The following is a 56,026-nucleotide window of genomic DNA, read 5'->3' as shown; positions in this document are numbered from 1 at the left end:
CGATCACAGGTCGGGGAACCAGAGCTTCAGCTCGCGCTCGGCCGACTCCGGCGAGTCCGAGCCGTGGACCAGGTTGTACTGGGTCTCCAGGGCGAAGTCGCCGCGGATGGTGCCCGGGGTGGCCTTCTCGACCGGGTCGGTGCCGCCGGCCAGCTGGCGGAACGCCGGAATGGCGCGCGGGCCCTCGACGGCGAGCGCGACCAGCGGGCCCGAGGTGATGAACTCCAGCAGCTCGCCGAAGAACGAACGCTCCTTGTGCTCGGCGTAGTGTTCCTCGGCCAGGGCCTGGGGCACGGTGCGCAGCTCGAGGGCGACGAGCTTGAGGCCCTTGCGCTCGATCCGCGAGACGACCTCGCCGACGAGGCCGCGCGCGACGCCATCGGGCTTGACCAGGACCAGCGTGCGTTCAGTCACGACGGTGTTTCTCCTTGTTGCGGTTGCGTGTCGGTGCGCGCGAGCCTAGCCGACCCCCTCGACGGCCTTCGTAGTCGACGTCACTTCTGCGCAACGTGGGCTCAGCGGCCCTGCGGGTGCAGCTTCTTGGACCACAGCGACGCACCCGTCGCGTCGCGCAGGTCCACCGTCAGGTCGCCGCTCGCGCCGTCGATGTTCAGCTCGCCGAAGTGCTGGAAACCGTCGATCGGGGCCGTGTTGGCGACCGGCGGGGCGTGGACGAACACCGCTTCCGGGCCGAACGTCGGGTCGAGGGTGTTGGGGCCGAACGCGCCCGCGTTCAGCGGCCCGGACACGAACTCCCAGAACGGGTCGAAGTCCTGGAACGCCGCGCGGTCCGGCGAATAGTGGTGCGCCGCCGTGTAGTGGACGTCCGCGGTCAGCCAGACGACGTTGCGGACACGGCGGCGCTGGATCTCCCGCAGCACCCACGCCAGCTCCGTCTCGCGGCCGCCGGGCGCGCCCGGCAGGTTGTTCGCCACGGCCTCGATGGCGGTGCCGTCCGGCACGACCAGGCCCAGCGGCATGTCCGCCTGGACGATCTTCCAGGTCGCCGTGCTGCGGCCGAGCGCGTCGGCCAGCCAGCGGGCCTGGCGGTCGCCGAGGATGTACCCCGGCTTCGTCCGGTCGGCCGTGTTGGCGTTGCGGTAGGTCCGCATGTCCAGCACGAAGATCTCGGCCCGCGTGCCGTACTTGAAGCTGCGGTAGACGCGGCCGTCGACCGCCTGGCGCGAGTCGATCGGGTGCCACTCGTGGAACGCCTGGTAGGCCCGCGGCGCGAGCACGTCGACGCGCTTCTCGGTGTACGCCGGGTTGTCGAGGATCTTGCCCGGGTACCAGTTGTTCAGGACTTCGTGGTCGTCCCACTGGACATAACTGGGCACCTGCGCGGCGAAGCGGCGGAAGTGCTCGTCGAGGCGGTTGTACGCGTGCTGACCGCGGAACTCCGCCAGCGTCTCGGCGACCTTCGACTTCTCCGCCGTCACGACGTTGCGCCAGGTGCGGCCGCCGGGGAGCGTGACGGTCTCGGTCAGCGGGCCGTCGGAGTACACCGTGTCGCCGCTGTGCAGGAACACGTCCGGGCGCCGGGCGGCCATCGCGGAGAAGATCGTCATGCCGCCCAGGTCCGGGTTGATGCCCCAGTTCTGGCCGACGACGTCACCCGACCACAGGATCCGGGCGCTGCTGCGGCCGACCGGCGCCGTGGCGAACGTGCCGGTCAGCGGCTCGCTCGTGGCGCGCCCGTCCAGCGACTCCGCCGTGACGCGGTAGTGGAACCCGGTGCCCGGCTGCAGCCCGGCGACGCGCACCCGGCCGGTGCCGTCGCTGTCCGGGCCGACGGCGGGGCCGGTGACGCGGCGGGCGTGCCGGAACGACGGGTCCCGCGCGATCTCGACGACCAGCCGCGACGGCCGGTCGGCACGCGACCAGACGACGGCGGAGCCCGGCGTGACGTCGCCGGACTGGACGCCGTGGGTGAGCACGGGCCGGTCGCGGCGCACCAGCGGCGTCGCGGCGAAGGCGGTGGACGGCAGCACGAGCGTGGCCGCGGCGCCGGTCAGGCCGGCCTTGAACAGCGTGCGTCGGGAGTGGCAGGTCGGTTCGGTCATGGCCGGATCCAACCCCGCCCCGGCCAACGCCGGATGGCGCGCGGGTGAACGGAATCCGGGGGATTTCCCCCATGGCCGACGTCCTCGCCGTCGGTAACGTGGCGATCACGACAAGGGGGTCAGATGCGACCGTTCAGGAAAACCCTCGCTGTGTTGACGGCGGCACTCACCATCACCACGCTCGGTACCGGGATCGCGGACGCGGGACAGGACGGCGCCAAGGCCGTCCTCCGCTACACCGAGCACGGCATCCCGCACATCGTCGCGAAGGACTTCTCCGGACTCGGGTACGGGTACGGCTTCGCGGCGGCGACCGACAACGTCTGCGAGCTCGCGAACATCTACCTGACGGTGAGCGCGCAGCGTTCGAAGTACTTCGGCCCGGAGGGCGGCGGCTACCCGTCGCTGTCCGAAGCGGGCGGCAACCTGCACAGCGACCTGTTCTTCCAGCAGCTCAACGACTCCCACGTCGTCGACAAGCTGGTCGCGCAGCCCGCGCCGCTGGGGCCGCGGCCCGAGGTCCGCGAGATCGTCTCCGGGTACGTCCGCGGCTTCAACGCCTATCTCGCCCGCACCGGCCGGGCCGGGATCTCGGACCCCGCCTGCCGCGGTGCCGGCTGGGTGCGACCGATCACCGAGCAGGACTTCTACCGGCACTACTACGCCATCGCGATCACCGGCGGGCAGGGCGTCTTCACCGAAAGCCTCTTCACCGCGCCGCCGTCCGGCGCGACACCGGCGCCGGGCACGGCGGACCAGCTCTCGGCGAGCGTCCGGCAGGCGCTCGGCGGAAGCGGCCTGGGCAGCAACGGCCTCGCGATCGGCGCGGACAGCACCGCCGCGGGCCGGGGCAGCGTGCTGCTCGGCAACCCGCACTACCCGTGGCAGGCCGGGCGCCGGTTCTGGCAGAGCCAGCTGACCGTCCCCGGCCGGTTCGACGTGGCCGGCGCGAGCCTGCTCGGCATGCCGTTCGTCCAGATCGGGCACACCGCGGACGCCGCGTGGACGCACACGGTGTCCACCCCCGTCACGTTCGGCTTCTTCGAAGTGCCGCTGCGAGCGGGCGACCCGACGACCTACCTGGTCGACGGCAAGGCGGAGAAGATGACGTCCCGCGACGTCACGGTCCAGGTGCGCCGGGCCGACGGCTCGCTCGAGCCGGTCCGCCGGACGTTCTGGTCGACGCGCTACGGGCCGGTGATCGGCGACTTCCAGGGCATTCCCCTGCCGTGGACGGCGAAGTCGGCGTACACGGCGCGCGACGCCAACGCCACGAACCTGCGCGGCCTCAACACCTGGTTCGAGCTCGACCAGGCCCGCAGCACGGCCGACGTCTCGCGCGCGCTGAGCAGCACCCAGGGCGTGCCGTGGGTCAACACGATCGCCACCGACCGGGCCGGCAACGCGCTGTACTCGGACGTCCAGGTCGTCCCGCACGTCACCGACGAACTGGCGAAGACGTGCGGCACTCCCTTGGGGCAGCAGACGTTCCCCGCGGCCGGACTGGCTATTTTGGACGGTGGGAAGTCGTCGTGTGGCTGGGGTGCCGACCCCGGCGCGATCGAGCCGGGCATCTTCGCGCCCTCGCGGCTGCCCCAGCAGCAAAGCCGGGACTACGAGCTGAACACCAACGACAGCGCCTGGCTCGCGAACGCGAAAACCCCGATCACGGGCTACCCGCGGATCGTCGGCGACATCGGCACCGAACGTTCTCCGCGCACGCGGGAAGCGTTGCTCACGGCGGAAAAGGGCGGCTTCACCACGGACTCGATGAAGCGGATGCTGTTCACCGACCACAGCCTGCTCGCCGACCTGACGGCGGCGGACCTGGCGAAGCTGTGCGCGTCGCTGCCCGGCGGGCAGGCGCCGTCGTCGTCCGGCCCGGTGCCGGTCGGGCCCGCCTGTACGGCCTTGGCGAGCTGGGACCACACGTACTCGCTCGACAGCCGGGGATCGCTGCTGTTCCAGCGGTTCGCGGCCCACCTCGGCGGCCTGCCGGCGCGGTTCACCGTACCGTTCGACCCGAAGGCGCCGCTGACCACACCGAACACGCTCAACACCGCGGATCCCGGAGTGCAGAAGGCGTTCGGCGATGCATTGGCCGACCTGCGCGGAGCCGGCCTTCCGGCCGACGCGGAGCTGCGGGACGGCCAGGCCGTCACCCGTAACGGCGAGCGCATCCCGATCCACGGCGGGCCGGGTTTCCTCGGCGTGCTCGACGTCGTGACGCCGCAGTGGGATCCGGCGCGCGGGAACACCGAGATCGTGCACGGGTCGAGCTACATCCAGGTGGTCGGGTTCAGCGGGCGCGCGTGCCCGGACTCCTCGACGTTGCTGACGTACTCGCAGTCGGCGAACCCGAAGTCGCCGTACCACAGCGATCAGACGAAGCTCTTCAGCCGGGGCGAGTGGGTGAAGGAACGCTTCTGCGAAGCCGACATCCTGCACTCCCCCGCGCTGCGAGTGGTCGTGCTGCGCTGACGTCCGCGGCGAAGGCGGGCGCTCAGGCGCCCGTCTTCGCCGTGAGGCCGCGGAGATCGGCGAAGGCTTCGTCCAGGTGCTCGTCCAGGTCTCGCGACGAGTCGTCGAGCCAGGCCTGGATGGCGTGGTGGCACGTGGCCCAGCCGGTCTGGGCGGCCAGCCCGGCCAGCCGGTCGCCGACTCCGCGCTGCCGCAGCGCTTCCGTCAGCGCTTCGCTGAGGTAAGCGTGCTTGGCCAGTTCGCGCTCGCGCAGGGCCGGCGTCGCGGCGATGACGGCCATGCGCGGTTCGGAGAACGGGCGGTTCCCCTCGAGGATCTCTCCGGCCTTCCGGAACGCGCGGAGCAGGACTTCGAACGGCTCCAGGCCGTCCGGTGCCTCGGCCACCTCCCGCACCATCGTGTCCCGCAGCGCGGCTTCACCACCGAACAGCACTTCGCGCTTGTCCGGGAAGTGCCGGAAGAACGTGCGCTCGTTGACGCCCGCGCGGGCCGCGATTTCGGCCGTCGTCGTCTGGTCGAACCCGCGTTCGCCGTACAGCTCCAGGGCCGCCTGCTGCAGACGGCGGCGCGCTTCTTCTCCGCTTCGGGGCACCCCGTGAGCCCACCCGGTAGCGCCAGTGACTGACGCTACGCGGTACGGTTCGTAGTGTCAGTCACTGGCACTACGCGGGAGAGTCCCATGCACGTCTTCGTCACCGGCGGTTCCGGCCTGACCGGCCCCGCCATCGTCACCGAGCTTGTTTCCGCTGGTCACAGCGTCACCGGCCTGGCCCGTTCGGACGCCTCGGCCGCCCGGCTCGAGGCGCTGGGCGCCACCCCGCACCGCGGCTCGCTGGACGACCTCGACAGCCTGCGCGCCGGCGCCGAGGCCGCCGACGGTGTCCTGCACATGGCCTTCGGCGGCGACTTCGCCGACCCCGACGACATGATGCGGCGCGACCGGACGGCGATCGAAACGCTCGGCCAAGCGCTGGCGGGTTCCGGGAAGCCGTTCGTCAGCACGTCGGGCACGCTGGTCATGCCCGCCGGCCGGGAGAGCACCGAGCGGGACGAGCCCGACACGACCGGGCGCGCCGCGTTCCGGATCCCCGGCGAGCGGGCCTGCCTGGCCTTCGCCGGGCGTGGCGTGCGGTCGAGCGTCGTCCGGCTGGCCCCGACCGTGCACGGCCCCGGCGACTACGGCTTCATCGGCAAGCTCGTCGACACCGCGCGCAAGACCGGCGTCTCGGCCTACGTCGGCGACGGCGGCAACCGGTGGCCCGCGGTCCACCGCCTCGACGCGGCGGTGCTGTTCCGCCTGGCTCTGGAGCAGGCTCCCGCCGGCAGCGTCCTGCACGGTGCGGCCGAGAACGTCGTCTTCAAGGACATCGCCGAGACGATCGCTCGCGGTCTCGGCCTGCCCACGGCCGCGCTGACCCCGGAGGAAGCCTCGACGCACTTCGCGAGCCCGTTCCTGGGCGCGGCATACGCGTTCGACGCGCCTGTCTCCAGCGCGCTCACCCGGGAGCTGCTCGGCTGGTCACCGAGCCACCCCGCCCTGCTCGACGACCTCGAGCAGGGCGACTACCTCTAGGCCTGGGGTTGCTGCTGGCTCGCCAGGGTGCCGGCCGCCATCCGGCGGGCGACGTCCTTGCGCAGCCACAGCAGCCACAGCCAGACCGCCAGGAAGATCACACCCAGCACGGCGATCGCGGGCAGCCAGAACACCAGCGCGATCAGCACCACCTGCAGGGCGAGCAGCACCGGGACGGTCCACGGGCGCTTGACGAACCCGCACAGAACGACGTGCAGGAGCGCGACGGCCAGCACCGTCCAGCCGGTCGCCGTGCCGATGCCGCCGCCCAGCTTGTTCACCACCGGCAGCGCCAGCGCCACCGTGATGCCCTCCAGGATCAGCATCCCCGACATCACGCCGCGGAACCCCTTCATCGGGTCCTTCGGCTTCGGGGCCGGGGTTTCCTCGCTCACGACGGCTCCTTCCCGAACAGCGTGCGCGCCTCGCCCGCGGTGACGACCGAGCCGGTGACCAGCACACCGCCGCCCGCGAGGGGCTCTTCGGGGTCGTCACTGGTCTCCACCAGCGCGATCGCCGTCTCGACCGCGGTCTCCAGGTCGGTTTCGGCGACGACGCGGTCTTCGCCGAAGATCGAGTTCGCCAGCTCGTTGAGCTCTTCCAGCGGCATCGAGCGCGGCGACGAGTTGCGGGTGACGACGACGTCGGACAGCACCGGCTCGAGCGCGTCGAGGATGCCGCGGGCGTCCTTCTCGGCCATCACGCCGACGACGCCGACCAGGCGGCGGAAGGCGAACTCCTCGGCCACGGTCGCGGCCAGCGCGCGGGCGCCGTGCGGGTTGTGCGCGGCGTCGAGCAGCACCGTCGGCGCCGCGCGGACGCGCTCGAGCCGGCCGGGGTTCTCGACCTCCGCGAACGCTTCGCGCACGGCCTCGACGACCAGCTGCTTGTCCTTGCCCGCCCCGAAGAACGCCTCGACGGCGGCCAGCGCGAGCGCGGCGTTCGCGGCCTGGTGCGCGCCGTGCAGCGGCAGGAAGACCTCGTCGTAGACGCCGCCGAGGCCCTGCAGCTTCAGCATCTGCCCGCCGACGGCGATCTCGCGCTCGAGCACGCCGAACTCGCTGCCCGCGCGGGCCACCGCGGCGTCGACCTCGACGGCGCGGTCCAGCAGCACCTTCAGGACCTCGGGGTCCTGCTCGGCGATCACCGCGACGGAACCGGGCTTGATGATCCCGGCCTTCTCCTTCGCGGCGCCGAGGATGTCGGGGCCGAGGTACTCGACGTGGTCGAGGCCGATCGGCGTGATGACGGCGACCTCGGCGTCCGCGACGTTCGTGGCGTCCCAGGCCCCGCCCAGGCCGGCCTCGATGACGGCGGCTTCGACGGGCGCGTCGGCGAAGGCGGCGAACGCCATGCCGGTGAGGATCTCGAACTTGCTCATCGCCACGCCGTCGGCGGCGGCGCCGTCCACCATCGCCACGTACGGCGCGAGGTCGTGCCACAGCTCGGCGTAGCGCGCGGCCGGGATCGGGTGGCCGTCCAGCGCGATCCGCTCGGTGACCAGCTGCAGGTGCGGGCTCGTGTAGCGGCCGACGCGCAGGCCCATCCGGGTCAGCAGCGAGTCGATCATCCGGGCCGTGGAGCCCTTGCCGTTGGTGCCGGCCACGTGCAGCACCGGGTAGCCGCGGTTCGGCTCGCCCAGCAGCTGCACCAGCGCGGAGATGCGCGTGAGCGACGGCTCGATCTTCGTCTCCGGCCAGCGCTGGTTCAGCTCGGCCTCGACGGCCATCAGGTCGCGGCGGGCCTCCGGGCCGTCCGGGTGGCCGTACGCCTCGGGGGCGCCTTGGTCGTCGAGCTCGTGCAGCTCGGCGTCCTCGGCGGTGATCATGTCGGGCACCGGGCCGGTGGCGAGGTTGTCGCCCAGCTGGCCGATCCCGCCGATCCCGCCGCGCGAGCCGCCGCCCGCGTCGAACGCGGTGTCCCGCGCGTCCAGTTCCGGGTCGGTGTCGTCGTCGTCCTCGTACCCCTGGGCGCCCAGTTCGTCGACGCCCGCGAAGCTGTCCAGATCCGACAGGTCCGGCCTGCGACCTGTCTCATCCTGCGGCACTGAATCTCCTCCGGCCTGGGGTTTTCGCACTTGCCTTCCGAGTCTACGTGCGTGATTGGTGGCACTCTCGACGCATGCCGTTCAACCACAACGACCACTACCACCCGCTGCTGCTGGACCAGCTGCCGCCGGGGCCGGGGATCGCGCTGGACGTCGGCTGCGGCACGGGCCGGTTCGCGCGGCGGCTGGCCGCGACCGGGATGGCGGTGGAGGCGCTCGACGTGTCGGCGGCCATGGTGGAGGCGGCGTCGGGGCTCGGGTCGCCGGGGCCGGGCAAGATCGTCTACCGGCAGGCGGACGTCACCACCGACGACCTGCCGGAGCAGCACTACGACTTCGTCTCGTGCCTGGCGTCGCTGCACCACGTGCCGTTCACGACGGTCACCAAGCTGCGCCGCGCCCTGGTGCCCGGCGGGGTGCTCGTGGTGCTGACCCCGGCCCGGCCGAGCGGCCCGCGCGACTGGCTGCGGGAGGTGGCGGCCGTGCCGGCCAACGCGCTGGCCCGGCTGGTCGTCTACGCGGGCGAGCGGCTCAACGGCGGCGGGGACGACGGGCCGAAGGCGCCCACGCTGTCCCGGTTCCCGACGATCGGCGAAGTCCGGCGGGACGCCGCGCGCCTGCTGCCCGGGAGCACCGTCCGGCCGCTGCTGTTCTGGCGCACGCTGATCACTTACCGTGAGCCAGAGGACGATCACCCGTTGTGACACCACGGGCGGGTGAAGTCCGCCCCCGCACCACCCCGTGCTCGCTAGATGTGGAGGGAGTTTTCGCAGAACAGAACGGGGTCTACATGCGCATCACCCGGCTGGTCGCCGCCGTCGTCTCGGCCGCCATCCTGCTTCCCACGTCCGCCACCGCGGCGACGGCAGCGCCACGCTTCGGCCGCTACGTCGCGCTCGGCGACTCCTACACCTCCGGGCCGTTCATCCCGGTCCAGCGGACCGATCCGCTCGGCTGCGGGCGGTCGAGCGCGAACTACCCGTCGGTGCTGGCGGACACGCTCGGCGTCGTCGACTTCGAGGACGTCAGCTGCGCCGGGGCCGACACGACGAACCTGACCCGGCCGCAGTCCGTGCCGTTCAACGGCACCAACCCGCCCCAGCTGGGCGCGCTGCGGATCGACACCGACCTGGTCACCCTCGGCATCGGCGGCAACGACTTCGGCGTCTTCGGCAGCATCATCTCGACGTGCCCGGGCCTGCGGAAGGACGACCCGACGGGCAGCCCGTGCCAGGAGCACTTCACGGCCAACGGGGTCGACACGGTGAAGACGGCCATCGGGAACATCGAGCCGCGGGTCGAGGCCGTCCTGACCACCATCCACCAGCGCTCGCCGGGCGCGCGGGTGCTGGTCGTCGGCTACCCGCGGATCGCCCCGGCGAGCGGCTACTGCCCGGACATCCTGCCGTTCGCCGACGGCGACTACGCCTGGCTAAACGAGGTGGAGCAGAACCTGAACCAGGCCCTCCAGAACGCCGTCGACGCGGACGGCAAGGCCGCCTACGTCGACACGTTCGGCCCGTCGCGCGGGCACGACGCCTGCGCGCGCGGCGGCGCGGCGTGGATCAACGGCCAGGACCAGAACGTCTTCGTCGCGGCGGCCTACCACCCGCTGAAGGCGGGCATGGCCGGCGTGGCCGCGGTGGTGCTCAAGCAGGCGCGCTGACCGCGCGTGGAGGGGGCACCCTCATGGCGCTGAAGTCAATGAGGGTGCCCCTCACGGCTTTTCAGGACAGGAAGTCCAGGACCAGCCGGGCGAACTCGTCCGGCAGCTCGGCCGGGGCGCCGTGGCCGGCGTCGATCGTGGCGGCGCGGGCGCCGGGGATCGCCGCGAACAGCTCGCGCTGCTGCTCACCACTGACGATCCGGTCGTGCGCGCTGCCGAGCACCAGCGTCCGCGCGGTGATCGCCCCCAGCACCGGCCGCAGGTCGACGTGGCGGTCGGCTTCCGTCTGCCGGTCGGTGCCCGGCTGGATCAGCTTGGTCAGGTCCGTGACGAGCTGTTCGTGGCCGGCCGCGGTCGCCGTGGCCCAGTAGCGCGGGCCGAACGCCATCAGCGGCAGCATCCGGGCGAACGTCGCCGGGCCGTCGGCCAGCAGCTCCAGCCAGTAGCGGAATTCGGCGTCCTGGCGGAGGTCGGTGACCGGCCAGGCCGCGTGCAGCACGGCGGAGCGCACCCGGTCCGGGTGGGTGCCGGCCAGGTGCGCGGCGACGACGGCGCCGAGCGAGTGCCCGGCGACGTGCGCGGCCGCGACCCCGGCGTGGTCGAGCACGGCCAGCGCTTCGGCGGCCAGGTCGGCGACGTCGACGGGCCCGCCGTGGTCGGTGGTCAGCCCGGAGCCGGAGAAGTCCGGGGCGAGCACGGTGAACCGCTCGCGGGCGAGCGCCGTCAGCGGCCTCCACTGTTCGCGGGACGCGGCGGTGCCGTGGAGCAGGAGCAGCGCGGGACCGCTGCCGTCGACGTCGTAGTGCACGGCGGCATCCCCGCCGGCGAGGGTCACGGGGACCGTGGGCATGCGGTTCTCCTTCAGGCGAGGACGGTCCGGAGCGCGGCGGTGAACGCGCGGGGGTTCTCCTGGTGCGGGATGTGCCCGCAGCCGGCGAGGACGTGCACGCGCGCGCCGGGTGTGGCGGCCGCGCAGCTGCGCGGGACTTCCAGGGGGATCTCGGTGTCGAGCTCGCCGTGCAGGTAGGTGATCGGGACGGTCAGCTCCGGGAGCCGCGGCCGCGGGTCGTACTTCGTCACCTCGGTGAACAGGTCGTCGCTGTAGACGCTCGAGTCCGCCAGCTGGCGGACGGTCCAGTCGACCAGCGCCGGTGAGACACCCGGCGCGAACCAGTTCGGCACCCACTCGGCCAGGGTCCCGATGCGGTCGTCGAGCATCCGCTCGCGCAGGTCGAGGACCTTCTCCAGCATCGCGGCCGCCGGCCAGTAGGCCGGGCCGTCCACCGCGACGACCCCGCCGACGAGCCCGGGGCGCGCCAGGGCGAGTTCGGTGGCGAAGACCGCGCCGAACGACGAGCCGACGACCACGGGCTTCTCGAGGTCCAGCGCTTCGATCACGGCGGCGACGTCGGCGGTCAGGCCGTCGATCGTGTTGCCCTCGAGCGGGTGGTCCGACCGGCCGCACCCGCGCCAGTCGAGGGTGACGACGCGGTGGTCGCGCACCAGGTCCGGCAGGCACGACTGCCAGACGAGTCCGCTGGTCCCCCAGCCGTGCAGGAGGAGCAGCGCGGGGCCGTGGCCGGCGTCTTCGTAGTGCAGGCGGGTGCCGCGAACGTGCAGGTAGGGCATGTCCGGTTCCTTTCTTCCGGCTTCCAGCCAACCGCTCGGGCGCGGCTTTTCCGATGGGCACTCCGCTCCTACACTGATCACGAACGCTGATGAATGGGGCCCGCGGTGGAGCTAAGGCAGGTGCGGTACTTCCTGGCGGTCGCCGAGGAGCTGCACTTCGGGCGGGCGGCGGAGCGGCTGCACATCGTCCAGCCCGCGGTGAGCCAGCAGGTGCGGCGGCTGGAGCGGGAGCTGGGGGTCTCTTTGCTGAGCCGAACCACCCGGAGCGTGACGCTCACCGAGGCCGGGCAACGGTTCCTGCCGCACGCGCGGGCGGTGCTCGCGGCGGCCGACCGGGCCGCCGACTCGGTGGCGGAGTTCCGCGTCCCGGGCACGCTGGTCCGCCTGGGCACGAGCGAGGGGCTCGGCGACCGGCTCGATCTTTTGCTGAACGCGTTCGCCCGTCTCGCGCCCTCGGCCGCTTTGGAGCTGGTCCACGCGCCGACCACCCAACGACTGCAGCGCGTCCGCGACGGCTCCCTGGACGCCACGATCGTCCGCGGCTCCTGGCCGGGCGCGGGCCTCGACTTCACTCCCCTGTGGACGGACGAGGTGATGGTCGCCCTGCCGGCGTCTCATCCGCTGGCTGCTTGTGACGTCGTTTCTTTCGCTTCACTGGCTTCGCTGCCGGCTCGCCTGAGCCCGCCTTCGCGAAATCAGCCGCTGTACGACCTGGTGGTGTCGTGCTGCCGGGAGGCGGGCTTCGAACCAGTGCTGGGGAAGGACTTCACGACCGCGCAGGACACCTTGGGCACGCTCGGCTACGGCCGTCCACACTGGACGGTCTTCTACCGGGCGCACGCGAATCTGCTGCCGGTGCCGGGGGTGGTGTTCCGGCCACTGCGGGATCCGTCACCGGTGATGCCGACGTACCTGGCGACCCCGGCGGACCGGCGGGTGACTCCGGAGCTGGTGGCACTCATCGAAGCCGCGCGGGAGACCGAATCGCGCTGAGCAGCCCCCGTTTTCCACGCTACCGAAGGGGTACGACAGTCTCGGCCGGAGCGCAGGGCTCCGACGGCATCCGGTGTCGCGCACCCGAGGTTGCTGCGCCGATGCACGATGCACCCAATGTGGCGTTGGGTGCATCCCAACGCACCCAACGCCACATTGGGGCGCATTCCCTGCCACCGCCAAAGGGCACCCTGGAGGCTTCTCAGGTGATCAGCGGCAGTGGTCAGAGGCAGTGGTCAGGCGCTCGGGAGGGCCGCCAGGCGGGCGGTGATGCGGTCGATGTCGGCGACCGCCGTTTCCTTGCGGACCTTGATCTTGTCGATCACCGGGGCCGGGGCCTTCGCGATGAAGGCCTCGTTGCCCAGCTTGGCCTCCGTCTGGGTCAGCTCCTTCTGGGCCGCCGTCAGGTCCTTCTGGAGACGCTTGCGCTCGGCCTCGACGTCCACCGTGCCCGAGAGGTCCAGCTCCACCGTGACCACGCCGCCCGCCAGGGCCACCTCGAGGGACGCGCTCGCCGCGAAGGACTCCTCGGGCGCGGTCAGGCGCACCAGCGAGCGGATCGCCTCTTCGTGACCGTCCGCGTAACCGGCCAGGCGGGCCGCGACCTTCTGGCCCGGCTTGAGGCCCTGGTCGGCGCGGAAGCGGCGGATCTCCGTCACCAGCTTCTGGACGTCGGCGATCCGGGCGTCGGCCGTCGTGTCCGCGTAGCCCTCGAAGGCGACCGGCCACGAAGCGACCACCAGGGACTCGCCGCCCGTCAGGGCCGTCCACAGCTTCTCCGTGATGAACGGGATGAACGGGTGCAGCAAGCGCAGCACCGTGTCCAGCACGTGGCCGAGCACCGCCCGCGTCGATTCGACCCGGGAGGAATCCCCTTGGTACAGCTGGACCTTCGCCAGCTCCAGGTACCAGTCGCACAGCTCGTTCCAGGTGAACTGGTAGAGCGCGCCCGCCACCTTGGCGAACTGGAAGTCCTCGAACAGGCCGTCCACTTCGGACACCAGGGCACCGAGGCGGCCGAGGATCCAGCGATCCGACTCCGTCAGATCGGCAGCGGGCGGCAGCGGCGCGGCGACCGAAGCACCGTTCATCATCGCGAACTTGGTGGCGTTCCACAGCTTCGTGCAGAAGTTGCGGGAGCCCGCGGCCCACTCGTCGGCCAGTGCCATGTCCGCGCCCGGGTTGGCGCCGCGGGCCAAGGTGAACCGGGTGGCGTCGGCGCCGTAGGCGTCCATCCACTCCAGCGGGTCGATCACGTTGCCGCGCGACTTGGACATCTTCTTGCCCTGCGCGTCACGGATGAGACCGTGCAGGTAGACGTGGTCGAACGGCTGCTTGCCGTCCATCTGGTGCACGCCGAACATCATCATCCGGACGACCCAGAAGAACAGGATGTCGTAACCGGTCGACAGCACGCTGGTCGGATAGAACTTGGCCAGATCCTCCGAGGCGGCGGGCCAGCCCAGCGTCGACATCGGCCACAGGCCCGAGGAGAACCAGGTGTCCAGGACGTCCGGGTCCTGCGTCCAGCCCTCGCCCGTCGGCGGCTGCTCGTCCGGGCCGACGCAGACGACTTCGCCGTCCGGGCCGTAGAAGACCGGGATGCGGTGGCCCCACCACAGCTGGCGCGAAATCGTCCAGTCGTGCATGTTGTCGACCCAGTCGAAGTACCGCTTGCCCAGCTCCGGCGGGTGGATCTTGGTGCGGCCGTCGCGGACTGCGTCGCCGGCCAGCTTGGCCAGCTGCTCGACCTTGACCCACCACTGCAGCGACAGCCGCGGCTCGACGACCGTGTCGCACCGCGAGCAGTGCCCGACGGCGTGCACGTACGGCCGCTTCTCGGCGACGATCCGGCCGAGCTCCCGCAGCGCCGCGACCACCGCGGGCCGCGCCTCGAACCGGTCCAGGCCCTCGAACGGGCCCTTCACCGTGATCTCGGCGCGCTCGTTCATCACCGTGAGCATCGGCAGGTCGTGGCGGCGGCCGATCTCGAAGTCGTTCGGGTCGTGCGCCGGGGTCACCTTGACCGCGCCGGTGCCGAACTCCGGGTCGACGTGCTTGTCGGCCACGATCGGGATGCGGCGGCCGGTGAGCGGCAGCTCGACGGTGGTGCCGACCAGGTGCGCGTACCGCTCGTCGTCCGGGTGGACGGCGACCGCGGTGTCACCCAGCATCGTCTCGGCGCGGGTGGTGGCCACCACGATCGCGTCGTCACCGTCGCCGTAGCGGATCGACACGAGCTCGCCGTCGTCGTCGTTGTGGTCGACCTCGATGTCCGACAGCGCGGTCTGGCAGCGCGGGCACCAGTTGATGATCCGCTCGGCGCGGTAGATCAGGCCCTCGTCGAAGAAGTTCTTGAACACCGTCTGGACGGCCTTCGACAGGTTCTCGTCCATGGTGAAGCGCTCGCGCGACCAGTCGACGCCGTCGCCGAGGCGCTTCATCTGGCCGAGGATCCGGCCGCCGTACTCGGCCTTCCACTCCCAGACGCGCTCGACGAACTTCTCGCGGCCCAGGTCGTGGCGCGAGAGGCCCTCACCGGCGAGCTGGCGCTCGACGACGTTCTGCGTCGCGATGCCGGCGTGGTCCATGCCCGGCAGCCACAGCACCTCGTAGCCCTGCATGCGACGGCGGCGGCTCATCGCGTCCATCAGGGTGTGGTTGAGCGCGTGGCCCATGTGCAGCGAACCGGTCACGTTCGGCGGCGGCAGTACGATCGAGAACGGCGGCTTCCCCGACGAGGCGTCGGCCGTGAAGTACCCGGCCGCTACCCAGCGGTCGTACATCGGTGCTTCCTCGGCGGCCGGGTCCCAGGCACCCGGAAGGTCGGTGGTCTGCTGCGGAGCGTTCTCGGTCACAATGGACAAGTCTACGAACCCGTCACGGCGGGTCACCCAGGGGGAAGGCACTCGGGATGGCACAGCCTCAGCAACCGCAGGATCCGGACGACCGGCGCCTCGAGACGCACCCGGACCTGATGAACCCCGACTGGCAGCGCTACGCCGAACGGGACGCCTGGCTGGGCGCCAAGAAGGACCTGAGGAAGCGCCGCAAGCGCGACCGCCGGACCGGCGGCACCCAGCGGCCCGGCAGCAGCCGGTGGCCGGGGCTGCTCGCCCTGCTCCTCGTCGTCGTGCTGGTCGTGGCCGCCGTCGTCGTGAACCAGGTCCAGGGGGTCGGCGTCAACGAAGACCCGTTCATGTTCTTCGGCGTTTCCGCGTAACGAACCGCCCCGGCTGTCGATGATCAGGCATCGACAGTGGGGGAAAGCACGTGGACGAGGACGATCTGCTCGAAACGCACCCGGACCTGATGGACCCGGAGTGGCGCAAGCACGCCAAGACCGACGCCTGGCTGGGCGCGAAACAGGACCGCAAGGCGCTCCGCAGGCAGCGGCGGCGCACCCGCCCGCGCCGGCCCGGCCGCCGGTGGTGGGTGTTCGCCGCGTTCGTGGCGATCCTCGCCGTGACCACCGGGGCGATCGTGCTGGTCGGCCACCGGTCGCCGGTCGATGGCGCCGCGCCCCCGACACCGAACCCGACGCGGGTGTCGCAGTACGCGCACGTCGACCTGGCCCGGCCGTACGCCAACACACCGGCCGACACGTGGCCGAAGGGGATCGACGGCATCACCTCGCCCGCCCCGGCCGCCATCGGGTCGTTCAAGGCCGAAGCGGTCGCGGACGCCTACGCCAAGACCCGGCAGGCCATCACCGCCTCCGGGCTCGACCCCGCGGTGCTCTTCGCGCACGACCCGAAGGCCTTCCTCGCGCTGTTCGCCCCGGACCAGCGCGAACAGCTGGCACCGCGGCTGGCCCGGAAGCCGTCGAAGGACGACGGCGGCTTCTCCTCGTACCTGACCGAGATCGCCGACGGCTACCACCTGCTCGACGCCGGCCCCCGCACGTTCGGCACGCTCACCGCGCGGGCCGGCGACAAACCCGGCGAGCTGGCCGTGGACGCGAAGTACGTCATCGCCTACGCCTTCGACAACGTCCACCCCGAGTCGCTGACCAGCCCGAACGAGATCGTCAGCTTCCTGCGCGCCGACCAGACCTTCGTCGTCGCCACCGGCCCGACGGTCGCCGACACCAGCCACGGCCTCTGGATCGACGGCGGCCAGAGCGCGTATTCGGCGGTCGGCTGCGCCGCCGCCCGGGAGGGCTACCTGGCCCCCGGCTACGCGAACCCGCCGACCGGGCTGGGGACGGGCGGCGACCAGGACGCACCCGGCTACTACGACCCGAAGTACCCGGTGCCGACCCTGGACGGCTGCCCCGCCTGACCCGAATGCCGTGAGGGGCACCTTCAAGGACGTGTTGTCCTTGAAGGTGCCCCTCACGGCATTCGCCAGGTTCCGGCGGCCACGCGGGTCGGCGGGACGACACGGCGTTCATCACAGCCAGATGCACAGTCTGGACTGAACAGTTAAACTGTGTGCATGGGCGAAGTACCTGCACACGTGGCCGAGAGCGCCGGCTGGATCCGCGGGGTCGTCGGGCAGCTGCACCGGCGGCTGCGCCAGGTGGACAACGCCGGCATCCTGACGCCGTCGCAGTCCGCCGTGCTCAACCGGCTCCACCGCGAAGGCCCCGCCACGCAGGGCGAGCTGGCCGCCGCCGAGCACGTGCGGCAGCAGTCGATGGCCGCCACCCTCGGCGTCCTCGACGAGCTGGGTTACCTCGCCCGCACCCCCGACCCGGCCGACCGGCGCCGCGTCGTGATCAGCCTGTCCGAGGCCGGCATGTCGACCGTGCGCGGCGTCTTCCAGCACCGCGACGAGTGGCTCGCCCAGGCGCTGGCGGACGAGCTGTCCCCCGCCGAGCTCGAGGCCGTCACCCGCGCCCTGCCGCTGCTGCAGCGCGTCGCCCAGCACTGAACCGAAGGAGTTCTCACGACCACCGTCACCGCTCCCGCGAAGTTCGGCGCCCGCCTGGTCACCCCGCTGGTGGCCGGCGCGGTGCTCAACCCGATCAACTCGACGCTCATCGCCGTCGCGCTCGTGCCGATCGGGCAGAGCTTCGGTGCCGGGCCGGGCCAGACGGCCTGGCTGATCTCGGCGCTCTACCTGGCCACCGCGGTCGGGCAGCCGGTGGTCGGGCTGCTGGTGGACCGCTACGGCGCCCGCCGCGTCCTGCTCGGCGGGGCGACGCTGGTGATCGTGGCCGGGATCGCGGGCCTGATCCCGGTTTCCATCGGCTGGCTGACCGGCGTGCGGGTGGTCCTGGGCCTGGGCACCTGCGCCGGGTTCCCGGCCGCGATGGCCGTGCTGCGCCACCACGCCGAGGCGAGCGGCCAGGGTGTGCCCGCGCGGGTGCTGTCGCTGCTGTCGATGTCCGCGCAGACGGTGATGGTCATCGGCCCGACGCTGGGCGGGGTGCTCATCGGCCTGTTCGGCTGGCCCGCGATCTTCGCGGTGAACATCCCGCTCGCCGGGCTGTCGCTGGTACTGGCGTTGCTGTGGGTGCCGAAGGACGACCGCGGCGAACGCACCGCGCAGCCGATCGACGTCCTGGGCATCGCCCTGTTCTCCGCGACCCTGCTGGCGTTGCTGTTCTTCCTGATGAACCCCGGCGCCGACCTGTGGCTGCTCGCCGTCGTCGCCGCGCTCGGGACCGCGTTCACGCTCGTCGAACTGCGCCGCGGCAACCCGTTCCTCGACCTGCGGATGCTCGCGGCCAACCGCGCGATCCTGCACACCTACCTGCGGCAGGCGCTGAGCTTCATGGCCATCTACGCGATCATGTTCGGCTACGTCCAGTGGCTCGAGACCGCGCGGCAGCTGAGCGAGGAGGCCGCCGGGCTGATGCTGCTCCCGATGTCCGGCACCGCGGTGTGCGCCGCCGCCTTCTCCGGCCGCGGCACCGGCATCAAGGCCCGGCTGGTGACGGTCGCCGTCGCCCTCGTCGGCGGCTCGGTGCTGCTGCTGTTCGTGCACGACGGCACGTGGATCGGCGCGCTGCTGGCGCTGACCGCGCTGTTCGGCCTCGCACAGGGCCTGACCAGCGTCGCGAACCAGACGACGCTCTACCGCGAGGCGCCCGCCGAGCAGATGGGCACCGCGAGCGGGCTGTTCCGGACCGCCCAGTACCTCGGCGCCATCGTGGCGTCGACGCTCATCGCGCTCTGTTACGGCCCGCACGCGGACTCGGCGGGCCTGCACCGGCTGGCGATCGCGCTGATCGCCATCAGTGCCGTGCTGCTCGTGGTCACGGTCGCCGACCGGGGACTGCGCGCCGTGTCGCGGGTGTGACGGACCCCCTGCGCGCGGGAACGGCCAGCGGGGCGCACCATGAACACATGACCCGTGAAGCGCCGGCGCAGGACGTGGACGAGGCCCAGCTCGAAGTGGGCAAGCCGAAGGGCTGGGCGGCCGGGATACCCGGGGTGGCCGTTTCGCTGCTGCGCAGCGTCGAGCAGATGGGCACCGGACGGACCGTCAAGGCGCTGCGGCTGCTGAACCAGCGCCAGGGCTTCGACTGCCCCGGCTGCGCGTGGCCGGAACCCCGTGAGGTCGACGGCGAACACCGCAAGCTCGCCGAGTTCTGTGAGAACGGCGCGAAGGCGGTCGCCGAGGAGGCCACGAAACGACGCGTGGGCCGGGAGTTCTTCGCCGCGCACCCGATCGCCGAGCTGCGCGGGAAGACCGACTACTGGCTGGGCCAGCAGGGCCGGATCACCGAGCCGTTCGTGCTGCGCGAAGGCGCGTCGCACTACGAGCCGATCTCCTGGGACGACGCCTTCGAGCTGGTCGCGGGCGAGCTGAAGGCCCTGACCGACCCGAACGAGGCGTTCTTCTACACCTCGGGCCGGACCAGCAACGAAGCCGCGTTCCTCTACCAGCTGATGGTGCGTTCCTACGGCACCAACAACCTGCCGGACTGCTCGAACATGTGCCACGAGTCCTCGGGCGCGGCGTTGCAGGCGACCACCGGCATCGGCAAGGGCTCGGTGAGCCTGGCCGACATCCACAAGGCCGACCTGATCGTCGTCGTCGGGCAGAACCCGGGCACCAACCACCCGCGGATGCTCTCGGCGCTGGAGGAGGCCAAGGGCAACGGCGCGCGGATCATCGCGGTCAACCCGCTGCCCGAGGCCGGCCTGATGCGGTTCAAGAACCCGCAGAACGTCCGCGGTGTCGTCGGCAAGGGCACGCCGCTGGCCGACGAGTTCGCCCAGATCCGCCTCGGTGGCGACCTGGCGCTGTTCCAGGCCGTCGGGCACCTGCTGCTGACCTGGGACGAGCAGGCGCCGGGCTCGATCGTCGACCGGGAGTTCGTCCGGCGTTCGACCGAGTACTTCGACGACTACGCCAAGCACCTGCACGAGATCGACTGGCCCGAGGTCGAGCGGGCGACCGGCCTGCCGCGGGAGCAGATCGAGCGCGTCGCGCGGATGATCGCGTCGTCGGAGCGGACGATCTACTGCTGGGCGATGGGCCTGACGCAGCACAAGCACGCCGTCCCGACGATCTCGGAGATCGCGAACCTGGCGCTGATGCGCGGGATGATCGGCAAGCCGGGCGCGGGCCTGTGCCCGGTGCGCGGGCACTCGAACGTCCAGGGCGACCGGACGATGGGCATCTGGGAGAAGATGCCGCAGTCCTTCATGGACGCACTGGCCGGCGAGTTCGGCATCGACGTCCCGCGCGAGCACGGCCTCGACACCGTCGACTCGATCCGCGCGATGCGCGACGGCCGCGGCAAGGTGTTCTTTGCCGTCGGCGGCAACTTCGCCTCGGCGACGCCGGACACGGAGGCGACCGAGAAGGCGCTCCGGTCGTGTTCGCTGACGGTGCACGTCTCGACGAAGCTGAACCGCTCCCACGTCGTGCACGGCCGCACGGCGCTGGTCCTGCCGACGCTCGGCCGCACCGAGCGCGACGTCCAGGCCTCGGGCGAGCAGTTCGTCACGGTCGAGGACTCGATGTCGCAGGTGCACGCCTCGCACGGCCGCCTGAAGCCGGCGAGCGAGCACCTGCTGTCCGAGGTCGCGATCGTCTGCCGGCTGGCGGAGAAGCTCTTCGGCGCCGGCCACGCGGTGCCGTGGCGGACGTTCGAGGGTGACTACGACCTGATCCGCGACCGGATCGCGCGGGTCGTCACCGGCTGCGACGACTACAACCGCCGCGTCCGCGAGCCGGACGGGTTCGTGCTGCCGCACGCGCCGCGCGACTCCCGCGAGTTCAGCGGCACGGCCAACGGCAAGGGCAACTTCACGGTGTCCGAACTGGAGTACCCGAAGGTGCCCGAGGGCCGGCTGCTGCTGCAGACGATGCGCAGCCACGACCAGTACAACACCACGATCTACGGCCTGTCCGACCGCTACCGCGGGATCGAGAACGCCCGCCGCGTGGTGCTGGTCAACCCGGACGACCTGGTCGCGCTGGGCCTGGCCGACGGCACGATGGTCGACCTCGTGTCGGAGTGGCGCGACGGCGACCGCCGGGCCCCGGCGTTCCGCGTGGTGTCCTACCCGACGGCGCGCGGCTGCGCGGCGGCCTACTTCCCCGAGGCGAACGCGCTGGTGCCACTCGGCTCGGTGGCGGCGAAGTCGAACACGCCGGTGTCGAAGGCGATCGTGGTGCGGCTCGAGCCTCAGCCCTGATATTCGCGCCGCAGCGTGCCCACCATGTCGGTGACCATGGCCTGGACGTTGTCGAGCGTGGCCGCCGGGATCAGCGCCGCTTCGGTGCCGCCGTCGGCGATGCTCACGCCGAGCACGACGTTGCCGGTGCGCACGGCCGCCCACTGCTCGGAGAACCCGGCCTCGTCGCCGACGCCGGTGGCGAGGCGGACGCCCGAGTGGTCGCCGAGCGCGTCGGTCATCAGCTGGGTGGCCTTGGCGGCGGCCTCGGCGTCGTCCGAGCCGGTGAACCGCACGACGGCGATCGTCACGATCCGGTAGTCCTGCAGGTTGGGCTTGCCGCCGCCGAGGTCGCGGGCGAAGAGCCGCTTGCAGCTGGTCAGCTCGTTGTCGACCTCGGAGCGGTCTTCGGGCACGACCTTCGCGTCGGCGGTCTTGATCGAGTTCGCCGGGATCTCGACGGTTCCGGGCGCGAGCTGGGCGGGGGCGTTCGGGCCGGGCAGCTTGCAGGCGTCGACGGGGTCGGGGTAGTGCACCGACGTGGACGACGACTGGCAGCCGGCGCACAGAACGGCGGAAGCGAGTAACGGAAGTGCCCACCGCCATTGGCGGGCGAAGCTTCTGCGCATTCGGTTTTCCTGGGACGAAAGCGACGGAAATCGGTTTTCCCGATGACCACCGATCCGGTGATCATCCACTGGTGGAGCGGCGCGCGAAATCGTTCGGCACCCGGGGTTTCACGGTTTGGAGAACACTGCCTCACCAGTGCGGCAAGGTCAAGGACCACTCTGGAAAGTGGTCCGCCGTGGTCCGGTCCCCGACAGGAGGAAACGTCTTCGCGGCGTTTCGGGAAAATGATTCGTGCCGAACCGGTGTGCCACGGTTTTCTCGCCCATGCCCGGGAGTCGTGAACGCGGCTGTCCGCGTTTCACCGCGTGGGTCAGTCCACGCAGACGACCCCGCCCGACGTGATCGGTTCGTCGCCGCCGGGCGCGCCGCCGCCGCCCGCGATCCCGGGGCCGGCGTAGACCGAGCCCAGCAGGACCTCGATGTGCCCGGCCGGGACCGACGACGTCTGCTGGGTCGTCAAGCCGCCCAGGAGCTTGGCCACCTCCGCGCCGCGGTCCGCCAGGTCCGGGCCGAAACGGACCAGGGACGTCCGGCGGGAGCCGGTGTTGCCCGTCGTTCCCGGGGCGAATCCCTTGTCCCGCAGGACGTCCGCGACCCGGGCGGCCAGGCCCGCGTGCGCGCTCGCGTTGGACACGTCGACCACCGGCGCCGGAGCGGCCGGCACCGGCGCGCCGATCAGCCCCGCCGCGAACGCCTTCACCTGGGCCGGGTCCACCTGCACCGCGGTGGCCTTCGGGTTGGCCGGGTCGTAGCGGTAGTCCACGTTGACCGTCGGGATCGTCGCGAACTCGATGCCGCCGCCCGAAACGCCGCGCATCCGCCCCACGAAGTCCAGCAGGTTCCAGGAGCCGTCGAGGACCACCGAGCGCTTCACCGCGTCGATGAGGTCCGACAGCTTGCCCGGGTCGCTCAGCGTCCCCGACGACAGCACCTGCTTCGCCAGCCCCGCCAGGAAGACCTGCTGCCGCCGGGCGCGGCCCAGGTCGCCGCCCTTGACGTTGTCGCGCTGGCGCACGAAGGCCAGCGCGTCCGCGCCCGCGATCCGCTGGGGGCCCGCTTTGAAGTCGGCCCCCGAGTTCCTGTCCTTGGTGTCTTCCTTCAGGCAGACGTCGACCCCGCCGACCGCCTTGCTGACCTCGGCGAAGCTCAGCAGGTTGACCTCGGCGAAGTGGTCGATCGTGACGCCGGTGAGGTCCTCGACCGCCTGCCGCGTCGCGCGGCGGGCCGCGGTCAGCGCCTCCTGGTCGATCTTCGCCTTGTCCGTCTCCCCCGCCGCCCGGCGGTTCCGCGCCTCCGCGGCCTTGGCGCGCCCGAACGCGGCGTTGATCTTCCCCGGGCCGCCCGGCATCGAGACGTAGCTGTCCCGCGGGATCGAGAACGCCTTGACCTCCTTGGTGCCGTTCGGGATCCGCAGCACGATGAGGGTGTCGGTGAGGTCGTCGCCGTTCGGGCCCACGCGCAGCTCGCGCAGCACGTCCGCCGGCAGCGGGTTGCCCTGCAGGTCGGTCCGCGAGTCGCGGCCGACCAGGAGGATGTCCAGCGAGCCGTCGGCCGGCTGTTCGCCCGGCTTCGCCTCGGCGCCGATCACGTCGTCCCGCGTGACCTCGTCGAGCGAGCGGAGGTTCGCGTAGCCGTAGGCCGTGCCGCAGAAGACGACCAGGGCGACCCCGGCGACGACGACCTTCCCCAGTGGATGCACGCCCTCCAGACGCCGTCGCCGCCGGATCTGCTGCACGGGTGAGCCACGTCACGTCCGCAGGTGGGACGCTCCGTTGAGGTCGAGGATCGCGCCGGACGCCCAGGTCGCCTCGGCGGAGGCCAGGTACAGCACGGCCGCCGCGACCTCCTCCGGCGTGCCGACCCGGCCGAACGGGCTCTGCGCGCGCAACGCGTCGTCGATGCGGTCCAGCTGCCGCTCGGTGGCGGTGAAGCCGGGCGCCACGGACGTCACCGCGATCCCGTGCGGCGCCAGGGAAACCGCGAGGGACTGGCCGAACGCGTGCAGCGCCGCCTTGCTCGCGCCGTAGGCCGGGTCGTCCGGCTCGCCGCGGAACGCGCCACGCGAGCCGACGTTGACGATCCGGCCCGGGGCGCCGCGCGCGATCAGGTTCCGGGCGACGCAGTAGCTGAGGTTGGCCGCGCCCAGCAGGTTGACGTCGACCGTGTCCCGCCAGATCCGCTGCCAGTCCGCGTAGGACACCCGGTCGACCGGGTGCGTGGTCTCCGGAGCGGGCGCGACGCCCGCGTTGTTCACCAGGACGTCGACGCCGCCGAGGCCCGCTTCGGCCGTGTCGGCGATCCGCTGCACGGCCGCCGGGTCGGCGAGGTCACCGGTGACGAGCAGGTGCCCGTCGCCGGGCAGCGCGGCCAGCGTCGCCTCGGCGTCGGCCAGCCGGCTTCCGTAGTGGACGGCGACCCGGTGCCCGTTCGCCGCGAAAGCGTTGGCCACCGCGCGCCCGATCCCGCGGGAGGCGCCGGTGACGAGGACGCCCGTCATCGCGCGAACAGCTGCGACTCGTCGCGGAACGCCTTGAACTCCAGGGCGTTCCCGGCCGGGTCGTGCAGGAACATCGTCCACTGCTCGCCGGGCTCGCCGGCGAACCGCCGGTAGGGCTCGATGACGAACTCCGTGCCCGCGTCGCGCAGCCGTCCGGCCAGGACGTGGAAGTCCTCGACGGTCAGCACCAGCCCGAAGTGCGGCACCGGGACGTCGTGGCCGTCGACGGGGTTGCGGCCGGCCTCGGCGCGTGCCCCGGCGACGACGTGGGTGACGACCTGGTGGCCGCGGAAGTCCCAGTCGACCCACTTCTCGGCGGAACGGCCCTCGCTCAGGCCGAGCACGTCACCGTAGAAGGCGCGGGCGCGGCCCAGATCGTCGACGGGGATGGCCAGGTGGAAGGCGGGACGGGTCACAACGGGCCTCCAAGGGTCGGGTGGTTCCACCTTGGAGGGCCGATGTCGCAATGTCAACATTGCCACATCTCTGCCTCAGCGGCGCACCTTGAACCCGAGGTGCAGCACCCCTTCACCTTGGATGACCACGTGGGGATCCGCCAGCAGGTGCTGGCCGTCGACTTTGCCGAAGTAGCGCCGGCCCGAACCGAAGACCACGGGCACCAGGTCGATCGCCACCTCGTCCACGAAGCCGGCCGCGAGGATCTCGCCACCCACCTCGCCGGCGTTCACCGCGATCGTCCGGTCCCCGGCGAGCTCCTGGGCCTTCTCGATCGCCGCCGGCACGCCGTCGACGAAGTGGTACGACGCCTCGGGGTGCCAGCCTTCGGGCTTCGGCTGGTGGGACACCACGACCACGTGCTCACCGACGGGCGGGTGCCCGTCCCAGCCGTTCATCAGGTCGAAGAGCCGGCGGCCGATCACGAGCACGCCGATCGAGGCCCACATCCCGCTGATGTACTCCGCCGAGACCCGGGAGACGCTGAAGCCGCTGGCCCCGTCGATCGGGGTGTCCCCGGTTTCGTACCAGTCGTGGAGCGGCCCGACGCCGTCCTTCTCGTCGGCGATGAAGCCGTCCACCGACATCGCACTGTGCATGATGACTGTGCCCACAGGTTCTCCTCGAGGTGCTCGCGCGTTCGCCCCGATCCTGCCGTCTCGGGCGCGACCGTGCTTGTAAGAAATCACTCGGCGGGCATCGGCGGGAACGACTGGTCGGCGGGGAACCGGCGCCGCAGGGCGAGGTACTCCGTCGGCGTGAGGCCGGTGAAGTCCTTGAACTCCTTGCTGAGGTGCGCCTGGTCGAAGTAGCCCGCCGTGTGCGCGAGCTCGGCCCAGTCGACCGGGCCCGGGGCGTCCACGGCCAGGATCAGGCGCGCGAAACGGTAGATCCGCGCCACCCGTTTCGGGGTCACCCCGACGTGGGACTTGAACTGCGCGGCCAGGTGGTTGCCGCTCACCCCGGCCGCGTCGGTCAGCGCCCCGACCGGGACCGCGCCGTGGGAGGTCTCCAGCTGCCCGCCGGCGTGCTGGACCAGGTCGAGGCCGCGCGAGGACGCCCCGGCCAGCCGGGATCGCAGCTCGTCCTCGAGCAGCCGCAGCGTCGCGTCGGGCGACTCGAGGTCGCCGGCCTCGTCGCGGATCCGGTCCAGGCACCGTTGCCAGGCCGCGTCGACCGGCACACAGCGATCCCGCAGCTCGGTCGCCGGGAGGTCGACGAACGGCGAGATGCCCCACGGCTTGAAGTGCACCCCCACCAGCCGCACCCGGGCGGGGTACTCGAAGTGGAACCGGCGGGTCCACACGCCCATGAACCACCCGCCGGTGAACACCGCCGACGGCACCGAGAGGTCGGAGTCCCACAGCCGGACGGGCGCGCCGAGGTTGACGAACAGGTGGGCCGAGGGCATCGGCGGGACGGTCACCCGGCGGTGGTCCGGCACCCCGGTCAGGCAGTAGACGTCGTCGACGTACCGGTCGAGCGGCGGAGCGGGCACCCGCCCGACGTAGTCCATGGGCCCAGTGTGACCGACCGGTGGCCCGGGACGGTCGTGACCGCCCCGGGCGCGTCCGGTCAGCCGAAGAGCTGCACCAGTTTCAGGAACAGCTCGTAGACGCCGTAGGCGAAGGGCAGCACGACCCACGCCCAGGCCAGCACGATCAGCGGGACCCGGTTGGGCCTCGCTTCCGGTTCGTTCGTCACGCTTCGCTCCTCGCGGTCTCGGCCGCCACGGCGGGCTCGTGGAACTTCTCCTTGACCGGCCGCACCAGCTCGTTGGCCACGAAGCCGACCACGAGCAGGCCGATCATGATGTAGAACGACGTGGCGTAGAGGTCCGGGCCGGACTTGCCGGCCGACTTCTCGCTGTCCGCGATCGCGTTGACGATCAGCGGGCCGAGCACGCCGGCCACCGACCACGCCGTGAGCAGCCGGCCGTGGATCGCGCCGACCTGGTAGGTGCCGAAGAGGTCCTTCAGGTACGCCGGGATCGTCGCGAACCCGCCGCCGTAGAACGACAGGATCACCATGGCGCACAGGATGAACACGAGCTTCGACGAGTTCGACGTCAGCGCGATCACCAGGTACAGCACGGCGCCGGCGCCGAGGTAGGTGCGGTAGATGTTCTTGCGCCCGATCAGGTCCGATGTGGACGACCAGACGAACCGGCCGAGCATGTTGCACAGCGACAGCAGCGCCACGAACCCCGCCGCGGCGGCCGCGCCGACCGGGGTCGAGGTGCCCTTGAAGAAGTCCACGATCATCGGGGACGCCTTCTCCAGGATCCCGATGCCCGCGGTGACGTTGAAGCACAGGACGACCCAGAGCAGCCAGAACTGCGGCGTCTTGATGGCGTTGGCCGCCGAGACGTTCGCGACGGAGATCATGGCCCGGCCGTGGTCGGTCTTCGGCTCCCAGCCCGCCGGCTTCCAGCCTTCGGCCGGGACCCGCACGATCAGCCAGCCGAGCGACATGAACACCGCGTAGACGACGCCGTGGATCAGGAACGCCGTCGCGATGCTGCCGGTGCTGGGCGTGGTGCCGATCATCGACGACGACCACGGCGACGCGATCAGCGCGCCGCCGCCGAAGCCCATGATCGCGATGCCGGTGGCCATGCCCGGGCGGTCCGGGAACCACTTGATCAGCGTCGAAACCGGGGAAATGTAACCGATTCCGAGGCCGACACCGCCGATCGCGCCGTATCCGACGACGACGAGCCAGAACTGCCCGGTCGCGACGCCCAGCGCCGAGACGAGGAATCCGGTGGCGAAGCAGCACATCGAGACGAACATCGCCCAGCGCGGGCCGTTCTTCTCGACGAGCGTGCCACCGAACGCCGCGGACAGCCCGAGCATGACGATGCCGAGCTGGAACGGCAGCGAACTCTGCGTGCCGCTGAGGTGCATCGTCTTTTCGAGCGGAGTCTTGAAGACGCTCCACGCGTAGGCCTGCCCGATGGACAGGTGCACCGAGAGGGCCGCCGGGGGCACCAGCCAGCGCGTCCAGCCTGGGGGTGCGACGATCCGGGAACGGTCCAGGAAGCCGAGAGCCATCGGATCCCTCCGTAGAGTGGGGATGATGGAGGGAATGTATTACTAAATACCCGGTGTTGCACCATGCGAGTGTCAAACTTTCCGGCAGAGAAGGGTGTGGGCGATGGGCAGGGTGACCGTGCGCCGTCCGGTGCGGCGGATTTCCGCGACCGGGGACCGGCGCCGCCCTGACGCGCTGGCCGCCGAAGAGCCCTTGGAACTGCGTGTCGGCGGCAAGGCGCTGGCCGTCACCATGCGCACCCCGGGCCACGACGTCGAGCTGGCCCACGGCTTCCTGCTCTCCGAAGGCGTGATCGGCGGCCGCGAGGACATCGCCGTCGCCCGGTACTGCGACGGCGTCGACGACCAGGGCCGCAACACCTACAACGTCCTCGACATCGCGCTCGCCCCCGGCGTGCCGGCGCCGGACGTCGGGGTCGAGCGCAACTTCTACACGACGTCCTCGTGCGGGGTCTGCGGCAAGGCCGCGCTCGACGCGGTCAAGCTCAAGACCCGCTTCTCCCCCGCCGGCGCGCCGTTCGCGGTGAAGAGCGAGACGCTCGCCGCGCTGCCGGACGCGTTGCGCGCGCAGCAGAAGGTGTTCGCCAGCACCGGCGGCCTGCACGCCGCGGCATTGTTCACCCCGGACGGCGGGATCGACGTCGTCCGCGAGGACGTCGGGCGGCACAACGCGGTGGACAAGGTGCTCGGCTGGGCCGTCATGGCGGGCCGGATCCCGGCGCCCGGACACGGCCTGCTGGTGTCCGGGCGCGCCTCGTTCGAGCTGGTGCAGAAGGCCGCCATGGCCGGGATCGGCCTGCTGGCCGCGGTCTCGGCGCCGTCGTCACTGGCCGTCGAGCTGGCCGAGGAGAACGGCATGACGCTCATCGGCTTCCTGCGCGGCGAGTCGATGAACCTCTACACCGGCGACCACCGGGTGCTCACCTAGGAACAGCCGCCCGGGTCGCAGAACGAGACTTCGGGATTCGCCGCCGTCGGCCCGTCCAGCACGGGTTCCGGCCGGTGGTTCAGGTGCAGGTCGAGGAACGCCCGCGTGTACTGCCGGGTGAGTTCCAGGCCTCGCGTGCCGGGCAACGTGGCCCCGTTGGGGATGCCGACCTCGTCGGTCAGCAGGACGAGGTCGCTGAACGACTGGTGCACCGCGCCGTCGACCAGGATCCAGCGCTTCCACCCGGTCAGCATCGGCCAGGCGGCTTCCCAGGTCGAAGCGGCCGGCCCGGACCCGGGGGTGTACTGCCCGACGCGGCCCAGCAGCAGGAACGGCCGGGTCACGTCGCGCGGCACCGGGTTCGGGGAGCCGTCGATGTCGACCCCGGCCTTGATCCGCGGATCGGTGAGCAGTGCGGTGATGGCCGCCGTGCCGCCCGCCGAGTGCCCGGCCATCGCGATCCGCGACCGGTCGACCAGGTCCGCGCCCGCCCACTTCGGCCGCGGCCCGGTCAGTTCGTCGAGCACGAACGAGACGTCCTTCGCCCGACCTTCGTCGACCTTCCGCCAGTAGGCCTCGTCGCGCTCCGGGACGTCGCAGGCGGCGCAGGTGGTGACCCGGCCGCCGGGGAAGCTCGTGCCGACGCTCTCGTAGGTGTGGTCGACCGCGGCCACCACGTACCCGTGGCTCGCCAGGTCTTCGGCCAGCCCGGTCAGCGTGCCGCGCCCGTGTTTGAACCCCGGTGAGAGCACGACGAGCGGCAGGCTGTGCGCGCGGCCGGCGGGCCGGACGTCGGTGAAGGCGTTGGTGCGGGTCGTGCTCAGGATGTCCGGCGGCAGCGTGGTGATCCCGCCGTCGGCCAGGAGCAGCCGGGACTCCTCGGGTGTCATGTACTGGGCCCGGTGCCGTCCCGGCGCGGCCGCCGGATACCACACGGACACCATCAGCTCGCGCGCTTGCACGCCCGGGACCCAGGGATCGGGCCGTGAGGTGTCGGTCAGGTCGAGGGTGGTCAGGCCGACCGGGTGGTCCCCGGTCGGCCGCGGCAGGTACGGCGTCTCGCTCGCCGTCGCCGGTGCGGGCAGGGCCAGAAGCCCCGTCAGCACGGCCAGAACCGCCGTGAATCGCATGTCGTCCCCCTTGCTCGGTGCTGGTGAGGCACCGACGTTAGGAGCGCGCGACGGCGGGCCGCGTCGGCCGCGGGACGCATTCGCCCGCGGCGTCATCCTCAAGGCGTAGTCGGCACCCAGTTGCCGTGGAAGCCGTTGGGCACCCGGTCCGGCAGGTGGATCGCGGCCACCGTCTCCATCGTGCCCGCGTCGAGCAGGGTCAGGTCGCTGCGCCGCGTCGCCGGGTCGAAGACGAAGCCGATCAGGACGCCGTCGTCCTCGGCCGCGTCGTCGTGGCACGGCACGAACACGAACTCGCCGGGCTGGCGGCCCGCGCCGAACGCGCGCTCCTGGCGCGACCCGGTGTGGAAGTCGTGCTTGAACAGCGAGCCGCCCGGGTTCGCGCCGCCGTCGGCGGACATCGTGTAGCCGAAGCGGTGGCGGCGGCCGACGAGCCGCTCGTCGACGCGCGGGAACTCCTGGCCGCGGTCGTCGAGCCGCTCCTCCAGGACCTTCCCGGCGAGCAGGTCGACGGTCCAGCGGTCCAGCGTCGGGTTCTCCTCGCCCGGGCCGTGCAGCTCGCGGTCGAACATCCGCTCGTGGCGGACGATGTCGAGCACGACGCTGTCACCGTCGTCGTAGGCGTTGAGCGGGTGGAAGACGTAGCAGGGCTCGACGTCGAACCAGCGGACGTCGCCGTTGCCGCCCTCACGCGGCATCACGCCGATCCGCGCCGGGTACTTCGGGTCCCAGCGGTACGGCAGGCCGCCGTTCGCGCCGATCTTCCGCGCCATCATCGCGGTCATCGGGTCCGGCACACGCACCTTGCCGACCATCGCCGAGAGCACCAGCTTCGCGGGCGTGCGCAGCGCGCCGGGCACGCCGGCCGCGACCGCCATCTCGGCGTTGAACGTCACCGGCAGGTCGTAGAAGACCACGTGCCGCTCGGTCAGGGAGAAGTCGTGCATCATCGGCGAGCCGGTGACCTCGATGTCGACCGTGCGGCGGGCGCGGCCCTGGGCGTCGATCACCGAGTACTGGACCTTGTTGCCCATGCCGAAGAAGTACGAGACGGCGTGCAGCTCGCCGGTGCGCGGGTCGCGCTTCGGGTGGGCGGTGTAGCCACCCGGGAGCGTGCCCTCGAAGTCGCAGCGGCCGGCGGTGTCGAGCTCCTCGGTCAGCTCGTAGACCGGCGCGCCCGCCTCGACCAGGGCGAGCGTCTTGCCCGCGTGGCCGATGACGTTGGTGTTGGCGCCGAGCGCGTCCAGCCCGCAGAACCGGCTCGGGTCCTCGCCGTCCAGCACCGCCGCGACGGCCGGGTTGCGCACCCAGCGGTTGCGGTACCACTCGGCCCGGCCGTCGCGCAGGCGGACGCCGTGGACCATGCCGTCGCCCATGAACCAGTGGTAGGCCGCCGGGTCCACTTCGGACAGCGGGTTGGGCCCGTTGCGCAGGTAGCGGCCGTCGAGGAAGTCCGGGATCCGCCCCGTGACGGCCAGTTCGGTGATCGTGTGCTCCCGGCTGACCGGGGCGAAGTTGCCCTCGAGGAACTTGTTGCCCATGGCTGACCCCTCAGAGTTGCGAAAGTATCCGCACGTGCCATAACTCGGTTATAGATACTTTTATAACAGGGTTATGAGATACTGGCAAGCATGAGCCCGAAACCTCGCGCGACCGACGTCAAGGCGCGGCTCGTCGAAGCCGCCATCCGCCTGCTCGACGACGACGGCCCCGAAGCGCTGCAGGCTCGCAAGCTGGCGGCGGAGGTCGGCGTCTCGACGATGGCCGTCTACACGCACTTCGGGGGCATGGCGGCGCTGGTCGACGAGGTGGCGCGCGCCGGGTTCCTGCGCCTGTCGGAGTGGCTGGCCGAGGTCGAGGAGACCGACGACCCGGTGGCCGACGTCTTCAGCCTGGCCCGCACCTACCGGCAGGCCGTCGCCGAGCAGCCGCAGCTGTTCGCCGTGACGTTCGGGCAGTCCGCGCCGGGCGGCAAGCGGGCGACGCTCTCCGACCTCACCACCGAGGAAGGCCGCGAAGCCGCCCAAGAGGGTTTGGTGGCGTTCGAGCACATCGTCCGGGCGACCGAGCGGGCCATCGAGGCCGGGCGGTTCCGGCCGGCCGACAAGTACCAGGCGGCGGCGCAGCTCTGGAGCGCGCTGCACGGCTTCGTCACTCTGGAAGCTTCCGGGCATTTCGGACCCGGCGAACAGGGAATTGACCACATCTTGATCCCCCTGGGCGTGACCCTGGCGGTGGGTCTCGGGGACACTGTGGACCGGGCCGGTCGCTCGGCCGGGGCCGCTGTCGCGGCTTGGCGAGCGCGGAACGGAAACGCCGGGCAAGGTGGGAACGATTGACCCGGCGGAGGCAGGACGCGGGGGAACGCGGAGCGGGTGCGCGGCGTCCCAGGTGTGGTAAGCGGGGGACGGAGACAGGTGAACGAGAACGACGGCGACCGGGGCGAGACCCCGGCGGCACCGGGTGAGGCGGAGCGGTCCGAGGACCGGGTCCACCCTCCGGCGACCCTGGGCGAGGGCGGGACCCGGGACGAGGCTTCGGACACACCCGGCGCGGCGGCGGTGCGGGACGCCCGACGGTGGCTGAGCCGCCGCTCGGTGCTGATCGCGGGTGCTTCCGGGGTGGCCATGACCGGGCTCGCCGTGGGCACCGCCACCGGGAAGCTGCCCTTCAGCCCGGCCCTGCAGCGGGCCGTGGGCGTGGCGTCCTCGAACCCGACGACCCAGCTGGGCAGCACCCGCGTCGAGCGGGTCTACTCCGCGGCCCGCGGCCGGATGGTCGACCTGGTGTTCCTGCTGCCGTCGAAGACCCCGCCGCGCGGGCTCCCGATGTCGCTGATGCTGCACGGCCTGCACGGCAACGCCCGCAACGCGGCCCCGACCGGCACGCTCAAGCAGCTCTCCAGCGACGTCGCCCGCAAGGCCGTCCCGGCGTACGGCTTCGTGGCCGTCGACGGCGGCGACAACTACTGGCACCAGGTCCACCCGAACGACGACCCGATGGCGATGCTGCTGGAGGAGGTTCCCCAGTGGCTCCGGGCCCGCGGCTTCGCGGGTGCCACGGGCCAGCCGTTCGCCTGTACGGGCGTCTCGATGGGCGGCTTCGGCGCGCTGCTGTACACGCGACGCCGGGTGGAGCGCCGCCAGCCGCCCGCGGCGGTCGCCACGCTGGCGCCCGCCCTGATCACGAACTGGCCGGAGATGGCCAAGCGTCACATCTTCACGGGCATGGAGGACTGGGTGTCCCTCGACCCGCTGCGCCACATCGACGAGACGAAGGGCGTGGCCAACGCCATCTGGTGCGGCACGGAGGACTCGTTCATCACCGGCGTCCGCCGCTACATCGACGCGGCCCACCCGGCGGTGGCGCACACGGCCCACGGCAAGCACGGGGACACGTTCAACAAGACCGTGGTGCCCAGCCTGGTCAGCTTCCTCGGCAAACAGGTCCCGCGGGCCGGCGTCTAGGCAGCTCGGCCCCCTTCAGCGGCGGAAGTGGACCCGGGTCGTCGTGCGGCCCGGGACCCAGTACGTGCGCACCAGGTCGGCCAGGCGGTTGACCAGCAGGAGCCCGCGCCCGCCCAGGCTCGCCGCCGGCGGCGGAACGCGCCCGGCCAGCGGCTCGGTGATCGTGCCGTCGTCGGTCACCTCGGCGACCACGTGCTCGTCCTCCGCCCACAGCCGCAGCACGCCCGTGCCGCCGCCGTAGAGCACGCTGTTCGTGGTCAGCTCGGCGACCGCCAGCGCGAAGTCGTCGCGGCGCGGGCGCCGCAGGCCGTGGCGGGCGGCCCAGATCTCCGTGAAGCCGCGCAGCGTGGCCAGCTGGGCGACGTCGAACGTGCGCTCGACCGCGCCCGCCGGAGGGTCGAGGGGCAGCGTCAGGTCGGCGCGGACGCGGTCGGGGTCGTAGTGCGGGCTGGCCGCGCGGCCCGCGGGCTTCCACAGCTCCGGGTGGGTGCGCCCGGCGTCGGCCAGGACGCCGGGGGCCAGCGCCGCCGTGTCGTACGGGCAGAGCACCGCGACCGGCCGGCCCGCGAACGCCGTGTTGATGAGCGCCTCGTGCAGCACACACGCGGGGTATTCGGCGGCGGAGCGGCCGGGCCAGACCGGCTCGACGGCGATCCGCACCGGGCCCGCGTGCTCGCCCGCGAAGGCGAGCAGGACCGTCGGCAGGATCGCTCCGGGGTTGCGCCCCGCCTGGTGCAGGTCGATCAGCCGGACCTCGCCCGAGCGCGGGCCGAGGGCCTTCTCGACGAGCAGGAGGTTGCGGCCGGGGACGGCGACGGCGACCGGTTCGCCTCGGTCGAGCCCTTCGAGCAGGAACGGAACGACGCCGTCCAGATACTCGGTGTCACCACGGTAGAACAGTGCCGGATGCCGAAAGGGTGTGAGGGCATCTACCACGGGTGGGTCCTACCCCGCACCCGTGAACTTCAAACGGACCGGAAGGTGGAACCCGGTCACTCCACCCAGCGGCCGACGACCGAGATCAGCCAGAACCCCACCAGCGTGGCGAGGGCGAACAGGAGCACCCAGTTGAACAGCTGACGACGCTCCTCGACCCCACGGGCCTGCCAGAGGCCGTAACCCGCGACGAGGAATAACGGCACCGGGATGAGCGGCAACGGCGACAACCGCGACACCACCGCGACCACGCAGGTGCCGGTGCACACGGCCAGCACGCCCATCAGGACGCGGTTCAGCCACCGGTACCGCTCGAAGACGGACGCGATTACGCGCTCGCTCAGTTCACGGAACCCGAGCAGCGTCCCGGCCGGGGCGTCCCCGGCGGGCACCGGGGACGGCTCCGGCGGAGGCGGTGCCTGCACGCCGCCGCCGGTGGCCGTGGCCCCGGTACCCGGGAAAGAGTCAGCAGTCATTCAGCTTTCCTGTCGGGTCTCCGAGCCGGGCGGCCCGGAGACGCCCGGGGTCAGGCCGACTTCTCGCCGCGCTCGCTGCGCGCGCGCCGCGTCGGCTGCCGGGCGACGATCGTCGGGTTCACGTTCTCCCGGACGGTCTGCTCGGTGATGACGACCTTCGCCACGTCGTCGCGGCTCGGGATGTCGTACATCACCGGCTGGAGCACTTCTTCCATGATGGCGCGCAGCCCACGGGCACCGGTCCCGCGCAGCACCGCCTGGTCGGCGATGGCCTCGAGCGCGGTCTTGGTGAACTCGAGCTCGACGTTGTCCATCTCGAAGAGCTTCTTGTACTGCTTCACCAGGGCGTTGCGCGGCTGGGTGAGGATGCTGACCAGCGATTCCTTGTCCAGGTGGCTGACCGTCGCGACGACCGGGAGCCGGCCGATGAACTCCGGGATCAGCCCGAACTTGATCAGGTCCTCGGGCATGGTGTCGGAGAAGACGTCGCTCTCCTCGATCTCGGACTTGGTGCGGATCTCCGCGCCGAAGCCGAGGCCGCGCTTGCCGACCCGCTCGTTGATGATCTTCTCCAGCCCGGCGAACGCGCCGGCCACGATGAACAGCACGTTCGTCGTGTCGATCTGGATGAACTCCTGGTGCGGGTGCTTGCGGCCGCCCTGCGGCGGGACCGAGGCGGTGGTGCCCTCGAGGATCTTCAGCAGGGCCTGCTGCACGCCCTCGCCGGAGACGTCGCGCGTGATCGACGGGTTCTCCGACTTGCGGGCGATCTTGTCGACCTCGTCGATGTAGATGATCCCGGTCTCGGCCCGCTTGACGTCGTAGTCCGCCGCCTGGATGAGCTTGAGCAGGATGTTCTCGACGTCCTCGCCGACGTACCCGGCTTCGGTGAGCGCCGTGGCGTCCGCGATCGCGAACGGCACGTTCAGCAGCTTCGCCAGGGTCTGCGCGAGGTAGGTCTTGCCGCACCCGGTGGGGCCGAGCATCAGGATGTTCGACTTGGCGAGCTCGACCGACTCCTCCTTGGAGTCCTTCGGCCCGGCCTTGTCGTCCGCCTGGATCCGCTTGTAGTGGTTGTAGACCGCTACCGCGAGGGTCCGCTTGGCGTCGTTCTGGCCGATGATGTACTGCTCGAGGAACTCGTGGATGTCGGCGGGCTTGGGCAGCTCGTCGAGCTTGACGTCGCCGGCCTCGGCCAGCTCCTCCTCGATGATCTCATTGCAGAGGTCGATGCACTCATCGCAGATGTAGACCCCGGGGCCGGCAATGAGCTTCTTCACCTGCTTCTGGCTCTTCCCGCAGAAAGAACACTTCAGCAGGTCTCCGCCGTCACCGATCCGTGCCATGGCCTGTGACCTCGTCCCCTCCGGCGCGGTTGTCCGCGCCTGACGTGTGTTGCGACGGTGCGGCCCCGATCACGGACGACCGGGCGGAGCCTCACGCATTGCCACTGACGGTACCCGTCCGATGCCGTGGGCGGGAACACCCACGGGCACCGGGAGCACGTCAGAAGGACGACCCTAAACCAGAGTGCCGGTGTATGTCGTCTTCCCGACACACACCGGCCTGGCGGATCTAGAGAGCCGACGCCTTACGGTACGGCAGCACCTCGTCGATGATGCCGTACGACTTGGCCTCGTCGGCCGTCAGGATCTTGTCCCGCTCGATGTCCTTGCGGATCTGGTCGGCGTCCTTGCCGGTGTGCTTGGCCAGGATGACCTCCATCTGGCGGCGCACCCGCTGGATCTCGTTCGCCTGGATCTCCAGGTCGGAGACCTGGCCGTAGGTGCCCTCGGTGGCCGGCTGGTGGATCAGCACCCGCGAGTTGGGCAGCGCGTAGCGCTTGCCCGGGGTGCCGGCGGCCAGCAGCACGGCGGCCGCGGAGGCGGCCTGGCCGAGGCAGTACGTCTGGATGTCCGGGCGGACGAACTGCATGGTGTCGTAGATCGCCATCAGCGAGGTGAACGAGCCACCCGGCGAGTTGATGTAGATCAGGATGTCGCGGTCCGGGTCCTCGTGCTCGAGGTGCAGCAGCTGGGCCATCACGTCGTTGGCCGACGCGTCGTCCACCTGCACGCCGAGGAAGATGACGCGCTCCTCGTACAGCTTGTTGTACGGGTTCGACTCCTTGACGCCGTAGCTGGTGCGCTCGACGTACGACGGGAGGATGTACCGCGACTGGGGGACGGTCGGTGCCCGGAAGTCACCCGGGAGCCTGAAGTTGCTCATGGAACTCTCCTTGGTGCTTCGGCTCAGTTCGAGCCCGGACGGGCGATGTCGGCGGTCAGGACGTGGTCGACGAACCCGTAGTCCTTCGCCTCCTGCGCGGTGAACCAGCGGTCGCGGTCGCCGTCCGCGATGATCTGCTCGACCGTCTGCCCGGTCTGGTCCGCGGTGATCTGGGCCAGCTCGCGCTTCCACTTGTTGAACAGGTCCGCCTGGATCGCGATGTCCGACGCGGTACCGCCGACACCCGCCGACGGCTGGTGCATCAGGATCCGCGCGTGCGGCAGCGAGTAGCGCTTGCCGGGCGTGCCCGAGGAGAGCAGGAACTGCCCCATCGAGGCCGCCATGCCCATCGCGTAGGTCGCGACGTCCGGGCGGATGAGCTGCATGGTGTCGTAGATGGCGAACCCGGCCGTGACCGAGCCACCCGGCGAGTTGATGTAGAAGCGGATGTCGGACTCGGCGTCGTCCGCGTCGAGCAGCAACAGCTGCGCGGTGATCCGGTTGGCGATCTCGTCGTTCACCTCGGAACCGAGGACGACGATGCGCTCCTGGAGCAACCGCTCGAACACCGAGTCGGTGAGGGTGAGCCCTGCGGTTCCGGTCCGCGCCTCGGGCGTGTGCTGCGTCACGTCTGCCTGCCTTTTCGCCGACGGCGGTCCCGTACCGGCGACCGCCGCTGTCGTTTCAAGTGCTTGAGATCTTGCAATCGACCCTAACGAACTTGGGCGGCGCAGAATGCCTGACACCGCCCAAGTTCGCTCACAGCTTCACTCCGCGGGAGTCTTCGCCGCCTCTTCGGTGGCCGGCGTCTCCTCGGCTGCGGCGTCGGCGGCCGGTTCCTCGGCGCCGAACAGCTCGGAAAGGTCGACCTCGGCACCCGAACCGTCGGTGACGGCGGCCTTGCGGACCACGGAGGCGAGCGCCTTGCCGCGGCGGACGTCGGCGTAGATCGCGGTCAGCTGGCCGGACTGCTGGGCCCGCTGGACGTACTCGTCCGGGCTGATCCCGAAGCGCTGGGCCTGGTAGATGATCCGCTCGGTGAGCTCGCCGTCGTTGACCGAGACCTGCTCCTTGTCGGCGATGGTGTCCAGCAGCAGCTGCGTGCGGACGGCCTTCTCCGACTCGGTGCGGGTCTCCGCGTCGAACTCCTCCAGCGTGCGGCCTTCGGCCTCGAGGGCCTGGGCGAACTGGGCCTCGTCGTGGTCGAACGGGTGGATCGCGTCGTGCTTGCGGTTCTCGATCTCGGCGTCGAGGACCTTCTCCGGGATCGGCACCTCGGTGCGCTCCAGGAGCTCGTCGAGCACCTTGTCGCGGGCCTGGACGCCCTGCTGCATCTTCTTGACGCGGCCGAGCCGCTCGCGCAGGTCGCCCTTGAGCTCGTCGATCGTGTCGAACTCGCTGGCCATCTGGGCGAACTCGTCGTCGGCCTCCGGCAGCTCGCGCTGCTTGACCGACTGGACGGTCACGGTCACCTCGGCGTCCTTGCCGGCGTGGTCGCCGGCGACGAGCTGGGTGGTGAACGTCTTGGTCTCGCCGGCGTTCGCGCCGACGATCGCCTCGTCGATGCCGTCCACGAGCTGGCCGGAGCCGATCTCGTAGGACAGCCCCGAGGTGGCGGCCTCCTCGACGGCCTCGCCGTCGACGGTCGCGGCCAGGTCGATCGAGACGAAGTCGCCGGTCTCGGCCGGGCGCTCCACGCCGGTCAGCGTGCCGAAGCGGGCGCGCAGCTCGTCGAGCTGCTCGTCGACCTCCGCGTCGGTCAGCTCGACGTCGTCCACGGTGACGGTGAAGCCCTCGAGGTCGGGCAGCTCGATCTCCGGGCGCACGTCCACCTCGGCGGTGAACTCGAGCACGTCGCGGTCCTCGAGCTTCGTGACGTCGAACTCCGGGTTCCCGAGCGTGCGGACCTCGTTCTCGCGGACCGCCTCCATGTACTTGGCCGGGATGGCCTCGTTGACGACCTCGTCGAGCACCGGGCCACGCCCGATCCGGCTTTCCAGGACGCGAGCGGGCGCCTTGCCGGGCCGGAAGCCCGGGATGCGCACCTGCTGGGCGATCTTGCGGTAGGCGCGGTCGAAGTTCGGCTTGAGCTCCGCGAACGGCACCTCGACATTGATCTTGACTCGCGTCGGGCTCAGCTGCTCGACGGTGCTCTTCAAGGTCTTCTCCTCGAGCGGTAACGATTGTGGTTGGACAATCCTGCGGAAATGGCCCCGGTCACCTGCAGACCGGGACGTCCGAGTCTAGGCCAGTGGCCCGCGCCGCCCGGGCGGGGGCCACCTGCGGCGTCAGGCGCCGAGCATCCGGCCGATCACCCAGCGCGTCTGGCCGCTCGCGTGCTCGGCCGAGCCGCTGGGCTGCACCAGGTGGGACAGCAGCAATCGCACGAAGGCCTCGACGGCGACGGTCCACTCCGACGCGGTCAGCGGGACCTCGGGGTAGGCGCGCGAGAACAGCGCCGCGACCGTCTCGACGGCCCGGCCGAGCACCGCCTCGGGCCGGGAGGTGAGCAGCGGGAGGAAGTCGTCGCGGCCGCCCTGCGCGCCGCCGAGCGCGATGGCGGCCAGCGGGTTGCCGCGGGCGGACTCGAGGATCTCCCGGAACGCGGCGGTGACGCCGTCGACGGCCCGGCCGGGGTACGCGGCGATGACCTCGCCGACCTGCGCCACGAACCGGTCGGTCTCGCGCAGGATCAGCATCTCGGCGAGCTCGGACTTGGAGCCCAGTTCGTTGTAGACGGTCTGCCTGCTGACGCCGACCTCCGCGGCCAGCTTGCCCATGGTGACGCCCGCCCAGCCGTCCACCCGGGTCAGCTCGGCGGCCGCGGCCAGCAGCCGCTCGCGGGTGCCGACCGGACCGGAGTGGGTGACGGCGTTCACAGGCCGATCTTAGCGTTGTACGGCGTTCCGCAGGCCGGCACCTTTTTTCGAAGCGTGCTGCAACGTTTACAAACGACGCCGGGTTGTCTACGGTGACTCCCGCCTGGCCAGGAGCTTCTCGACCGAGGAGACCGCTCGATGCCCGTCGTCGACACCCCGGCGCGCGGCTCCCTGGAATCGACGGAGTCCGCGCCCGGACTCCCGTTCCCCCGCGCGGTCCCCGCGCCGCGGCTGCCGCTGCCCGCGGTCTCGCTGCCGGCCGTGCTGCTGTTCGCCGGCGCCCTCGCGGTCTGGGCCGGATCGACGTGGCTGCTGCTGGCCGGGCTGGTGCCGGCGGCCGTGACCGTGGTGCTGAACACCGCCGCCACCTTCGCGATGTACACGGTGGTGCACGAGTCCGCGCACCACTCGGCCGGGAAGCTCACCTGGGTCAACGAAACGCTCGGCCGGCTGGCCGTCCTGTTCGTCGCGGCGTACGCGTCGTTCCCGTCGCTGCGGTACGTCCACGGTGAACACCACCGCCACACGAACGGGCCGGTCCGCGCCGACCCGGACGCCTGGGTCCAGCGCGGCCCGCGCTGGCAGCTGCCGCTGCGCTGGCTGACCCTCGACTTCTCCTACGCGCGCTGCTACTTCGCGCGGCTGCGGGCCCGCCCGCCGCACGAGCTGGCCGAGACGCTGGTGGTGCTGTCGGTGGCCGTGTCCGCCGGGGTGGCGCTGGTCGTGTCCGGCCACGGAACGGAACTGCTGCTGGTGTACCTGCTGCCGCAGCGGCTCGGCGTGGGACTGCTCGCCTGGGTGTTCGGCTGGCTGCCGCACCACGGGCTGCCCGCCGCCGGGCCGGCCGGTCGGTTCGGCACCACCCGCGTCCGCGTCGGCCACGAGCGGCTGCTGACCCCGGTGCTGCTGGCCCAGAACCTGCACCTGGTGCACCACCTGCACCCGGCCGTGCCGTTCCACCGCTACCGGCGGGTCTGGCTCGACAACCGCGAGGCGTACCTGGCCCGCGACGTCCCGATCAGCACCGGGTGGGGGCAGGAGCTGACCGTGGCCGGGTACCGGGCGATGGCGGGCCTCGACGACGTCCCGGACGACGCCGCGCCCGAGCCCGAGCCGCCGCCGTCGCTCGGGCCGAGCCGGTTCCACCGGCTGCGCGTCTCCGGCGTGCGGCCGCTGACCGCGGACGCCGTCGCGGTGACCCTGGCGGTGCCGCCACAGCTGGCGCCCGAGTTCCGGTTCACGCCGGGGCAGCACGTCGCCGTGCGCGCGGTGCTGGACGGGCGGCCGGTGCGGCGGACGTACTCGATCTGCGCACCGGCGGACGCGGGCGAGCTGCGGATCGCGGTGAAGAGACGCGCGGGCGGCGCGTTCTCCGGCTTCGCGACCACGACGCTGGCGGCGGGCGACTTCCTCGACGTGCTCCCGCCCTCGGGCGGGTTCACGCTCGTCCCGGACCCGGCGCGGACGGCGCACTACGTCGCGCTGGCCGCGGGCAGCGGCATCACCCCGGTGCTGTCCATCCTGGTCAGTGCGTTGCGGGCGGAGCCGCACAGCCGGGCGACCCTGTTGTACGTCAACACTTCCGGCGCGACGACGCTCTTCGCGACGGAGCTGACGGCGCTCGCGCAGGGGTTCGGCGGGCGGCTGCACGTCGTGCACTACCGCACCGACGAGCGCGACCCGGACCTGCACGCGCACCGCCCGGCCCGGACCTTCGACACGGTCGGCGAGGCGCTGGCCATCTCGCACGAGCGGTACCAGCGCGGCCGCCTCGACGGCACGCGGCTGCGGGCGCTGCTGCAGAACCGCCTGCACCCGGCGAAGGTCGACGAGTGGTTCCTCTGCGGCCCGCGCGGCCTGACCGACCTGGCGCGGCGGACGCTGGCCGACGCGGACGTCCCGGAGGAGAACGTCCACTTCGAACTGTTCCGCGGCGCGGCACCCCTGCGCGACCCGGCCGGGTTCCCGGCCGATGTGGCGGTGACGGTGGGCGGGACGACGACCCGGGTGCCCGCCAACGCCGGCGAAACGGTGCTGGACGCGGCGTTGCGGGCCGGGTTCGAGGTGCCGTACTCCTGCACGGGCGGCGCGTGCGGCACCTGCCGGGCGACGCTCCTGCAAGGCCAGGTCGAGATGGACGTCCGCTACGCCCTCACCGAAGACGACGCCGCCGCGGGCCGGATCCTGACCTGCCGGGCCCGCGCGACGACCCCGGAGGTCGCGGTCGACTACGACCGCTGACCCCGGGACCGCCGCGTCAGCCGGTCTGCGTGGGCGCGCCGGCGGGCGGCTGGCCCTGTTGGCCCTGCCCCGGTCCGGCGCCGGTCGTGCCTTCGGTCACCGACGTCGCCGTCGCCGTGTCGCCCGACTCCGTGGCCACCACGGTGACCGTGTCGCCGGACGCCACGCCCGTCGCCTGGGCCGAGGTGATCGTGTAGGTCTTCGAGAAGCCGTCGTCGCTCTGCGCGGTCAGGGACGTCGCGCTCAGCGCCGTCACCTTGCCGGTCTGCATGATCTTCGTGACGTAACCGCCGTTCCCGTCGGAGGAGACGTACTCGCCGTGCAGCGCCGAACCGAGCGCGCCGGCGCCGCCGGGACCGCCCCGCATCCCGCCCGCCGTGCCGCCCGGGCCCGCCGCGGTGCCCGTCGCCGCGGACGACGACGAGGCGGCCCAGATCGCCGCTCCCCCGCCGGCCACGATCACCGCCGCGACGGCACCGGCGGCGACCTTCTTGCCCGTCGGCCAGCCCGGCTTCCCCGGCGCGGGCGCGCCGCCCCAGCCCTGCTCCGGCGCGGCACCCCACGCCGGGTCCGAAGTGGACGGTGTCTGCTGCGGAGCCTGCGGTGTGGTCATTTCGTTACTCCTTCACGCGATGCGTTGCCGTGGTCCACGTTCCGGCCCGTCGCTGTGTGCGGACTGTGCCGACCGTCAGCCGTTCCTGTGACCGGAGGAACCGGACACGGCGCGACCCGTCGATCACCGCACAGCCGCCTCACAGGCAGCACACAACTCGCGCACACGGCACCGGCGGACGCTGAAGCCATGGCCGCGCGCACCCTCACGCCCCGCCCCCACCGGTCCGCCCGGCCGGGGCGGCTTTCGCTGCGCGCGAAGCTGACCGGCTCGATGGTCGTGCTGCTCACCGTGGTGTGCCTGATCGTCGGGGTCGTCAGCGAGTTCGCCCTCGACGTCTTCCTCACCCGCCAGGTCGACCAGCAGCTGTCGGCCGCGGCCACCCGTTCGCAGGTCTTCGCGAGCAACGCCGGCCGGCAGGACTTCCCGCCGGGCCTGCAGCCGCCCCAGGACCAGGGCACGGGCGAGCACCCGCTCGGGCAGAACGTCGGCACGGTCAGCGGCACCTTCGCCGGGTCGCTGCTGGTGCACGACGACAGCATCTCCGAGCACGGCGACCGGCTGCAGCTGTCCGCGGCCCAGCAGGCCGTGATGCTGTCGGTGCCCGCGGACGGCAAGCCGCACACCGTGTCCTTCGCCGACCTCGGCGAGTACCGGCTGATGGCGCTGCCGGTCACCGGGTCGTCCCAGGTCGTCGTCACCGGCCTGCCGCTGAAGCCGGTCACCGACACCCTGGTCACCGTCGGGCTGATCCTCTTCGGCGTCGCCGCGGCGGGTGTCCTCGGCGCGGCGTTCCTCGGCGCGTTCGCGGTCCGCCGCACGCTGCGGCCGCTCGACCGCGTCGCCGCCACCGCCGGACGCGTCACCCAGCTGCCGCTCGACCGCGGCCAGGTGGCGCTGTCCATCCGCGTCCCGGAGTCCGACACGGACCCGCGGACCGAGGTCGGCCAGGTCGGCTCGGCGCTGAACCTGATGCTCGGGCACGTCGCGCAGGCCCTCGAAGCGCGGCACGACAGCGAGCTGCGGGTCCGGCAGTTCGTCGCGGACGCCAGCCACGAGCTGCGCACCCCGCTGGCCGCGATCCGCGGGTACGCCGAGCTGGCCGCCCGCGGCAGCTCCCTGGTGCCGCCGGACGTTGCCCACTCGATGACCCGGATCCAGTCCGAGGCCGTCCGGATGTCCACGCTCGTCGAGGACCTGCTGCTGCTCGCCCGGCTCGACGCGGGCCGGCCGCTGGACGTGCGCGAGGTCGACCTCACCCGGCTCCTCGCGGACGCCGTCGGCGACGCGCGGGTCGCCGGGCGCGACCACCGGTGGCAGCTCGCCCTGCCGCCCGACCCGGTGCTCGTGCTCGGGGACGTCCAGCGCCTGCACCAGGTGCTGGCGAACCTGCTCGCCAACGCGCGCACGCACACCCCGCCCGGCACCACGGTGACGGCCGCGCTCGCCCGCACCAAGGACACCCACAGCGCCGTGCTGACGGTCACCGACGACGGCCCCGGCATCAACCCGGACCTGCTGCCCGACGTCTTCGAGCGGTTCGCCCGCGGCGACACGTCCCGCTCGCGCCACGCGGGCAGCACCGGGCTCGGGCTGGCGATCGCCTCCGCCGTCGTCGTCGCCCACCACGGCTCGATCGAGGTGCACAGCCGTCCCGGCCGGACGGAGTTCGCGGTGCGCCTGCCCGTGGCCGTCCCCGCACAGCGCGTGCACAGCGTCGGCACAACCCGGCCCCAGCTGGGCACCGGAAGCTGATCTCATGACCGCTGTGACATCCGGGGCTTCGCCCCGGGCCGGGGGCTCCGCCACCCGTAGCCCCCGACAAGAAGCCGGTGTCGCCTCGCGCGAACCCGCCGTGGCCCCTCCGGAGGGCACCTCCACCCCCGCCCGACCGCGCTGGACGCGTCCCGCGCTCGCCGCGCTGCTCGTGGGGACCGCCGTGCTCTACCTCTGGGGTCTCGGCGCCTCCGGCTGGGCCAACGCCTTCTACTCCGCGGCCGCGCAGGCGGGTTCGCAGAGCTGGAAGGCGCTGTTCTTCGGCTCCAGCGACGCGGCGAACGCGATCACCGTCGACAAGACCCCCGCCGCGCTGTGGGTGCTGGGGCTTTCGGCGCGGGTGTTCGGCGTCAACGCCTGGAGCGTCCTGGTGCCGCAGGCGCTGATGGGCGTCGGTTCGGTCTGGCTGCTGTACGCGACGGTTCGCCGGACGTCCGGTCCGGCCGCGGGCCTGGTCGCCGGGCTGGTGCTGGCGCTGACCCCGGTGGCGGCGCTGATGTTCCGGTTCAACAACCCGGACGCGCTGCTGGTGCTGCTGCTGGTCGCGGCCGCCTACTGCGTCGTCCGCGCGATCGAGAAGGCCGGACCGGGCTGGCTGGCACTGGCCGGCGTCGCGGTCGGTTTCGGCTTCCTGGCGAAGATGCTGCAGGCGTTCCTGGTGCTGCCGGCCTTCGCCGTGGCTTACCTCGTCGCCGCGCCGGTTTCTCTGGGCAAGCGGTTGCTGCACCTGCTCGGCGCGCTGGGCGCGACGGTCGTGGCCGCCGGCTGGTACCTGGTCGTCGTCGCGCTGTGGCCGGCGGCGGACCGGCCGTTCATCGGCGGCTCGCAGACGAACTCCCTGTGGGAACTGGTCTTCGGCTACAACGGTTTCGGCCGCATCACCGGCGACGAGGTGGGCAGTGTCGGCGGCGGCGGGGGTGCCGGCGGCACCTGGGGTTCGACCGGCCTGACCCGGCTGTTCGGCAGCGAGATGGCCGGTGGCATCGCGTGGCTGATCCCGGCGGCGCTGCTCGCGCTGGGCGCGGGCCTGTGGTTCACCCGCCGGGCCCCGCGCACCGACCGGTCCCGCGCGGCCCTGATCGTCTGGGGCGGCTGGTTCCTGGTGACGGCCCTGGTGTTCAGCTACATGGGCGGCATCATCCACCCGTACTACACCGTGGCCCTGGCCCCGGCCATCGCCGCGCTGGTCGGCACGGCGGCGGCCCAGTTGTGGCGCCTGCGGTCGCGCCCGTCGGCGTCCGGCCTGCTCAGCGGCGGCGTGGCTCTGACGGCCGTCACGGCGTATCTGCTGCTGTCGGGATCGTCGTGGCAGCCGTGGCTGGCTCCCACGGTGCTCATCGGCGGTCTCTTGGCGGCGGTGGCCCTGTTCTTCGCGGCCCACCTGACCCGCTGGGCGGCGTCTGCGGTCGCCGCGTTCGCCTTGGTGGTACTGCTGGCGGGTTCCGGCGCGTACACGCTGGCCACCGCGGCGACAACGCACAGCGGCGCGATCCCGTCGGCCGGCCCTTCTTCAGGTTTCGGCGGTCGCGGCTTTGGCGGCGGCCCGGGCGGCTTCGGCGGCGGCGGTCGCGGCGGCGGACCGGGTTCCCTGCTGACGACGACGCTCCCGGGCGCCCAGCTCACGGCGTTGCTGAAGCAGGACGCGTCGAAGTACACGTGGACGGCGGCCACGGTCCTGTCGAACGCGGCGGCGGGCTACCAGCTGGCGAGCGACGCCCCGGTGATGGCGGTGGGCGGCTTCAACGGAACGGACCCGTACCCGACGCTGGAACAGTTCCAGCAATACGTCGCGAGCGGCCGCATCCACTACTTCCTGGGCGAAGGCATGACGATGCGGGGCAGCAGCGGCTCGGACGCGGCCCAGCAGATCGCCGACTGGGTGGCGTCGACCTACCAGTCGACGACGGTGGACGGCGTGACCGTCTACGACCTCACCGCGGCCGCCTGAGGAACGGCCCGACGAAAGCAGGGTCAGGGCCGGATGACCTGGTCAACGCCGTGCCGCCTCCGGCACTATGGAAGCAGCCGGAGAACGGAGTCGCTGCAGATGACCGAGCCCCATGTGTGGCGGGCCCGATCCGCAGACCTGATTCCGTTCGCCACAGCCCTCGGCGACGACGGATTCCTCGTCGATCGCCTGGCACGCCAGGAAAATCGTCAGGGCGTCCTGTTCTTCGCGTGGCTGGGCACCCGCCCGGCCGGCGTCGTCTACCTGTGGCTGGAGGAGGCCGAGGAGCCGCCGATCCACGCCCACCTCCCCGGCGTCGCGCTGCTCACCCACCTGCAGGTTCACACCGAGCTGCGCAGACGCGGCGTCGGGACGGCCCTGGTCGGCGCGGTGGAGCAGCACCTCGCCGAGCAGGGCCGCGAGCGGGTCGCACTGGCGGTCCGCACGGACAACCCGGCCGCGGCGCGTCTGTACGACAAGCTCGGCTACCGGGACTGGGGCCACGACACGGTGACCTGCTACGCGCGGGTGACCTTGCGCAACGGCGGCGTCCTCGAAGTGCCGGAACTCTGCCACGTACTGGTCAAGGACCTGACGCCGGTCACCCCCGCGCCGCGAACGGAGTGCCGGACGATCGGCGCCGCACAGCAGGGCTGATCCGGCGGCCGGGGCCGGGCTGGACCACGGTGTCGATCCGCAGGGTGGCCAGGGCCGACTCGATGCCGATGCCGCGCGGGTGCCGGCCGAGGTGGGCGCGCCACTGCACGCCGTCCGCCCGCCACGCACGCAGGTACTGCACGCACAGTTCCGGCGTGATGAGGTGACTGCGCCCGATCGCCGCTTTGAGGCAGGCGACCATCCTGGCCTTCTGCGCCTCGTCGACCTCGGCGGTCCGCACGAGATCGATGGTGGACTGGATGATCCGCCGCCGGTCGGGCAGGAATTCGCGCCAGTACCGCTCGTCGGCGTCCTCGAGACCGCCGCCGTTGTCCAGCAAGCCGTACACGCCTTCGGCAAGGGTGTCGCCCAGCTCTTCACCGCGGGCGCGCCGGGCGTCCCGGTACGGGTCGTACGGGTGCTGGATCGCGGTGCCGGTGACCGCCGACGGCCGCAGCCGCAGGCCGTCCAGCAGGAAGAACCAGTCCTCGTTGTAGATGTTGGGGAAGAACGAGCCGAACGCCGCCTCACCGACGACCAGCGCGCCGCCACCGATGAAGGTCTCCTGCGCCGCGCCGATGTCACGCAGGGCGTGGCACACCACGGAGTTGTCCGGCATCCCGGAGTTGGCCAGCCCGACCACGGCGTGCTCGCCGAGCAGCCCGGCCGCCGCGGCGACGTCGGCGGGATCGGGCAGGACGATGTCGTCGTCGAGGAAGAGAATCCGCTTCCACCCCGCGATGCGCGCGATCAGCAGGCCGAGATTCCGTTTGAAACTGGTGTCGACCTTCCGCTGGAACCGGCGGTTGAGCAGCAGTCGATCAGTGGCGAAGTCGGGGACGAGACCAGCGGGCACCTCGTCGATGTTGATCGCCGCGACCCGCACGCCGGCGCGTTTCGCTTCCAAAGCCGCGCTGGAGGCGTCGCCGCGCATGCTGCACAACACGAGGAGGAAGACGTCGTTCTCCTTCGCCGCGGCGATCGCCTGCCGCAGATAAGGAGCCGTACGCCCGTTCGGCACGATGATCGCGTCCAGCGCCGCGCGCGGAGCACCGTCGGCTTCGACGTTCGTCAGCAGGTTCTTGTGCGACGGGTGTTGCCGGAGGTTCATGGGGCGTCGGGCCACTCGTGCAGGCGGTTCTCCGCCAGCGTCCAGTCCGGGGTCAGGCCCTTGCCCGCCACCACGGGCACCCGGCTGATGATGCTGAACGACTCCGCGTCGCCGAAGCGCTGCCGCAGGTAGTCCCAGTTCCGGTCACGGAACCGGGAGTCGGTGAGGGCGCGAACCGCGCCGAGGGTGCCACGTCCGTACATACCATTGCACACGGTCACCGTGCGCTTTCGGTTGAACGGACTGACCCCTCTGTAAAAGTGCGCCACGTCTTCCAAGAGGTGACCTTCGCTGTCCAGCTGCGGTGGAAAGAGCTCCGACCCGCTCGCCCGCTCCACGCGGAAGCCGCCAGGTTCGCTGGTCGGTGCCGCGTCGTCGCGTACGACCTGGTGCACCGGCAGCTCGACCCGTTCGATGACATCGCGGGTGACGGTGTTCCAGTCGACGCCACCGAGCAGGACGAGGTGGGTCGTGTAGTCGTCGGGGGTCAGCTCTTCCGTGGTGTGGAAGGCGACCTGGTGCCGGGGGTTGACGGACCTGATGTGGCCGAACAGTTCGATCAAGGCGTCGGGATCGGCGTAAGTGTACAGAGACGTGAAGTCCGCGCTTTCCGGGTCCGCATAGGACAGATGCCGGCGCAGCTCCGGCGGAAGGCGGGCGCAGACGATGGTGATGTCCTCGTTCTCCGGGAACCGCCAGGCGTCGTCGTTCTCCGGCTCGGCCGTGGCCCGCTCGCGCCCATCCCGGAGCCAGAGCAGCTCGTCCAGCAGCTCGTCGCGATCGACCCGCTCGTCGTCCGTCAGTTCTTCGAGTGGGAGGACCCGCAGCGTTCCGCCGTTCTCGGACCGGCGCGTCGCGAACAGCGTCGCGTACGCCTCGAGCCGCCGGACCGGTGGCCGGACCGGCCGGTCGGTGTTCTCCCACGACGAGATCAGGGAGATGCTCAGTGGCTTGGTCCCCCCGAGAGCTTCGGCGAGCTGAAGCTGGGTGATGCCCGCATCGGGCCAGTGCTTCTCCCGCAACGCCCGCAGGCGGCGGGCGAGGGCGGGCCGCGGCGCAACTGGGGACACGACTCCCGCCACCCTTCAGTAAATTTCAGTACTGCGAGCGAGTGGCTAGAGCGTACTCCCACGCCCTGGAGGCTCGGTCGGCGACCCGCCGAAGCGAGGACTGAAACGTTACGTGACGCGGAACTTCCTCACACCAAACAGATAACGGCGATTCATCTCAGTTGTTCCAGGGTAATCCAGGGCCTACAGTCAACTTGACTGAACTTCAGTTGACACCTGAAGGCAGGAGCGGGCGCCATGAGAACACCCACGGACATACCCCGGCACCGGGCCATCGTGGCGGTCGACATCGAGGGGTCGACCAGCCGGACGAACTCGGTGCGTGCCCTGCTCCGGAACGTCCTCTTCCAGCTGCTCGACGAGGCCTTCACCACCGGTGGGGTCGGCCCGAAGCACCGGGAACCGTTCGTCGACCGCGGCGACGGCGCGCTGTGCCTCGTCCGGCCCTTCGACCAGGTGCCCAAGACCCTGCTGCTCGCGACGGTCGTCCCCGCGCTGGCCGAGCTGCTCGAAAAGCACGCCCGAAACCTGCCCGACCTCGCCTTCCGGCTCCGCGTCGCGGTGCACTCGGGCGAAGTGCACCGCGACAAGCGCGGGCCGTACGGCGAAGACGTCGACATCGCGTGCCGGCTCGTCGACGCGCCCGAGCTGAAGCGGCGGCTGCGCGACACCGCCGAACCGCTCGCGCTCGCCGTGTCGCAGGAGATCCACCGCGCGGTCGTGCGGCACGGCTACCCCGGGATCGACGGTGGCGCCTTCACGCAAGCCGTCCAGATCAAATTGGGCGAAGAACGGCTCAGAGGCTGGCTGTACACCCCCGAGGCAGGCCGCCTCATCGCGTAGACGCCGGACGACCGGAGGAGGTGGGGACATGGGAACAAGTGGCTTCTGGGACGAGCTGGATACCGCCGACCAAGAGGTGCTCGCCAAGTCCGCGCGCCGGCGGAGCTTCCGGCGCGGAGACACGGTCTGCCGCGAAGGCGACCTCTCCACCGGGGTGCTGCTGGTGCTGGCCGGGCACGTCCGGATCGTCAACGGCACCCCCGACGGCCGCGACGTGGTCGTCGGGATCCGCGGGCCGGGCGACGTCGTCGGGGAGCTCGCGGCGCTCGACGCCCTGCCCCGCTCGGCGACCATCGAGGCGCTCGAGGACCTGGACGTCCTGGAGGTTCCCGGCGACCGGTTCGTCTCGCTGTGCCGGACGGAGTCCCGGATCTCCTGGGCGCTGCTGCTCGTCCTCAGCTCGCGCCTGCGTTCGGTCGGCAGGCAGTGGCTGGACCTCGGCAGCGGGGCCGCGTCCCGGCGGGTCGCGGCGCAGCTGATGCAGCTGGCCGTCCAGCACGGGGTGCGGCGCGGCGAGGACATCGAAATCTCCGTGCCGGCCACGCAGGCGGAGCTGGCGATGACCGCGGCGATCTCCCGCGAATCGTGGGCGCGCGCGACGCGGGATCTGCGGCGGCAGGGCGTGATCAGCACGGGCAGGCGCCAGGTGACGATCCACCGCCTGGGCGAACTTCGACGACTGGCGAGCTGAATTCTTCCTTCTGTGTCAGCTGACACAGAAGGAAGAGCGAGCCGGAGGTTTCCTGGATCCACGGCAGAGGAGGGCTTTCATGGACCCGTACATCACCGCTCCACGCAGCAGCCGCTGGCGCCGGGGCGTCTACGCGGCCGGTCTCGTCATCCCCTTCACCGCGTCACAGCTGTGGGCGCTGCTGGTGCTGCTGCGGCTCGCGCCCCTCGACGGCCTGGTGGGGCAGGCCCTGGTGCTGGTCCTGCTGGGCTCCGTCGCCGCGATCTGGGCGGGCTGGCGCTGGACCTGGCGGCTCGGCCGGGACAAGGACGTGCAGCCGGCCCCGAAAACCCGGATTCCGACATGACCCCCGCGTTCGCGATCGTCTTGCTGGCCGTCGCGGCCGGACGCCTCACCCACCACTTCGGCGGCCTCCTGCGCCGCCGGTTTTCCGGAAGGAGCAAGGAAATGACGACTCGGCAGGTGCCCTCGCGATTCCCGATGCGGGTGTACCACTGGCGGTGGGAGCTGCTCGCCGTGACGCTGCTCCCCTTCGGCCTGGTGATGTTCGCGGTCTGGGCGGGCCCGGCGTGGTCGTCGGCCACCCTGGCCGCTGTCCTGCTCCTGGCCGTGCTGCGACGCCGCCAGGTGCGGACCCGGCTCCAGGCGGTGCTGGTGCAGCACCGCCTGCGCGCGGCGTTCCCGGCGCTGCGCCTGCCCGGCGGCCGCCGCCCGGCGATCCTCTGGACCCGCCCCCGCGGCGGCGACATCGTGGTCTCGCTGTACGGCCGTGAGGCGTTCGAGCACCTCCACCGCCACCGCACGGTCCTCGCGGCCGCGTGCTCGGTACCGGAGGTCTACGTGGACCGGCACCCGAGGTTCGCGAGCCTGGTGACGCTGACGATCAGCCCGGTGGCGGCCTACCGCGAGCCGGGACGTGCGGCGCTGCCGAGCAACGTGGTGCCCCTGCGGGTCCACAGCTGAGCTTCAGCGCGCCTTGAACATGTCGGTGATCAAGGTGGACGGTTCGCCGCCGTGCCACGAGCTGGCCGAGAACCGCTCCTGGGCGACCCCTCGCCAAGGAGCGTTTTCGGCGCCCAGCGTGAGCTGTTCGGACGCGGTCAGGGTCCCGATCTCCTGAGCGGCGACACCTTCTTCGCGCAAGGTCTTCGAAGCCAGCTCGACGTCCTCCGCCCGGACCACGACGACGAGTCCCCAGTCGCCCCAGGTCTGGGCGAGGTCGAAGGGGAGCAGGCCGGCCTGCCCGGCCACCGCGGCCACCAGTGCGTCCAGCTGGAACTCCGCACTGAGTGCCGCACCGAGGCCGTTCGCCTCGCAGAGGGTGCGGACGGTGGCGAACAAGCCGTCGGAGACGTCCATCGCCGCCCGTGCGAGCCCGGGCGTCGCCAGCAGCTGCCCGGCCTTCAGCTGGGCCATGGGCCGGGACGCGCGCCGCCAGAGCTCCTCGGCCTCGGGCGGCGGGAGCGTCGCCTGCCCCGTCTTCAGCAGGGCGGCGGCCCAGAGGTGACCGGGCGCCCCGACCAGCAGCAGACGGTCCCCGGCTCGCGCTCCGGACCGCCGGAGCCGGGTGCCCGGGACACACCGGCCGATGGCCGTCGCCGACAGGTGGATGGCCGCGCCGTCGCGGATGTCGCCGCCGGCGACGTGGGTGCCGTGCGCCGCGCAGCAGTCGTCGACGCCGTCCAGCAGCCGCTCGAAGTCCGCCACCGTGGTCGTCTTGGGCAGCGTGTAGTTGACGACGAGGCCGAGCGGCTCGGCGCCGGCGGCGGCCAGGTCGGACAGGTTGATCGTGGCCAGCAACCAGCCCGCGTGGTAGAGGTCGGGCTCGCCGAAGAGGTTCACCAGCGGCGTCGGGCAGCTGTCGGTGGTCGCGACGAGCTCGCTCGGTGACGTCACCTTCGCGAGCAGCGCGCTGTCGTCGCCGAAGCCTTCGGTACTCGCGTACCGCGGCTTCAGCACTCGCTCCTGGATCCCCCGTTCGCCGAGGTCACCCAGGCACAGCTCAGAAGCTCCGGACATGGTCAGCCAATCGGGACGCGGCGACCGCGTGGTCGCTCGAGTAGTTGTGCGGCATGACGTCGTAGGACTGCTCGCTCCCGGTCGAAGCGAACAGCATCAAGTTGCAGATCCGCGTCTCCGGATACAACAGCACCGGGTGCCGGAGGTGGTTGACGATCTCCAGCGTGATCACCGCGAGCCCGCCACGGCCGAAGCCGGGGCTCACCTGACCGCACAGAACGACACTGATGCCGAGCCGCGCGTAGTCGCTGGTGCCGTCGACCAGTCCGACCAGGTTTTCGGAAAGACCGATCTTCTCCAGTGTAGGAGCGAGCACAACTTCGCCGGGCTCGACGACGAGGCGTCCCTTGCCGTCGAGTTCCTTCGGCACCAGTTCCGGGTACGTCGTCCGGTCGGCGATGTCGACCGTCCCCCGGCTCTGCAGGCCGAACGCCTCGTGCCCGAGCCGCAGGCTCAGCGCGGCGGGACGCACGAAGGCCGCGTCGAACGGGTCGACGCGCAGTTCGCCGCTGCTGTGCGCGCGCCGGATGGCCCGGTCGGTCAGCACCCCGCGGCGGGCTCGCCAGAGCGGGATCCGCCATCTCCTGACCCGGGATTCCGGCTGCACGAACGTCATGGTGAGACCGTCCGGTCGAGGTTTGAAAGGACTTCGCTCACGAGCCCCGTGAAATCCGCCTCGGTGAGGTCGAGGTTCGGCTGGTCGTCGCTGTCCCCCGGCCTGCAGTAGACGACGGTGGTCGGCGTCCGGCGGGGGCCCTGGACCACGACCGTCGCGGTGAGACCGGCGTCGACCGGGCGCACGGTGTGCACGATCGACGTGTCGCACCGGTACACGTCACCGTCGCCGACGTGCCGCACCCGGGTGGGCTTGAGCCGCACCTCGCCGTCGGCGACCAGGGCGGCCGGGTTCGTGGGGTCGGTGCCGTAGCGGTACCGGCGGAAGGGCTTGCCCGTTTCGGCGACCTCCGCGAACTCGACCATGTGCGTGCCGGCGCCGGTGAGCACGTGGGAGGCGAACTCCCACCGGTGACTGTGCGGATTGGACTCCCCGGCGGAGACGACCGCGCTCCGCGGCCAGACGTGCAGCCGGATCCGGAACTCGGGCTCGACGCTCGCGTGGAGGACGATCTTCGCGAAACCGTTGGGGTGCCAGTAAGAGCGTTTCGCGATGTCGGCGACCGCCGCGCCGTCGGCGGCGAGCCCGGCCAGCCAGGACGCGAACGAACCACGGTTGTCGCGGACGTGCTCGGCCGCGCGCAGAAGGCGGTCCAGACCGGGCCCGGAGTCGTTGCCGGGGAAGATTTCCGCGAGCCGGCGCAGGAAAGGATGGCCTTCCGACGGGTCGGAGGCCGCGACGTAGGACGGCGTGCTCATGGTGCGGGGAGTTCTCGATTCTACGGCTGCTACGGAGGTGTCAGCATTGAGCGCGGGAACGCCAGGGCAGCGCCCCGGAGTGCGGTGACTGCGTCGAGTGTCATCCAGATCGGGAGGTCCCCGCTGCCCCAGGCCCATAAGCCGACTCCCGCTTCGTAGCGTTCCCACAGGGATTTGAGGGCACCGTCCACCCGGGACGACGGAACTCGCGATGCCTCGGTCAGGGCCTGCAGGACCCAGGCCGACGTGAAGTGGCTGATGTTCACCGGGCGAGGCGGCTCGCCGTGCGGTTGCGGGAGCACGAGGCCTTCGGAGACGCCGTTGTCGGGCTGGTTCAACCCGATCAGCCACTCGGTGCCCGCCTCGAGGGCTTCCCCGACCTCGGCGCGGTCGTCGCCGTTGCGGGCCAGCGCGCGCAACGCCATCAGGGCCCGCGCGGTGTGCACCGCGGACGCCTCGGGCGACACCAGGCCCTCTTCCTTCTTCTCGCCCCAGAGCCGGACCCCGCCGAAGTCGAGCCGGGTGGCCAGCAGGTCGTCGGCGAGTTCGCGGGTGAACGGCGCGTCCGGCCGCAGCCGGACCGCGGTGCGCAACGCGGTGGCGAGCAGGAACGGCCGCGTCCGGCTGTAGGCGTCGAGGGAGCGCTCGAGGTAGCGGAGACCGTCCTCGGCGGACAGGATCGTGCTCGCCTGGAACAGCGCGTCCACCACCGCCGCGGTGACCTCCGGCCGACGGCCCTTCGCCCGGCCCTGCCAGCCGTATTCGGAACGTGCCTCGTAGAGATCGTGGACGACCGGATGTAGGTCGATGTAGGGATCGCCTACTACGGTCATCGCACTGATCCCGTAGGCGGTCGCCAGAGTGGTCTGCGGATTGTGCTGCTGCAGGTTGTGCCGCCAGCCGATGGCCCGGCCGTGCTCGTCCCGGATCAGGGCGTCCGCCAGGGCGCGGCCCGCGCGGCGGAAGACCTCCTGCAGCGAGCCGGCCGTGGTGATCACCGACGGCGGGGCCTGACCGGGCGCCCGAGCCGCTTCCGTCTTCTCGACCAGGGCATTCGCCGCTCGGAAGTAATCATCGAGCAGGCGGGCGTTCTCCGCCGACGGCAGGTACCGGCCGGTCTCCCACTGGGTCAGGTTCGCCCGGCTCACCCCGACGGCTCGCGCGACGTCGGCCTGCGTCTGGCCGGCCGCCTTGCGCAGCCGGCGCAGCTCCACGCCCACCTGTTCAGGGGTCGTTATCACATCAGTACCTATCGGTTGCGCGGCAGCCGACTTATCATCAGGTAGGTAGGGACCGTGCACTGACCTTACCTACTTAAGTAGGCGACCGTAGGGAGGTGACAATACATGGACACAGAGCGCAGCGTAACACCAGCACCTCCTCAGGATCCGCACCCGGGCCGGACTCGACCCGAAGCGGTGATAACCGCAGCTCGCGGCCCACCTGATCACGGGATTCGGTCGCGACCACCACGCGCACCTGGGCCACTACAGAAAGTGTCGGGCGGCCTCCCCGAGCCGCTTGCGGGCCACCCTGCCGACCAGGCCGGACCGCCCTTCCGAGTTCGCGCGCAGCAGCGGGGGTGTCCCGGATGAAAGACCACCACAACCTACCTACGTCCGCATCACGACGCTGGTTCGATCGTGTCGCCGAGCGGCTGGGCAACTGGCTGTTCGCCACCGACGAAGACGCCCGGGCCGAGGCCCGCGGCTGGCAGGTGCACCGCGCGCCGAACGGCCGGACGCGCACCTACCGCGACCCCCGCTGGGACACCGTGCACGCCTGCCGCGACTGCGGCGGCCACGGGCTCAGCCCCACCGACGGCGCCGCCTGCCCGGCCTGCGCCGGTACCGGAGTCGTCCGCTCGGCGACCGGGGCCCCGGGGGCGGTGGGCGGCGGGTGGGGAGGGGGACGGGACTGAGCCCCCACCCCACACCCGCGCACGGGCCCGCGGTGGGCCCG

The 56,026-nt window shown here is 71.5% G+C and carries 54 protein-coding genes; 22 read left to right on the top strand and 32 right to left on the bottom strand.

What is annotated here, in order from left to right; all coding sequences use genetic code 11:
• Positions 1–3 precede the first annotated feature (3 nt).
• Both ndk and ACGFMK_RS11765 read right to left on the bottom strand, forming a co-directional pair.
• Positions 4–414 carry a nucleoside-diphosphate kinase gene (ndk, locus tag ACGFMK_RS11770; protein WP_323336022.1) on the bottom strand — a complete coding sequence of 137 codons (411 nt, stop codon included), beginning with the start codon at positions 412–414 and terminating at the stop codon, positions 4–6.
• 101 nt (positions 415–515) lie between these two features.
• A complete protein-coding gene (locus ACGFMK_RS11765; RefSeq protein WP_392760883.1) occupies positions 516–2,063 on the bottom strand; it encodes an alkaline phosphatase D family protein in 1,548 nt (515 codons plus the stop codon).
• Between the two features lie 150 nt (positions 2,064–2,213).
• On the opposite strand from ACGFMK_RS11765, the gene ACGFMK_RS11760 reads away from it, so the two are divergent.
• A complete protein-coding gene (locus ACGFMK_RS11760; protein ID WP_392761076.1) occupies positions 2,214–4,544 on the top strand; it encodes a penicillin acylase family protein in 2,331 nt (776 codons plus the stop codon).
• A gap of 22 nt (positions 4,545–4,566) precedes the next feature.
• Here the strand turns inward: ACGFMK_RS11760 and ACGFMK_RS11755 are convergent, their stop codons facing one another.
• Positions 4,567–5,136 carry a TetR family transcriptional regulator gene (locus ACGFMK_RS11755; RefSeq protein ID WP_392760881.1) on the bottom strand — a complete coding sequence of 190 codons (570 nt, stop codon included), beginning with the start codon at positions 5,134–5,136 and terminating at the stop codon, positions 4,567–4,569.
• Between the two features lie 87 nt (positions 5,137–5,223).
• Between ACGFMK_RS11755 and ACGFMK_RS11750 the strand changes: the two genes are divergently transcribed.
• Entirely contained in the window at positions 5,224–6,117 is an 894-nt protein-coding gene (locus ACGFMK_RS11750) for an SDR family oxidoreductase (RefSeq protein ID WP_392760878.1), read from the top strand.
• Here ACGFMK_RS11750 and ACGFMK_RS11745 read toward each other — a convergent pair.
• Positions 6,114–6,512 (bottom strand): DUF4233 domain-containing protein, encoded by a 399-nt coding sequence (locus ACGFMK_RS11745; RefSeq protein ID WP_392760875.1) that lies wholly within the window; start codon positions 6,510–6,512, stop codon positions 6,114–6,116. The genes ACGFMK_RS11750 and ACGFMK_RS11745 overlap by 4 nt on opposite strands.
• Positions 6,509–8,164, bottom strand: coding sequence for a bifunctional folylpolyglutamate synthase/dihydrofolate synthase (locus tag ACGFMK_RS11740; RefSeq protein ID WP_392760872.1), 1,656 nt, complete (start codon positions 8,162–8,164; stop codon positions 6,509–6,511). Before ACGFMK_RS11740 ends, ACGFMK_RS11745 begins: the two co-directional genes overlap by 4 nt.
• A 74-nt stretch (positions 8,165–8,238) precedes the next feature.
• On the opposite strand from ACGFMK_RS11740, the gene ACGFMK_RS11735 reads away from it, so the two are divergent.
• Together ACGFMK_RS11735 and ACGFMK_RS11730 are read left to right on the top strand one after the other, a co-directional pair.
• The gene (locus ACGFMK_RS11735) at positions 8,239–8,868 is read left to right on the top strand and encodes a class I SAM-dependent methyltransferase (RefSeq protein ID WP_392760869.1); all 630 of its coding nucleotides are present in this window, start codon (positions 8,239–8,241) and stop codon (positions 8,866–8,868) included.
• Positions 8,869–8,954: 86 nt separating this feature from the next.
• Positions 8,955–9,830 (top strand): SGNH/GDSL hydrolase family protein, encoded by an 876-nt coding sequence (locus tag ACGFMK_RS11730; RefSeq protein WP_392760866.1) that lies wholly within the window; start codon positions 8,955–8,957, stop codon positions 9,828–9,830.
• 61 nt (positions 9,831–9,891) lie between these two features.
• On the opposite strand, the gene ACGFMK_RS11725 is transcribed toward ACGFMK_RS11730, so the two are convergent.
• On the bottom strand, positions 9,892–10,680 hold the full coding sequence (locus ACGFMK_RS11725) for an alpha/beta fold hydrolase (RefSeq protein WP_392760863.1): 789 nt from the start codon (positions 10,678–10,680) through the stop codon (positions 9,892–9,894).
• An 11-nt stretch (positions 10,681–10,691) separates the two neighbouring features.
• The gene (locus ACGFMK_RS11720; RefSeq protein ID WP_392760861.1) at positions 10,692–11,459 is read right to left on the bottom strand and encodes an alpha/beta fold hydrolase; all 768 of its coding nucleotides are present in this window, start codon (positions 11,457–11,459) and stop codon (positions 10,692–10,694) included.
• Positions 11,460–11,579: 120 nt separating this feature from the next.
• Here ACGFMK_RS11720 and ACGFMK_RS11715 point away from each other — a divergent pair, with 120 nt between their 5' ends.
• Complete coding sequence (locus tag ACGFMK_RS11715) at positions 11,580–12,452, top strand: LysR family transcriptional regulator (RefSeq protein WP_392760859.1); 873 nt, start codon at positions 11,580–11,582, stop codon at positions 12,450–12,452.
• Positions 12,453–12,688: 236 nt separating this feature from the next.
• Here the strand turns inward: ACGFMK_RS11715 and ACGFMK_RS11710 are convergent, their stop codons facing one another.
• Positions 12,689–15,310, bottom strand: coding sequence for a valine--tRNA ligase (locus ACGFMK_RS11710; protein ID WP_392760857.1), 2,622 nt, complete (start codon positions 15,308–15,310; stop codon positions 12,689–12,691).
• A 56-nt stretch (positions 15,311–15,366) separates the two neighbouring features.
• Here ACGFMK_RS11710 and ACGFMK_RS11705 point away from each other — a divergent pair, with 56 nt between their 5' ends.
• The 5 genes from ACGFMK_RS11705 (at position 15,367) to ACGFMK_RS11685 (ending at position 21,058) form a co-directional block, all read left to right on the top strand.
• On the top strand, positions 15,367–15,675 hold the full coding sequence (locus tag ACGFMK_RS11705; RefSeq protein WP_392760854.1) for a hypothetical protein: 309 nt from the start codon (positions 15,367–15,369) through the stop codon (positions 15,673–15,675).
• 50 nt (positions 15,676–15,725) lie between these two features.
• The gene (locus ACGFMK_RS11700) at positions 15,726–16,736 is read left to right on the top strand and encodes a hypothetical protein (protein ID WP_392760852.1); all 1,011 of its coding nucleotides are present in this window, start codon (positions 15,726–15,728) and stop codon (positions 16,734–16,736) included.
• A gap of 156 nt (positions 16,737–16,892) precedes the next feature.
• Positions 16,893–17,330, top strand: a complete 438-nt coding sequence (locus ACGFMK_RS11695; protein ID WP_392760851.1) for a MarR family winged helix-turn-helix transcriptional regulator — start codon at positions 16,893–16,895, stop codon at positions 17,328–17,330.
• Positions 17,331–17,399: 69 nt separating this feature from the next.
• A complete protein-coding gene (locus tag ACGFMK_RS11690; protein ID WP_392760848.1) occupies positions 17,400–18,704 on the top strand; it encodes an MFS transporter in 1,305 nt (434 codons plus the stop codon).
• A gap of 47 nt (positions 18,705–18,751) precedes the next feature.
• Complete coding sequence (locus ACGFMK_RS11685) at positions 18,752–21,058, top strand: FdhF/YdeP family oxidoreductase (RefSeq protein ID WP_392760845.1); 2,307 nt, start codon at positions 18,752–18,754, stop codon at positions 21,056–21,058.
• Here the strand turns inward: ACGFMK_RS11685 and ACGFMK_RS11680 are convergent.
• The 8 genes from ACGFMK_RS11680 to ACGFMK_RS11645 all read right to left on the bottom strand — a co-directional run bounded on the left by ACGFMK_RS11680 (position 21,049) and on the right by ACGFMK_RS11645 (position 27,676).
• Entirely contained in the window at positions 21,049–21,666 is a 618-nt protein-coding gene (locus ACGFMK_RS11680; RefSeq protein ID WP_392760842.1) for a hypothetical protein, read from the bottom strand. The two genes, ACGFMK_RS11685 and ACGFMK_RS11680, sit on opposite strands and share 10 nt — an antisense overlap.
• 311 nt (positions 21,667–21,977) lie before the next feature.
• Complete coding sequence (locus tag ACGFMK_RS11675; protein WP_392761074.1) at positions 21,978–23,366, bottom strand: LCP family protein; 1,389 nt, start codon at positions 23,364–23,366, stop codon at positions 21,978–21,980.
• Between the two features lie 48 nt (positions 23,367–23,414).
• Positions 23,415–24,164: an SDR family NAD(P)-dependent oxidoreductase gene (locus ACGFMK_RS11670; protein WP_392760840.1), complete on the bottom strand. Its 750-nt coding sequence runs from the start codon at positions 24,162–24,164 to the stop codon at positions 23,415–23,417.
• The gene (locus ACGFMK_RS11665; protein ID WP_392760838.1) at positions 24,161–24,580 is read right to left on the bottom strand and encodes a VOC family protein; all 420 of its coding nucleotides are present in this window, start codon (positions 24,578–24,580) and stop codon (positions 24,161–24,163) included. Before ACGFMK_RS11665 ends, ACGFMK_RS11670 begins: the two co-directional genes overlap by 4 nt.
• Before the next feature lie 75 nt (positions 24,581–24,655).
• Positions 24,656–25,234: a dihydrofolate reductase family protein gene (locus ACGFMK_RS11660; RefSeq protein ID WP_392760835.1), complete on the bottom strand. Its 579-nt coding sequence runs from the start codon at positions 25,232–25,234 to the stop codon at positions 24,656–24,658.
• A 71-nt stretch (positions 25,235–25,305) separates the two neighbouring features.
• Positions 25,306–26,136, bottom strand: coding sequence for a helix-turn-helix domain-containing protein (locus ACGFMK_RS11655; protein WP_392760832.1), 831 nt, complete (start codon positions 26,134–26,136; stop codon positions 25,306–25,308).
• Between the two features lie 59 nt (positions 26,137–26,195).
• The gene (locus tag ACGFMK_RS11650) at positions 26,196–26,324 is read right to left on the bottom strand and encodes a hypothetical protein (RefSeq protein WP_323336059.1); all 129 of its coding nucleotides are present in this window, start codon (positions 26,322–26,324) and stop codon (positions 26,196–26,198) included.
• Complete coding sequence (locus tag ACGFMK_RS11645) at positions 26,321–27,676, bottom strand: OFA family MFS transporter (protein ID WP_392760829.1); 1,356 nt, start codon at positions 27,674–27,676, stop codon at positions 26,321–26,323. Before ACGFMK_RS11645 ends, ACGFMK_RS11650 begins: the two co-directional genes overlap by 4 nt.
• Positions 27,677–27,779: 103 nt before the next feature.
• Here ACGFMK_RS11645 and fdhD point away from each other — a divergent pair, with 103 nt between their 5' ends.
• Entirely contained in the window at positions 27,780–28,604 is an 825-nt protein-coding gene (gene fdhD / locus ACGFMK_RS11640; protein ID WP_392760826.1) for a formate dehydrogenase accessory sulfurtransferase FdhD, read from the top strand.
• Here the strand turns inward: fdhD and ACGFMK_RS11635 are convergent.
• Together ACGFMK_RS11635 and ACGFMK_RS11630 are read right to left on the bottom strand one after the other, a co-directional pair.
• Positions 28,601–29,734 (bottom strand): alpha/beta hydrolase family protein, encoded by a 1,134-nt coding sequence (locus ACGFMK_RS11635; RefSeq protein WP_392760824.1) that lies wholly within the window; start codon positions 29,732–29,734, stop codon positions 28,601–28,603. The genes fdhD and ACGFMK_RS11635 overlap by 4 nt on opposite strands.
• A 98-nt stretch (positions 29,735–29,832) precedes the next feature.
• Complete coding sequence (locus ACGFMK_RS11630; RefSeq protein ID WP_392760822.1) at positions 29,833–31,275, bottom strand: carotenoid oxygenase family protein; 1,443 nt, start codon at positions 31,273–31,275, stop codon at positions 29,833–29,835.
• A gap of 90 nt (positions 31,276–31,365) precedes the next feature.
• On the opposite strand from ACGFMK_RS11630, the gene ACGFMK_RS11625 reads away from it, so the two are divergent.
• Positions 31,366–32,073, top strand: a complete 708-nt coding sequence (locus ACGFMK_RS11625; protein WP_392760819.1) for a TetR/AcrR family transcriptional regulator — start codon at positions 31,366–31,368, stop codon at positions 32,071–32,073.
• 78 nt (positions 32,074–32,151) lie between these two features.
• Entirely contained in the window at positions 32,152–33,201 is a 1,050-nt protein-coding gene (locus ACGFMK_RS11620; protein ID WP_392760816.1) for an alpha/beta hydrolase, read from the top strand.
• Positions 33,202–33,216: 15 nt separating this feature from the next.
• On the opposite strand, the gene ACGFMK_RS11615 is transcribed toward ACGFMK_RS11620, so the two are convergent.
• From ACGFMK_RS11615 to ACGFMK_RS11585, 7 genes are all read right to left on the bottom strand, one after another.
• Positions 33,217–34,137, bottom strand: a complete 921-nt coding sequence (locus tag ACGFMK_RS11615) for an anti-sigma factor RsbA family regulatory protein (RefSeq protein ID WP_392760814.1) — start codon at positions 34,135–34,137, stop codon at positions 33,217–33,219.
• Between the two features lie 56 nt (positions 34,138–34,193).
• Positions 34,194–34,613 carry a hypothetical protein gene (locus ACGFMK_RS11610; RefSeq protein ID WP_392760813.1) on the bottom strand — a complete coding sequence of 140 codons (420 nt, stop codon included), beginning with the start codon at positions 34,611–34,613 and terminating at the stop codon, positions 34,194–34,196.
• A gap of 50 nt (positions 34,614–34,663) precedes the next feature.
• Positions 34,664–35,959, bottom strand: a complete 1,296-nt coding sequence (clpX, locus tag ACGFMK_RS11605; RefSeq protein WP_323336074.1) for an ATP-dependent Clp protease ATP-binding subunit ClpX — start codon at positions 35,957–35,959, stop codon at positions 34,664–34,666.
• 229 nt (positions 35,960–36,188) lie between these two features.
• Positions 36,189–36,842 (bottom strand): ATP-dependent Clp protease proteolytic subunit, encoded by a 654-nt coding sequence (locus ACGFMK_RS11600; RefSeq protein WP_323336076.1) that lies wholly within the window; start codon positions 36,840–36,842, stop codon positions 36,189–36,191.
• A gap of 23 nt (positions 36,843–36,865) precedes the next feature.
• Entirely contained in the window at positions 36,866–37,471 is a 606-nt protein-coding gene (locus ACGFMK_RS11595) for a ClpP family protease (RefSeq protein WP_247055287.1), read from the bottom strand.
• Positions 37,472–37,609: 138 nt separating this feature from the next.
• Positions 37,610–39,001: a trigger factor gene (tig, locus tag ACGFMK_RS11590; RefSeq protein ID WP_392760808.1), complete on the bottom strand. Its 1,392-nt coding sequence runs from the start codon at positions 38,999–39,001 to the stop codon at positions 37,610–37,612.
• Positions 39,002–39,130: 129 nt separating this feature from the next.
• On the bottom strand, positions 39,131–39,721 hold the full coding sequence (locus ACGFMK_RS11585) for a TetR family transcriptional regulator (protein ID WP_392760804.1): 591 nt from the start codon (positions 39,719–39,721) through the stop codon (positions 39,131–39,133).
• Positions 39,722–39,859: 138 nt separating this feature from the next.
• Here ACGFMK_RS11585 and ACGFMK_RS11580 point away from each other — a divergent pair, with 138 nt between their 5' ends.
• Positions 39,860–41,962, top strand: coding sequence for a fatty acid desaturase (locus tag ACGFMK_RS11580; protein WP_392760802.1), 2,103 nt, complete (start codon positions 39,860–39,862; stop codon positions 41,960–41,962).
• Positions 41,963–41,978: 16 nt separating this feature from the next.
• Here the strand turns inward: ACGFMK_RS11580 and ACGFMK_RS11575 are convergent, their stop codons facing one another.
• Entirely contained in the window at positions 41,979–42,575 is a 597-nt protein-coding gene (locus ACGFMK_RS11575) for a hypothetical protein (RefSeq protein WP_392760799.1), read from the bottom strand.
• Between the two features lie 189 nt (positions 42,576–42,764).
• On the opposite strand from ACGFMK_RS11575, the gene ACGFMK_RS11570 reads away from it, so the two are divergent.
• The 3 genes from ACGFMK_RS11570 (at position 42,765) to ACGFMK_RS11560 (ending at position 46,956) form a co-directional block, all read left to right on the top strand.
• On the top strand, positions 42,765–44,330 hold the full coding sequence (locus ACGFMK_RS11570) for a sensor histidine kinase (protein WP_392760798.1): 1,566 nt from the start codon (positions 42,765–42,767) through the stop codon (positions 44,328–44,330).
• Between the two features lie 100 nt (positions 44,331–44,430).
• Positions 44,431–46,299: an ArnT family glycosyltransferase gene (locus tag ACGFMK_RS11565; RefSeq protein WP_392760795.1), complete on the top strand. Its 1,869-nt coding sequence runs from the start codon at positions 44,431–44,433 to the stop codon at positions 46,297–46,299.
• Positions 46,300–46,398: 99 nt separating this feature from the next.
• Positions 46,399–46,956 carry a GNAT family N-acetyltransferase gene (locus ACGFMK_RS11560; RefSeq protein ID WP_392760793.1) on the top strand — a complete coding sequence of 186 codons (558 nt, stop codon included), beginning with the start codon at positions 46,399–46,401 and terminating at the stop codon, positions 46,954–46,956.
• Here ACGFMK_RS11560 and ACGFMK_RS11555 read toward each other — a convergent pair.
• The gene (locus ACGFMK_RS11555) at positions 46,901–48,067 is read right to left on the bottom strand and encodes a hypothetical protein (protein WP_392760790.1); all 1,167 of its coding nucleotides are present in this window, start codon (positions 48,065–48,067) and stop codon (positions 46,901–46,903) included. The genes ACGFMK_RS11560 and ACGFMK_RS11555 overlap by 56 nt on opposite strands.
• On the bottom strand, positions 48,064–49,137 hold the full coding sequence (locus ACGFMK_RS11550; protein ID WP_392760787.1) for a helix-turn-helix domain-containing protein: 1,074 nt from the start codon (positions 49,135–49,137) through the stop codon (positions 48,064–48,066). Before ACGFMK_RS11550 ends, ACGFMK_RS11555 begins: the two co-directional genes overlap by 4 nt.
• A 237-nt stretch (positions 49,138–49,374) precedes the next feature.
• Here ACGFMK_RS11550 and ACGFMK_RS11545 point away from each other — a divergent pair, with 237 nt between their 5' ends.
• The 4 genes from ACGFMK_RS11545 (at position 49,375) to ACGFMK_RS11530 (ending at position 51,634) form a co-directional block, all read left to right on the top strand.
• A complete protein-coding gene (locus ACGFMK_RS11545; RefSeq protein ID WP_392760785.1) occupies positions 49,375–49,980 on the top strand; it encodes a hypothetical protein in 606 nt (201 codons plus the stop codon).
• Positions 49,981–50,008: 28 nt separating this feature from the next.
• The gene (locus tag ACGFMK_RS11540; RefSeq protein WP_392760782.1) at positions 50,009–50,671 is read left to right on the top strand and encodes a Crp/Fnr family transcriptional regulator; all 663 of its coding nucleotides are present in this window, start codon (positions 50,009–50,011) and stop codon (positions 50,669–50,671) included.
• Between the two features lie 79 nt (positions 50,672–50,750).
• Positions 50,751–51,017, top strand: a complete 267-nt coding sequence (locus ACGFMK_RS11535; protein ID WP_392760779.1) for a hypothetical protein — start codon at positions 50,751–50,753, stop codon at positions 51,015–51,017.
• The gene (locus tag ACGFMK_RS11530) at positions 51,014–51,634 is read left to right on the top strand and encodes a hypothetical protein (RefSeq protein WP_392760778.1); all 621 of its coding nucleotides are present in this window, start codon (positions 51,014–51,016) and stop codon (positions 51,632–51,634) included. The genes ACGFMK_RS11535 and ACGFMK_RS11530 overlap by 4 nt, the downstream gene beginning before the upstream one ends.
• A gap of 3 nt (positions 51,635–51,637) precedes the next feature.
• On the opposite strand, the gene ACGFMK_RS11525 is transcribed toward ACGFMK_RS11530, so the two are convergent.
• Genes ACGFMK_RS11525 through ACGFMK_RS11510 form a run of 4 tightly spaced genes read right to left on the bottom strand, consistent with a single transcriptional unit; the run spans position 51,638 to position 55,305 of the window.
• Positions 51,638–52,690, bottom strand: a complete 1,053-nt coding sequence (locus ACGFMK_RS11525) for a thiamine-monophosphate kinase (RefSeq protein ID WP_392760775.1) — start codon at positions 52,688–52,690, stop codon at positions 51,638–51,640.
• Complete coding sequence (gene dcd / locus ACGFMK_RS11520) at positions 52,674–53,306, bottom strand: dCTP deaminase (RefSeq protein WP_392760772.1); 633 nt, start codon at positions 53,304–53,306, stop codon at positions 52,674–52,676. Before dcd ends, ACGFMK_RS11525 begins: the two co-directional genes overlap by 17 nt.
• Positions 53,303–54,064: a hypothetical protein gene (locus ACGFMK_RS11515; RefSeq protein ID WP_392760769.1), complete on the bottom strand. Its 762-nt coding sequence runs from the start codon at positions 54,062–54,064 to the stop codon at positions 53,303–53,305. Before ACGFMK_RS11515 ends, dcd begins: the two co-directional genes overlap by 4 nt.
• Positions 54,065–54,093: 29 nt before the next feature.
• The gene (locus tag ACGFMK_RS11510; protein WP_392760766.1) at positions 54,094–55,305 is read right to left on the bottom strand and encodes a helix-turn-helix domain-containing protein; all 1,212 of its coding nucleotides are present in this window, start codon (positions 55,303–55,305) and stop codon (positions 54,094–54,096) included.
• Positions 55,306–55,655: 350 nt separating this feature from the next.
• Here ACGFMK_RS11510 and ACGFMK_RS11505 point away from each other — a divergent pair, with 350 nt between their 5' ends.
• The gene (locus ACGFMK_RS11505) at positions 55,656–55,985 is read left to right on the top strand and encodes a hypothetical protein (protein ID WP_392760763.1); all 330 of its coding nucleotides are present in this window, start codon (positions 55,656–55,658) and stop codon (positions 55,983–55,985) included.
• The last annotated feature ends 41 nt before the right edge of the window (positions 55,986–56,026 follow it).

This window comes from Amycolatopsis sp. NPDC049252, from assembly GCF_043197175.1.
Lineage (GTDB): Bacteria > Actinomycetota > Actinomycetes > Mycobacteriales > Pseudonocardiaceae > Amycolatopsis.
This window is presented reverse-complemented; position numbering and strand designations above follow the sequence as displayed.

Coding starts and splice junctions, on each gene's coding strand:
- ACGFMK_RS11765 (WP_392760883.1), bottom strand. CDS start 2,063: ATGACCGAACCGACCTGCCACTCCCGACGCACGCTGTTCAAGGCCGGC.
- ACGFMK_RS11750 (WP_392760878.1), top strand. CDS start 5,224: ATGCACGTCTTCGTCACCGGCGGTTCCGGCCTGACCGGCCCCGCCATC.
- ACGFMK_RS11735 (WP_392760869.1), top strand. CDS start 8,239: ATGCCGTTCAACCACAACGACCACTACCACCCGCTGCTGCTGGACCAG.
- ACGFMK_RS11730 (WP_392760866.1), top strand. CDS start 8,955: ATGCGCATCACCCGGCTGGTCGCCGCCGTCGTCTCGGCCGCCATCCTG.
- ACGFMK_RS11725 (WP_392760863.1), bottom strand. CDS start 10,680: ATGCCCACGGTCCCCGTGACCCTCGCCGGCGGGGATGCCGCCGTGCAC.
- ACGFMK_RS11720 (WP_392760861.1), bottom strand. CDS start 11,459: ATGCCCTACCTGCACGTTCGCGGCACCCGCCTGCACTACGAAGACGCC.
- ACGFMK_RS11705 (WP_392760854.1), top strand. CDS start 15,367: ATGGCACAGCCTCAGCAACCGCAGGATCCGGACGACCGGCGCCTCGAG.
- ACGFMK_RS11695 (WP_392760851.1), top strand. CDS start 16,893: ATGGGCGAAGTACCTGCACACGTGGCCGAGAGCGCCGGCTGGATCCGC.
- ACGFMK_RS11685 (WP_392760845.1), top strand. CDS start 18,752: ATGACCCGTGAAGCGCCGGCGCAGGACGTGGACGAGGCCCAGCTCGAA.
- ACGFMK_RS11680 (WP_392760842.1), bottom strand. CDS start 21,666: ATGCGCAGAAGCTTCGCCCGCCAATGGCGGTGGGCACTTCCGTTACTC.
- ACGFMK_RS11670 (WP_392760840.1), bottom strand. CDS start 24,164: ATGACGGGCGTCCTCGTCACCGGCGCCTCCCGCGGGATCGGGCGCGCG.
- ACGFMK_RS11655 (WP_392760832.1), bottom strand. CDS start 26,136: ATGGACTACGTCGGGCGGGTGCCCGCTCCGCCGCTCGACCGGTACGTC.
- ACGFMK_RS11645 (WP_392760829.1), bottom strand. CDS start 27,676: ATGGCTCTCGGCTTCCTGGACCGTTCCCGGATCGTCGCACCCCCAGGC.
- fdhD (WP_392760826.1), top strand. CDS start 27,780: ATGGGCAGGGTGACCGTGCGCCGTCCGGTGCGGCGGATTTCCGCGACC.
- ACGFMK_RS11635 (WP_392760824.1), bottom strand. CDS start 29,734: ATGCGATTCACGGCGGTTCTGGCCGTGCTGACGGGGCTTCTGGCCCTG.
- ACGFMK_RS11630 (WP_392760822.1), bottom strand. CDS start 31,275: ATGGGCAACAAGTTCCTCGAGGGCAACTTCGCCCCGGTCAGCCGGGAG.
- ACGFMK_RS11625 (WP_392760819.1), top strand. CDS start 31,366: ATGAGCCCGAAACCTCGCGCGACCGACGTCAAGGCGCGGCTCGTCGAA.
- ACGFMK_RS11610 (WP_392760813.1), bottom strand. CDS start 34,613: ATGACTGCTGACTCTTTCCCGGGTACCGGGGCCACGGCCACCGGCGGC.
- clpX (WP_323336074.1), bottom strand. CDS start 35,959: ATGGCACGGATCGGTGACGGCGGAGACCTGCTGAAGTGTTCTTTCTGC.
- ACGFMK_RS11600 (WP_323336076.1), bottom strand. CDS start 36,842: ATGAGCAACTTCAGGCTCCCGGGTGACTTCCGGGCACCGACCGTCCCC.
- ACGFMK_RS11580 (WP_392760802.1), top strand. CDS start 39,860: ATGCCCGTCGTCGACACCCCGGCGCGCGGCTCCCTGGAATCGACGGAG.
- ACGFMK_RS11575 (WP_392760799.1), bottom strand. CDS start 42,575: ATGACCACACCGCAGGCTCCGCAGCAGACACCGTCCACTTCGGACCCG.
- ACGFMK_RS11570 (WP_392760798.1), top strand. CDS start 42,765: ATGGCCGCGCGCACCCTCACGCCCCGCCCCCACCGGTCCGCCCGGCCG.
- ACGFMK_RS11560 (WP_392760793.1), top strand. CDS start 46,399: ATGACCGAGCCCCATGTGTGGCGGGCCCGATCCGCAGACCTGATTCCG.
- ACGFMK_RS11555 (WP_392760790.1), bottom strand. CDS start 48,067: ATGAACCTCCGGCAACACCCGTCGCACAAGAACCTGCTGACGAACGTC.
- ACGFMK_RS11545 (WP_392760785.1), top strand. CDS start 49,375: ATGAGAACACCCACGGACATACCCCGGCACCGGGCCATCGTGGCGGTC.
- ACGFMK_RS11540 (WP_392760782.1), top strand. CDS start 50,009: ATGGGAACAAGTGGCTTCTGGGACGAGCTGGATACCGCCGACCAAGAG.
- ACGFMK_RS11535 (WP_392760779.1), top strand. CDS start 50,751: ATGGACCCGTACATCACCGCTCCACGCAGCAGCCGCTGGCGCCGGGGC.
- ACGFMK_RS11530 (WP_392760778.1), top strand. CDS start 51,014: ATGACCCCCGCGTTCGCGATCGTCTTGCTGGCCGTCGCGGCCGGACGC.
- ACGFMK_RS11525 (WP_392760775.1), bottom strand. CDS start 52,690: ATGTCCGGAGCTTCTGAGCTGTGCCTGGGTGACCTCGGCGAACGGGGG.
- dcd (WP_392760772.1), bottom strand. CDS start 53,306: ATGACGTTCGTGCAGCCGGAATCCCGGGTCAGGAGATGGCGGATCCCG.
- ACGFMK_RS11515 (WP_392760769.1), bottom strand. CDS start 54,064: ATGAGCACGCCGTCCTACGTCGCGGCCTCCGACCCGTCGGAAGGCCAT.
- ACGFMK_RS11505 (WP_392760763.1), top strand. CDS start 55,656: ATGAAAGACCACCACAACCTACCTACGTCCGCATCACGACGCTGGTTC.